This is a genomic window from Collinsella aerofaciens, assembly GCF_015554145.1.
In the GTDB taxonomy this organism is placed as follows: Bacteria; Actinomycetota; Coriobacteriia; order Coriobacteriales; family Coriobacteriaceae; genus Collinsella; species Collinsella aerofaciens_AA.
The window spans coordinates 1-56,008 of sequence record NZ_JADNHZ010000006.1 but is presented as its reverse complement, the minus strand read 5'-3'; the positions used below and the strand labels follow the sequence as shown (position 1 = coordinate 56,008).

The following is a 56,008-nucleotide window of genomic DNA, read 5'->3' as shown; positions in this document are numbered from 1 at the left end:
ATGCCCGCATCGGTGCGAACGGCATTCAGCACCCGGCGCAGCTTGGCCCCCAGATTGCCCATGAGTTCGCCTCAAAGACGGGAAAGCCCTCTTTTGTGGTGAATCCTCCCGATACCGACGAGCTGTGCGACCTCGCACGTATGACGGGCATTAAGGGCGTGTATCGAAACGTGCACCTGCACGCCCTTAATCTCAAAGAGACTGCCATTCGCCACGCGGCAAAGCTCGGTCGTGCATATGACGAGTGCAACTTTATTGTCTGTCATATCGGCGGTGGCATTTCGATTTCCGCTCACCTTAAGGGCAAGATGGTCGACGGCAACGACATCGTCGGCGGCGAGGGCCCCATGGCGCCGACGCGCTGTGGCTCGGTCCCCGCAATCGAGGTCGCGAAGTATACGGCGGAGCATGGTCTCGACGTTGCCCGCGCCCATTGCATGAAGACCGGTGGCTTCGTTGACCTTTTGGGTACGTCCGATGCCATCGAGGTGTGCGAGCGCGCCGCCGCGGGCGATGAGGCCGCGGCTCGCGCCTGGGATGCGATGGTTTACCAAATCTGCAAGTGGATTGGCGAGATGGCCTGTGTGCTGAAGGGCGACGTCGACGGCATCTTGCTCGGAGGCGGCATGGTCCACAGCAAGGAGCTCGTTGCCTCGATTGAGGAATGCTGCTCTTGGATCGCCCCCGTGTCGGCTTATCCCGGCGAGTTTGAGCTCGAGGCGATGGCGTCTGGCGCCTGCCGCGTGCTCGATGGTGTCGAGGAAGCGCTCGTGTACAGCGGAGAGCCCGTGTTCACCGGATTCAACGACTGATAGTGCTGTGTTTGGGGCGGCCGCTGGTGATGCCTGGCCGCTCCGACCCTTTTCTTTAAGTGTAAGGATGGATCATGGATAAAACCAAGATCAAGTACCTGGTGGGCATTTACGCAGCCGCCATGTGCATCATGGGCATGCTCGTGCCCGTTCCCATCGTGGCCTCTGTTGCGGCCGCGTTTCCCAACGAGAACATCGCTGCCGTTCAGATGATTATCGGCATCATCCCGTTGATGATGGCGTTGTCCGCCATGCTCGTCTCTTCACAGCTTGCCTCTCGCGTGTCCAAGAAGAAGACGACGCTCGTCGGTCACATTATCGTGATGCTGGCAGGCGCCTCGGTGCTGGTGTTCCACGACTCGCTCGGCCAAGTCTTAGCGGCTTCTGCTGTCATGGGCCTTGGTCTCGGCGCCGTGCAGAATTCAACGGACGCTCTTATCGCGGATTACTTTGGCGGAAAGCAGCGCTCGTTTGTCATGGGCATCTACTCCACTTTTGTTGCACTGGGCGGCATTATCTGGACGATGGTTTCCGGCATCTTGGGTTCTGCCGAGTGGTTCCACAGCTATGCGGCGTACTTCATCATGATCATTTTCATCGTAATCGAGGCTGTTTGCCTTCCTGAGGGTCATCTTGAGCCCAAGCGCAAGGTCAACGTGTTTGCCAATATGCCTAAAGAGGTCGCGATTATCACGCTCATGAGCTTTGTGTTCGTACTTACGTTCCAGCTTTTCAGCTCCAACGTTTCGCTGCTTGTTGTAGGTCGCGGCTTTGGCGGTACCGTGGAGGCCGGTCTTGCCTCTACCGTTATGACCGTTGCCGGTATTGCGGCTGGTCTTTTGGTCGGTCCGCTGTTTGCCAAGTTCAAGAACCTGGCTATGCCGATCGCGTGGGGCGTGACGCTCGTTGGCCTGGGCCTGACGCTGGTTGCGCCCGCCTTTATGGTGCTGTGCGTTGCGGGCTTTGTCGTTGCGCTGGGCAAGGAGACCTACGTGCCGCTGGAGGGCAATTTTGCTGCCGGCAACTCTGCCCCCGAGGGACGTGCGTTTAACCTCGCCATTGGCATGGCAGGTATCAACTTTGGCATGGCATTGTCTCCCATTGTGTTTGAGGCCGTGACGTCGCCGTTTGGTGCAACGATTGACCAGAAGTTCATCGCCGGCATGATCGTCTGTGCGGCTTGTGTCGTCTTTGGCGCCATTAAGTATCGCAAGCTCACCCCGGCCCAGCTTGCCGAGGCCGAGAAGATGGCAGCCGGCGGCGAGGCGGAGTAGCCGCTCGAGTAGTTGCTTTGCCGTACATCATGTTTTATCGGGGCCGCCGACATATGCCGGCGGCCCTCTTTCTATCAATGACTTTGAAAGGCTTACGGCTATGAAGTTACCTGTCAGGCGCGTTATCGGTATTCTCAACGGCTTCTTTAACCCGCTATTGCTCTGCGCGTTTCTCCCCATCATTGAAGGGGCGCCTGGCTTGGATCTGACGGGCCCCACGGGCTTTTGGGGACAACTCATCGTGGCCACGGTGATCGCCGAGGTTCTGAGCGCACTCCCGCTGTTTGGCAAAACGGTTGGTATGTGCCTGGACTTTTTTGGTTTTGAGCAGGGGAGTGCATCACACAAGATCGCCGGTACGGTCATCGGTGCCACGCTCCTTTTTATGGTGATCGGTTTTGGCGAGATTGCCTTCCAAGGAGGATTCGGAACGATTGAAGGCCGTACATTCTTCGCGCGTTGGGCCGGCCTCGTCACAAAGGGATGGGCCTTTGTGGTTATCGCCGGCGTGCTGCTCGATCCCTTTACAGCGGCTCTCGGCCGCACGATAGTTCGCGAAGAGAAGTAATAGATCCTCGCCTATCGAATGCCGGCGGACGGGGCGCCGGGGCTGTAGTCTTCCGAGCGTTTACAGTCCTGTCGCTCCGTCCGCCGGCATTCGACCGCAACATGTTGGTCAAGCATAATCTTTTGGATTCTTTTGGCGTGAGCGGCTTGGTTTTGGTAGGATTTGTCAGCGGCTTGACTAAGGGGGTTTTATAACTGCCATGCAGGTAGCCGTGTTGGTAACGTTTTACCGACTTGTCAAATACCCCTCATTTTTAATGCGTCTGCAAAATGACTAATTGCTTTGACCTGCTGAAACACTATATGTTGTGTTTGACCTAAAAAAAGAATACAGGATATAGATGCCTCTTTGTCGTATGATAGATGGCGGACAGAGAACGAAGACCTTAACTGCCTCTTTTGAACGTGTCCTTGAACCGCTTGATCGGCTCCTGGGAATGTCCGCATGGAGGCTTATGGTTTATCGAGAACACAGATTGCGCGACGGCGCCGCAAGACAGGGACAGGCCCTGCCGGGCATCGTTTGGCTCTGAAGCGCAATGAGACTACGACGCGAAAGAGGCAAGAGGATGAAGATCATCAAGCGCAGCGGCACCGAGGTTGTCTTTGACATCGATAAGATCGTCAATGCCATCCGCGCCGCCAACTTGGAGGTCGAGGAGAGCTCTCGTCTAACCGACCGCCAGGTGGTTTACGCGGCACAAAACGTCGCCGAGGCATGCGAGAACGCGGGCCACACCGTTTCGGTCGAGGAGATCCAGGATTTGGTCGAGGACGAGATCATGCGTCTCGACTGCTACGAGGTTGCTCGCCACTACATCATCTATCGCTATGTTCAGAGCCTGAAGCGCCAGAAGAACACGACCGACGACAAGATTTTGTCGCTGATCGAGTGCAATAACGAAGAGGTCAAGCAGGAGAACTCTAACAAGAACCCGACCGTCAATTCCGTCCAGCGCGACTATATGGCCGGCGAGATTTCCAAGGACCTGACTCAGCGTGTGCTGCTGCCCCAGGAGATCGTGGATGCCCACAATGAGGGCCTGATCCACTTCCACGATTCCGACTACTTTGCCCAGCACATGCATAACTGCGACCTGGTGAACCTGGAGGACATGCTCCAGAACGGCACCGTTATCTCGGGCACGCTGATCGAGAAGCCGCACAGCTTCTCGACTGCCTGCAACATCGCGACGCAGATTATCGCCCAGGTTGCTTCCTCCCAGTACGGCGGCCAGTCTATTTCACTGACCCATCTCGCCCCCTTTGTCGAGGTGAGCCGTCAAAAGATTCGCGGCGAGGTTGCCCGCGAGCTCGAGGAGCTCGGTGTTTCGGCATCTGCCGAAAAGGTCCGTGAGGTCGTTGAGGACCGTCTGCGTGACGAGATCCGTCGCGGCGTCCAGACGATTCAGTATCAGGTCGTGACCCTTATGACCACAAACGGCCAGGCGCCGTTTGTGACGGTCTTTATGTATCTCAACGAGGCTCGCTCAGCGCAGGAGAAGCACGACCTTGCCATGATCGTGGAGGAGACGCTTCGTCAGCGCTATGAGGGCGTTAAGAACGAAGCCGGTGTGTGGATTACCCCGGCATTCCCCAAGCTTATCTATGTACTCGAGGACGATAATGTTCACGAGAATTCCCCGTACTTCTACCTGACCCAGCTGGCTGCCAAGTGCACCGCCAAGCGCATGGTGCCCGACTACATCTCCGAGAAGAAGATGCGCGAGCTCAAGCTGTCTAAGGGCGAGACCGCTGGCAACGGCGATTGCTACACCTGCATGGGTTGCCGCAGCTTCTTGACGCCCGACCGCTCCGGTAACGGATTTAACAATGTGGCCAACGCGCTGAACTATGACCCGAACAAGCCCAAGTACTACGGTCGCTTTAACCAGGGTGTTGTGACCATCAACCTGCCCGATGTCGCGCTGAGCTCGCATCAGGACATGGACAAGTTCTGGAAAATCTTCGACGAGCGCCTCGAGCTGTGCCACCGCGCCCTGCTGTGCCGTCATGAGCGTCTGATGGGTACGCTTTCGGATGCCGCGCCGATTCTTTGGCAGTACGGTGCCCTCGCCCGCCTGAAGAAGGGCGAGACGATCGACAGGCTGCTCGTGGGCGGCTATTCCACCATCAGCCTGGGGTATGCCGGCCTGTATGAGTGCGTCAAGTACATGACGGGCCACAGCCACACCGAGAAGGAGGGCACGCCCTTTGCTATGGCCGTCATGCAGCGTATGAACGATAAGTGCGCCGAGTGGAAGGCCGAAAGCGATATTGACTTCTCGCTGTACGGTACCCCGCTTGAGTCGACGACCTACAAGTTCGCCAAGTGCCTGCAGCGTCGTTTTGGCATCATCCCGGGCGTGACGGACAAGGGCTACATCACCAACAGCTACCACGTCCACGTGTCCGAGGAGATCGACGCATTCGACAAGCTCAAGTTCGAGGGCATGTTCCAGCAGCTTTCGCCGGGCGGTGCCATCTCCTACGTCGAGGTTCCCAACATGCAGGACAACCTCAAGGCTGTCATCCGCGTGATGCAGTACATCTACGACAACATCATGTACGCCGAGCTCAACACCAAGAGCGACTACTGCCAGGTGTGCGGCTACGATGGCGAGATCCGCATTGTCGAGGACGATGGCAAGCTGGTGTGGGAGTGCCCCAACTGCGGCAATCGTGACCAGGAGAAGATGAACGTCGCTCGTCGTACGTGCGGCTACATCGGTACCCAGTTCTGGAACCAGGGTCGAACCGAGGAGATCCGCGACCGCGTGCTGCATCTCTAATAACCATCCCAGGCTGCCCCGTAGCGAGGCCCCGGACCTTTACTCGCTATTTCGGACAGTCCTGGCTCACGACGGAGGCGCCACTGGCGCCTCCTGTTCGTGCGGAACTCATATCGAGCAAAGGTCCGGGGCCTCGCTACGGGGCGGCCGAGCTGACGTAGCTGAGATGCAGCACACAGCCTGCTCACTCCTCGAAGTTCTTAGCGGAAATGAGTTGACCTGCGACAACGGTCTGCTTGCGATAACGGTTGAGCTGCAGCATTGTTTTTATTGGACCTCGAACCCTATACTCGATGTTCGCTGAGTTCATTGAGTATCGCTCGCGAGGGGTCTGGAGTATATCGTCCCGCCCGCAGTTTCGCAGGCCGCAGGCCGAGAATGTTTGAGGACGGGATGATATGCTCCAGACCCCCAGGAAGGTTACTTATGAACTACGCGAACATTAAGTATTTCGACATTGCTGATGGGGAAGGCGTTCGTACTTCTCTGTTTGTGAGCGGGTGCCGTCGTGGGTGCAAGAATTGCTTTAACTCTGTTGCGTGGGACTTTGCTGCGGGCGAGCCCTTTGATCGCGCCGTCGAGGACAAGATTATCGAGAGCCTCGACCATCCCTTTATCGATGGTCTGACGATTTTGGGCGGCGAGCCTATGGAGCCTGAGAATCAGGCGGGACTCGTTGAGTTTGTCGAGCGTGTTCGTGAGGCTTATCCCGTGGAGTCGGGGAAGACCATTTGGTGCTTTACCGGTGACGTGCTCGAGGAGCTTATGCCGGGTGGTCGTCACCATACTGAGGTGACGGACCGTATCCTTGCCTGCCTCGACATGTTGGTGGATGGCCCGTTTGTTCAGGATCTTTATGATATCTCATTGCGTTTTAGGGGCTCGAGTAACCAGCGCGTGATCGATATGAACGCTACGCGCGACCGCGCTGTGCGCGAGGGCGTTGCGCTTTGTGATGCGGTTGAACTTTGGCGTGATGATCCGATCTATTCGACCCATACTATGTAGCTTGTGGTCGATGCCGGAGGGCGTGGTACCATAGCGCGAACGTGAAATCGGAAAAGTGAGGCCCAGATGGTCGATCAGGAAAAAGTCGAGGCCGCCATTAAGCTGTTGCTTGAGGGTATAGGCGAGGACCCAACTCGTGAGGGCCTGCTGGAGACCCCGGCGCGCGTTGCCCGTATGTATGGTGAGATCGCCGGCGGCATGGACCAGAGTGCCGAGGAGCACCTGTCCAAAACCTTTGCCGTCGCTTCGAACGATTTGGTTATCGAGCGCGACATTACGTTCTACTCGCTGTGCGAACATCATCTGCTGCCGTTTTATGGCAAGGCCGCCATTGGTTATATCCCTAACGGTCGGGTGGCTGGGCTTTCCAAACTCGCCCGCACGGTTGAGGTTTATGCCCGCCGTCTTCAGCTGCAGGAGCAACTGTGTGCACAGGTTGCCGATGCCCTCATGGATTATCTCGCTCCCCAGGGAGCGATCGTGTTGATGGAGGCCGAGCATATGTGCATGACCATGCGCGGCGTGCAAAAGCCCGGCACCAAGACCGTGACGCTCGCTCGCCGCGGCGTCTTTGAGACCGATCCCGCGCTCGAGGAGCGTTTCTTTAGGATGCTGGGCCGCTAACCATGAGAGTCGTCAACGACTTTACATCGAAGACCGATGAGGGGACGTCGCGTCGCGGCTTTATGGCTTCGGGCCTGGCCCCCTTTGGTGCCATGCCTCGCATTGATTACATTTGTGCCAACGGGCTGTTCCGGCGGCACCTGGGCAACATTGCACAGTTGGAATCGGGGCGCATCTTCTGCCGCCACGGTATTGACCATCTGCTCGATGTCGCTCGCATTATGTGGATCAAGAATCTCGAGGAACAGCTCGAATTTGACCGCGAGGTCATCTACGCCACGGCACTTCTTCACGATATCGGCAAAGATGAACAGTATGAATCGGGTATATCCCATGATGTTGCAAGTGAACGCGTCGCTGATGCGATTCTCGGCGGCATGCCCGATGACGTGGCGTTTGAGCCGGCCGATGCCGCAGCCATTAAGACGGCCATTCTGGGCCATCGAAAGCTGCGCGTGAACAGCCAACCGCTTGAGCGTCTGCTCTATGCAGCCGACAAAGCGTCGCGTGCCTGCTTTGCATGTCCCGCGCGCAACGCTTGCAACTGGAGCGATGATAAAAAGAACCTGTCGATTCGCGTGTAGTTAGTTTGCGCGGTCGGGGTTCTAAATGAAGGAGACGATCGCGTTGAGTAACAAGAAACTGCCCGAGAATGCAACCAAGACTGAAGGTGCTGAGCTCGCCCGCCGTGGAAGGGGCGAAATATCCACCGCAACGGCGGTGTCTCACGTGAGCTATGACGATCTGCGCCATGCCGATCGCATTGTCATTGACGGCCTTGAGGTTTTTGCCAACCATGGCGTGTATCCCGAGGAGAATGCGCTGGGTCAGAAGTTCATCGTTTCTCTGGTGCTCTATGCCGACCTGCGCGCGGCGGGGGAGCACGATAACCTGGATGCCTCGATTGACTACGGCTCGGTGTGCCACGATGTCGATGGCTATCTGCGCGAGCATACGTTTAAGCTCATCGAGGCGGCAGCCGAGGGGACAGCCCAGATGCTGCTGCGCCGTTATCCCTCGCTGCTTGGTGTGCGCATAAAGCTCGATAAGCCGTGGGCTCCTGTTGGCCTGCCCCTGGCAAGCTGCGGCGTCGAGATCGAGCGCGTGCGCTAACCGGTTCTAATACGACTCTATGGGTGGCTGCTTGAGCCGCTGCGACAGAGCTTTATTGTTGGGACAGTACGTGTCGAGCAGGGCGTGGAATCGCTGATTGTGGCTTGGCTCGAGCAAGTGGACGAGCTCGTGGGCGACAACCATGTCGAGGCATTCGATGGGATAGGCGGCAAGTTCGCGTGCGATGCGAATGGCGCCGGTCTTGGGCGTGCATGATCCCCAGCGCGTTTTCATGCTGCGCACGGAGACGCGGGCCACGGTGACGCCCATTGCGATTTCGTACGCGTGCACCATATCGTACAGCGCCGTGGTGACCTCGGTTGCACAGAGCTGGTCGATATGGGCTTGGAGCTCATCGGACGTTAGGCCGTCGAGGATTGCGCGCCGCTTGGCCTGTGGGCCTTCGTCCGATTCGTCGGTACCCATAAAACTTGCGAAGGTGGCCTGTTTGGGTCGCGGTGCGGGTGATGCAAAGTTGTGATCGAGTGCATCCTGTACCGTGATGGGCTTGCCCCAAAGTGCAATGATGGACGAGGGGCTGAGCGGCTCTCGTGCCGTCGCCTGACGTTGCTCGCGCTGGGCAAGTCGGCTGATAATCCAGGCGCTGTTGCGCTTCACAAACGCTTCGATACGCTCGCGGCTGGCGCCGATCGGTGCGCTGGCGTGGACCTCGCCGCTCGATGTGACGCGTAGGTTGAAGTTCTTGACGCGCTTTTTGGTAACGACGACGGGGATGAGCGTTCCATCCGGTCGGGGTACGGAAATCGTAAATTGCTGCGTCAAATGTGATCCTTCAGATTGGGGACGGGCCGGCATGTCGACCGCTCGGCATGCCGGGCCGCTCAAGGGATGCGAAATTAATTGCGCTCTTAATAGCGCTCGAAGAAGGCGAGCGCGTTGTCGCTGCAGAGCTTCTGCATCACGGTCTTGCCAAAGTGCTTGGAGAGCATGTTCTGGAATTCGGGCATCTTGCTGGCATCAGAGAGGAAGTCGGGTACCTTGGCGCCGTCCCAGTCGCCGCCGAGTGCGATGACATCTTCGCCGCCCAGGTCGAGCCAGTGCTCGATATGTGCCGCCAGCTGGTCGAAGGTGACGTCTGCGGCGGTTTCGTCGGTTGCGTCGTTGGAAAGGAACTCGCTGCAGTAGTTGAGGCCGACGATGCCACCCATGTCGCGAATGGTGCGGAACTGGTCGTCGGTGAGGTTGCGCTTGACGCCGCAGACGGTGCGGGAGTTGGAGTGGCTGGCGACGAAGGGGCGCGTGGCATGGGCGACAACCTCGTCAAAGCACTCATCGTTGAGGTGGGAGACGTCGAGCACCATGCCGGCGTGCTCCATCTGCGTAAGTGCCTCGATGCCGGCGGCGGTGAGACCGGCGTGTGTGTCGTGGCCGCTCGCGAGCGGTCCCTGCGCGTTCCAGCTGAGTGATGACATGAGTACGCCCAGGCTCTTGAGCACCTCGATCAGCGCGGGGTCCTCGGCAAAGAACGTGGCGTTTTCGATGGTGTGGATGCAAGCGACCTTGCCGTCCTTGAGTGCGGGGCGAATGTCGGCGGCGCTGCGCACGTTGACCATGCGGTCGTGGTTGAGCATTGCTTGGCCGCTCATGTGTGCCATGATCTGCGCCTGGAAGCGCGCGGCGTGGGCGGTGGGAATCTCGTCGGGGACAAATGTGGCGAAGCACTGTGCCCACGGCGTGTTGCCGATCTTTGCGAGCGAGATGGCGCAGGCGTTGCCCTCGATGAGGTCGAAATCTTGCGGATGCGTTTCGTCGCCGGGGAAATAACCGTCGGTGCCGGCGGTAAAGCGCAGGTCGAGATCGAGCGTGGCCCAGCCGATGCGGTCGGCGGTGTCGCAGTGTAGGTCAAATACGGGATATGCCATGGTTCCTCCGGTTGCAGCGTTTCTTTGCAAACTGTCTTTGAATTGTATGACTAGGGTATAGTTAGCGCCATATGTTCACGGCGGCCCGCGTTGTGCGCCGCCCTTATCACGGAGGTTACCATGTCCAACCAGGGCAAGAAGGTCAAGACTCATTATCGCGGCACGCTCGACGACGGCACGCAGTTCGACAGCTCCTACGATCGCGGCGAGCCGCTGGAGTTCACCTGCGGCGCCGGCCAGATGATCAAGGGCTTCGACGCCGCTGTTGTCGACATGCAGGTGGGCGAGAAGAAGACCGTGCACATTCCTGCTGCTGATGCCTATGGCGAGCACAACCCCGAGATGGTTCTGACCTTCCCGGCCGAACAGGTTCCCAATATCGAGCAGATCGAGAAGGGCATGAAGCTCTTCCTGTCCACGCCGAGCGGTATGCCCGTCCCCGCCGTGGTCATTGACGTAACGCCCGAGGCCGTGACGCTCGACGCCAACCACGAGCTGGCCGGCAAGGACCTCAACTTTGATATCGAGCTCGTCGAGGTCGAGGGCTAGAGCATGCCTGAACGCTTGGTTTCGACGACATGCTTGGGAAATCTCAACGATCCGTCCTATGAACTCCTGCTTCGCCGGGAGCTGGGTGGTGTCTTTGAAGTTGACGAGCTGCTGCTCGATTGGGACCAGGCTGATGTATGCGCGTTTGTGGGTGTGACGGAGCTGGGGCGCACAGTCGATGTTCGGCTGGATGCTGCCGACGACGGTCGTCTTGCCGATGGTGACGTGCTCGCCATCGACCGTTCGGGCATGGCGCCCGTGGCGGTTGTCGTGCGCCTGCGCAGTGCCGAGGTTTATTTGGTCGAAGTTGACCGCATGGACCCGATTGCGCTCGCGCATGCGTGCTGGGAGATCGGCAATATGCACGCGCCGATTTTCCGAGGCGACTCGGATGAGCATACCGTGCGCATGTATACGCCGGTGCAGCCTGTTTTGGGCCGTATGCTTCGCGGCGTCGAGGGTGTTCGGCTCTCGGTGGTTACCCGTGAACTCGATGCGGACCGGCGCTTTGCGTCGAGTGCGGCAGAGGTTGTCGTGAGCATGGCTCCCGACTTTACCATCGTAAAAAAGACGCGCGGCTAAGTGCGCGTATGCGCAAGACGGGCTTTGAGGGGCGACTAATCAAAGTCCGTCTTGCTGTTGATAGGAGGCTTTGGGGGAAGCATATGGGTCTTGAGGGAATCAAGCTGATTGCATGCGATTTGGACGGCACGTTGCTGCATCCGGGGGAGCGCGAGCCGCGTTCCGAGGCCTTTGAGCTTATCGATGAGCTGCATCGTCGCGGTATCGTGTTTATGCCGGCGAGTGGCCGTCAATATGCGAGCCTGCGCTACCTGTTTGCCCCGGTGGCCGATGAACTCGCCTATGTATGCGAAAACGGAGCCCTGGTCATGAGCGAGGGGCGTGCCGTGGTCAAGCGTTCTATGGAGCGTGGCCTGGCCATGGATATCGCGAATGCCGTGGTTGCGTACCCCCATGCCGACGTGACCCTTTCGTGCGAGGGACACCTCTACACCATGAGCGGCAACGATGCGTTTGTTGACCACCTGCGTTATGAGGTCCATTGTGATGTGGCGGTAGTCGACCGTCCCGAAGACATTGACGAGGATGTCATTAAGATTGCCTTCCAGACGCCCGAGGCGGAGCAGCAGGCGGCGCTGGAGTATTTCGAGCGCCACTTTAGCGATCGAGTCGATGTCATGACATCGGGAACCGAATGGACGGACTTTATCGGTTTCGATTCGGGCAAGGGCTCCGCGCTTGCCGATTACGGTCGCGCTCTGGGGATTTCGCCCGATGAGATGATGGCGTTTGGCGACAATGAGAACGATCGTGACATGCTCAACGTGGTGGGCCATCCCTATCTGATGGAGAGCTGCAACCCCAGCATGCGCGGCATCAACGACCGTGTCCGCTACGCGCGCACGGTCGAAGAAGAACTGCGTCGTCTACTTGCTGTGTAGGCATGTCCCAAACATTTATCGGCAGTCGGGGCAGAGACCCTCGAAGATGGTGTAGTGCGACGTGACGTGCCAGCCGATTTGCTCGGACGCCTTGGCGTCGAGCTGGGCATCGAAGGGGAGCGGTACATCGATGACGCGGCTGCACGAGGTGCAGATGATATGCGCATGCGGCTCGATCGTGCGATCGAAGCGGCTGCCGCCCGGCGTCTTGATGGAGAGGATCTCGCCAGCGTCGGCCAAGAGATTGAGATTGCGGTAGACCGTACCACGGCTGATTTTGTCATCCTGCGCGCGCACGACGTTGTAGATTTCGTCGGCGGTGGGATGGTTATAGCTTTGGCGCACGGCGTCGAGAACCAGCTTTCGCTGTCTGGTATTCCTTCTTTGCACCGCCATGCGCCTCGCCTCTTTTCTATCAACGGTCGTAGGTAAATGATACCGTATTTAGCACACAATACTAATAACGAGGCGTGAAACCGTCTTCATTGGCAAGTGGGGCTCGGGCCTGGGCGTCTACGAGGCGAAAACGCGTACTCATGCGCTCGTAGGAGGCATGAAGCGCTTCGAGATGAGATAGGATATTTGCCGGAGCTCCCTGTATCTCCATCTCGACTGAGCCGTCTTCCATGTTACGCACCCAGCCGGTGAGCGCGCGTGCCTGCGCGAGGTTGGTGTTGGTAAAGCGAAAGCCAACGCCCTGGACTTGCCCCGCCCAGCGCAGGAAATAGCGCAGGGGAGTGTCTTGAGTGGCCTCGTCGCTTGCGAGCACAGTAAGCCTGCGGCGCAGCTCGAGCTCGACGTTTGATGGTTTTTGAGGTTCTCGACTGCCGCCGGTGACGCTGGAGAAGAACGTATCGAAGAGGCCCATCGCTATGCCTGCTTGCCTGCGTCGGCCGGGAAGGTTATGCCGGCCTGCTGGCGCACGGCATCCATGATGCGCAGTGAGACGAGCGTGACATCGCGGTAGTGTCCGAGCTCGTGGCGTCCCGCCGGGGTCTCCCAAATCTCTTCCTTTACGTTATCGATACCGCCGATGGCGCTGATAAAGTCTGTGAGTTCGTATTCCATAGTGTTGCTCGATTTTGGAAGGTCGAGCACGCGGCCGTTGTCGCCCTGTTCGCGCGGTGCCTCGGTCGCCGAGCCGCGTACGACGTCGCCGCGATAGTCGATGCGGACGTTGCGGGGCGTGGACAGATGGTCGATCTGGATAGTGCCACGCTCGCCTTCGATTTGCGAGGGCAGCAGGTCGTTCGTAATTTTGGAGTGCGCGAGCTCGACGGAGATACGGCCACCGCCGTAGCTGGCGAGGATGGAGCCGCAGCCATCGATGGGGCCGTGCGTGAGCTGTTGCGTGGTGGGGTCGAGCAGAGTAGCCATGCTCGTAAGGCCGGAGGGCATGCCGAAAATCTCGACCATGGGCTCGACGGTGTAGACGCCAATGTCCATGAGGGAACCCGATGCCATATTGCAGTCGAAGATATTGGTGGCGCGTCCCGCGAGAATCTCGTTGTAGCGCGAGGAATATTTGCCAAAGCGCAATGAGGCGCGGCGGATGGGGGCGATCTCGCCCAGGGCGTCCTCGATGGCGTGGAAGGCGGGATCGTGGAGGGGACGCATGGCCTCGAGGGCCACGACACCTGCTGCCTCGGCAGCGCGGAAGACTTCCAGCGCCTGCGCTTCGGTGGCGCAGAAGGGCTTCTCGACGATGACATGCTTGCCACCGGCGATGCAGGCAAGGGCCTGCTCGTAGTGAAGCGCATTGGGGCTGCCGATGTAGACGGCGTCGACGTCGGCGGCTGCCGCGAGCTCATCGAGTGAAGTAAAGTTTCGCTCGCTACCGCGCTCGGCGGTAAAGGCGGCACCGCGATTGGCATCGCGTGAAAGCGTGCCCACAAACGCGGCTTGGTCGTTGGCGTTGACGACTTGGATAAAGTCGTCGGTGATCATGGATGTGCCGATGGTCGCGATGCGCAGCATACGTCCCCCTTGCGTTGTTTGGTCTACAGGATGAGTGTAGCGCGTGGGGATATAAAGCTGCGCGAAAACGCTATTACAGGTCGCTCTCGTTAAAGCCGGCGTCGATATCGAGGTTGCTGCCGTCGGCCGCCGTGGTAGCGAGCTCATCGCAGCGCTCGTTGAGCTCGTGACCGGCGTGACCCTTAACCCAGATGAACTCAACCTTGTGCTTGCTTTTGGCGGTGAGTAGGCGCTCCCACAGGTCGCGGTTCTTGACGGGTTGCTTGTTGGCGGTTTTCCATCCGCGCTTTTTCCAGCCGTCGATCCAGTGCTTGTTAAAGGCGTTGACGACATACTGCGAATCGGAATGGACTTCGACCTCGCAGGGGCGGTTGAGCGCCTCGAGCGCCACGATGACGGCCATGAGTTCCATGCGGTTGTTGGTGGTCTTGGCGTAGCCGCGCGAAAGCTCGGAGGTGAAGGTCTTGCCGGCGGGGTTGGTGTATTTGAGCACGGCGCCGTAGCCACCGCGTCCCGGATTTGATCGGGCAGAGCCGTCGGTATAGATGATGACCTTCACGGGCTTCCTTTCGTTGAGTGCGCTTCATGTGAGTGACCATTGTAGCGCCATGCCCGCCGGGGGCTAACAATCTACGATTTCTACCCCGTCTTCCGACAGTTAGTTGGCATGGATGATGCGGTTGAGCTCGTCGAGGTATTGCTGCAAGAGGGGAGAGGGCTTGCGCTCGTCGTGCATGATATAGCCTACGCGCATCGTTGGGGCGTCTGCTAACGGGATCGATGCCATACCCCATTGCATTTCATTGGAGAGGACGCCGGTCGACAGGGTGTAACCGTTCGACGTGATAAGTAAGTTAGTAAGTGTTCCGCGGTCCGAGATTCGTATGTTGCGGTCGCAAGGGATATAGCTAAAAGGTTCCTCGGCGTAATAGAAGGAGTTTGAGGTTCCCTGCTCAAAGCTGTAGCGCGTATAGGGCGTGAGGTCGGCAAGGGACAGCTGAGGGCGGCGGGCGAGCGGGTGGCGCTCGCTAACGAAGACGTGGACCGTCGCGTCGAATAGGGGATGGAAGCTTGCACGGGCATCGGCGAAGGCCTTCTGCAGAACGCGGGCGTTAAAGTCATCCAGATACAGAATGCCGATATCGCTGCGAAACGCACGGACGTCATCGATGATCTGCGATGTGGTGGTCTCGCGCATGATGAACTCGAACTTGCTGTCGTGGCAGCGCTCGACCACGTTGACAAAGGCCTCGACCGAAAAGGCGTAGTGCTGGGCGGAAATGGCGAGGCGGGCTTGCGGGGTGCCGCCGTCCTCGTAGCGCGCCTCGAGCATGTCGGCCTGCTCTACGACCTGGCGCGCATAGCCCAAAAGCTCGGTGCCGTCGTTGGTGAGCGTGACGCCGCGGCTGGAGCGCGTAAAGATCTCCAGATGGAGCTCCTGTTCCAGGCTTTTGACGGCATTGGAGATATTGGACTGAGCGGTATAGAGGCGCTGAGCTGCGGCGTTGATTGAGCCGGACTCTGCCACGGCGATAAGAAAACGAAGCTGCTGGAGGGTCATCGGTGCCCGTCCTTTCGATAGCTATCTAAAAAACCGATAACAGGTTAGCGCTTTTAAGTGATTGACCGAGCGAAACAATGCTCGTACTATTCAAAACACACAAAGGCGGTAGGTAATTAAGCCGACCACGGAACCGGGATGTCAAAAGGAGGACCGCATATGAACTGCTTGCCAAGACGAATGCCGGGCTCCTGTTTGCGCCCGTTGGCGTGATCAGGAGACAGCGACTTACTTTTCTCTTATTTATTTACTTTCGTTCGATCAAGGAGATCATCATGAGCCAGTTCATCAACAACCCCGAGCACACCTTTGGTTTCGATACCCTGCAGCTTCATGTTGGCCAGGAGAGCGCCGACCCCGCATCCGACTCCCGCGCCGTGCCTATCTACCAGACCACGAGCTACGTGTTCCGTAACTCCCAGCATGCTGCCGACCGCTTTGGCCTTGCCGACGCCGGTAACATCTACGGCCGCCTGACCAACTCCACTCAGGGCGTCTTTGAGGATCGTATCGCCGCGCTCGAGGGTGGCGTGGCTGGTCTCGCCGTCGCATCCGGCGCTGCGGCTATCACCTACACTCTGCAGGCCCTCGCCCAGGCCGGCGACCACGTGGTGGCTCAGAAGACCATCTACGGTGGCTCCTACAACCTGCTGGAGCATACGCTCTCCCAGTTTGGCGTCGAGACCACGTTTGTCGATGCTCATAACCTGGAAGAGGTTGAGGGTGCCATCAAGGACAACACTACGGTCATCTACCTCGAGACGCTCGGCAACCCCAATTCCGACATTCCCAACATCGACGCCATCTCCGAGATCGCCAAGAGGCATGGTTTGCCGGTCGTCGTCGACAACACTTTCGGCACCCCGTATCTGTTCCGTCCGCTGGAGCATGGCGCCAACATCGTTGTCCACTCCGCAACTAAGTTCATTGGCGGCCACGGAACTTCGCTGGGCGGCGTGATTGTCGATGGCGGCAACTTCGACTGGAAGGCGAGCGGCAAGTATGCGCAGATCGCCGAGCCCAACCCCTCCTACCATGGCGTCTCGTTTGCCGAGGCTGCCGGTCCCGCTGCCTTCGCGACCTATGTCCGCGCCATCTTGCTGCGCGACGAGGGCGCCTGCATCAGCCCGTTCAACGCCTGGGTCCTGCTCCAGGGCACCGAGACTCTGTCGCTGCGCGTCGACCGTCATGTCGAGAACACCAAGAAGGTCGTTGAGTTCCTGGCTGGTGACAGCCATGTCGCCAAGGTGAACCACCCGAGCCTGTCTGAGCACCCCGATCACGAGCTCTATCAGAAGTACTTCCCCAACGGTGGCGCGTCGATCTTCACCTTTGAGATTAAGGGTGGCCAGGAGGCAGCTTGGAAGTTCATCGATCATCTGCAGGTGTTCTCGCTGCTCGCCAACGTGGCCGACGTCAAGTCGCTCGTCGTGCACCCGGCTACCACCACGCACTCCCAGCTCTCTGCCGAGGAGCTCGCCGAGCAGAACATCACGCCCTCCACGATCCGTCTTTCCATCGGTACCGAGAACGCCGAGGACATCATTTGGGATCTGAAGCAGGCCTTCGCCGCGCTGGACGAGTAAGGCGACTTGTGCAAGGACCCCTTGCGACTCGATAGGTATAACTGCATAAAATGCCTGCTCAAGGCGCCTGCGCAAGCAATGGTTGCGCAGGCGCCTTTTTTGCATAGGAAGGGCGCTATTACAGGGTTTTTGGTATGCTTTATGCATTCGAGTTGTGGAAAACTCCTGTTGAGAGGATGTGAGTTTTACGCAATTGACGTGCGCCTTTTGAGTAAAACCGCAGGTCGCGATTTGCTCGAGGTACTATGCAGCGCGATCGAATCACACGCAGCTCAAACGCAGCAAAAACGCACTACGGAGGTTTCCAGCTACATGAGGATCGATTCACGAAAACCGAAAGCCGCCGCCCTTTCCGCCGCTCTGACCGTGGCGCTTTTGGCGGGCGCCGGCGCAACTGATGCCCACGCGGCAACACTGTCCGATACGGTTGGATCTACCCCGTCCGAGACGACGCTGGTACAGCCCGTTGATTATCGCGGCGATGGTTATGGTTCCATGCAGGAGTGGAACGCCTCGATGGAGGCCAAGCGCGATTCCCTTGAGATGCGCGCTCAGATTATCCTAAACATGTATGGTGACTATGCCACCGATGACGAGCGCGCTGTGCTGCAGGGTTGTATCGATGGTGCGGGCAGCCTTTTGACGATGGGGGAGGTCGACGCGAAGTCGACCGAGCTCGATGAGCTGCGCACTGCGCTTGAGAATGCCAAGCGCGAAGCGCTCGAGGCCGCTGCCGCCGAGGCAGAGGCTGCCGAGGCCGCCCAGGCTTCGTACTACAACGCTGGCTACACTCCGTCCTACGCGTCTGCCGCGTCCTACGCGAACGGATCGGGCCTGACGCGCTCTGCGGGTGTCAATAACTACAACGGGCGCCGCGAGACTTATTACAGCAGCAACGTGTTGTATCACCACCGCACGGGCGAATGGACGCAGGATTCCGAGGGCTTTTGGCGCGATTCCGATGGCTACTACGTCGTTGCCGCGGGCGATAAGGCCCAAGGCTCCACGTTTACCGGTTCCAAGGGCGAGTGCAAGGTCTATGACTCCGGCTGTGCTGCCGGAACCACCGACTACTATACCGGTTGGTAATCTGCCATCAGAGCAAAATAGGCACATGATGGGCGGGCGTCTTTACTGAGCTTTTAGGCAACGTAAAGCCGCCCTTTCTTTATGTGCGTTTGAGTTAACAGAGCCCTTACCGTGGCGGTACGCTGGGCGTATGCATGCGGGGCACACTGGTTCATGAGAAATAAGGTCTTTCTCGTGGAGGAAGTGGTCTCATGAACGCTCGAGATATCGCTATCGCCGCCGTCGCATTGGTACTTGGCTGTCTTGGCCCTACAGCTGCGTTTGTCGCAGGCATGCAGGGCTCGTGCGGGGCTGCTCCTATTGTGGTCGGCGCGCTCATCGCAGCAGCGCTGCTGGGAAGTGCGGGCGTGACCCTTTGCCGCGATGACGAGGACGAGACGCCGCAGGTGCGGCGCTAGCCGTTGTGAAGCTGGTTTTGCCCATAGATGAAGAAGGAAGCCGCCGCAAGGGGAGTGCCCTTTGCGGCGGTTTTTGCTATTGAGACTGTTGGATGCGGTGCGGCGGCGTTACCAGCTGGCCTCGATTTCGCGGATGCGCGAATAGAGCCATTCGTTTTGCGGCACCTGGATACCGTGCTTGGCCGCGAGGCGGCAGATGGTACCCGCAAATTCCTCGACCTCGGTTCTGCGTTGAGCGATGCGGTCTTGCGCCATCGAGGGCATGCCGGCGGGATCGAGCCCTTTTATGAGACGCACCATCTGCGTTAGGTCTGCCTCGGTGAGCTCGATGCCCTCGGCATTGGCGACTGCAAGCGTCTCGCGCATGGCGGAGACAAAACTGCGGAGCTGCTCGGAGCCCTGCTCCGTAGCGCTTCCGTAGGTGCCGCCGTAGGCCATACAGGTCTGGTTGATGCCGTCGTTGAGCATGAGTTTGGCCCACATGCGATGTGCGATGTCGTGCTCGACGGTATGGGCGATGCCGCAACGCGTGTAGAGCTCGTCGATGGCGATAACGGTTGCGGGGTCGGTGCCCGCTGCCGCACCAAAGCGGATCTCGCCGGCATTGGTATAGGTGAGCTCCCCGTTGAGGAATACGGCGTCCATGCCCTGGCAGATACCAAGGACGGTGTGCTCCCAGCCAAAGCGCTCGGCAATCTTCTGCTCGCTCGTGATGCCGTTGCACAGCGACGCGATCAGCGTGTCGGGTCCCACGACGCTTTCCAGGGTTTTGAGCGCCACATCGAGCCCGGTTGTCTTGACCGTGAGGATGACCAGGTCGACGGGCGTCGCCTCGCTCGCGCGGACGGACTTGAGCGCGCAGGGCTTGCCGTTGACGGTGAGCGCATCACCCGCGTGGCGCTCAAAGCGCGCGTCGTCCATAACGTATTCGACGGCGTCGTTGCCGAGCGCTTGGGCGATCATGCTGCCGTAGAGCAGGCCCACGCCGCCCTTGCCGATGAAGGCGACCTTGTTGATCTGCATGTGAATCATCTCCCCATAAAAAGGCGCCCGCGTATGGGGCGCCTGATGGATTGTATGCCGCCGGGCCATGTCGCGTGCACCGGATGGCCGTATTTAGAAGAACAAACGCATGGGAACTTATGACGCGGGGCAGACCGCAAAGACACGTGCGGGATATCCGACGCCATCACGCACCTTGGGGAAGGTGCAGAAGATGACGGCGCCCGTGGCGGGAAGCTCGTCTAGATGGTCCATGACCTCGATCTGATAGCGATCGACCGAGAGGATGTACTGTTCGCCGGGGTAGGGGTAGGCGTCCTCACGCGTGGTCACGCTCGCCGGGTCGGTGTCAGCCGGCTCGTGGCCGATGGCGCCGATGTCGCGCTCTTCAACGAGCCACTTGATGGCGTCGAGGTCCCAGCCGGGGTAGTGGGGCTGGCCGTCCTCGTCCTTGTTCTCGAGGTCGGCGAGCTTGGACCAGTCGGAGCGGAAGGCGACGAAAGCGTCCTCGGGAATGCGACCGTGCTCATCCTCCCAAGCTTTGAGGTCCTCGATGGTCAGGATAAAGTCGGGATTCGCGGCGCACTCCTCGTGCTTGTCGATCACGCAGAGCGGATGCATAAACTCGATGGGTTCAATCTCTCCAAGGGAACGGCCGTCAACATGGAAGTGGCGCGGTGCGTCGACATGCGTGCCGTACTGCGAAGCAACCGAATACTGGAAGCAACGCATGGGGGCGAGCATGTCCTCGGGCGTGCCGGGCAGGTAGTCGAAGAGCTTGGTGGACTCAAACGGCTTAAAGCCAAACCAGTGCGGGGTGTCGCATGAGAGCGTGTGGGTGAGGTCGACCCAGCGATAATCGTTGCTTTTGAGCTGGGAGGCGAGGTTCCAAAGGTCGAGCGCGGGCATGGGCGGCTCCTTTCATCGGGCTTTTTGCTGATGTTAAAGCGGTGCCGTGACAGCTCGATTTCTGCTGCGTTACGATACGTTCTCGATTGCGATTCCACGATGTTTCGGCCGCGTGACCATTGTGTTTCGCCTTGCCGGGGCGCTGATGGCGAAAGGAGGGGCCGTGCAATATCGCGTTGACCCCAAAAGTGGTAACCGAATATCCGCTCTGGGTCTGGGCTGCATGAGATTTCCCGGTGCGCCGGGACACCCCGATGCGAAGACAGCCGATGCCATCATTTCCCGTGCGGTGGAGCAGGGGATTAATTATCTGGATACCGCGTATCTCTATCCCGGTAACGAGGTGTGCGTGGGCGCCTCACTTGAGCGCCTGGGTCTGCGCGACCGCGTGTTGCTCGCGACTAAGTTGCCGCACGCTTCGTGCAAGTGCGCGGAGGATTTCGACCGGTTCTTCGACGAGCAACTGCACCGCCTGCGGACCGACCATATCGACTATTACCTTATGCACAACATCACTTCGCCCGCCCAGTGGGAGCGCGTGGTGGCGTTGGGCATCGAAGACTGGATTGCGCACCAAAAGGCTGCGGGGCGTATTCGCCAGATAGGTTTTTCGTATCACGGCAGTGCGGCGGACTTCCTGACGATGCTCGACGCGTATGACTGGGATTTTTGCCAGATTCAGTACAACTACGCTGGAGAGCGCTACCAAGCGGGAACGGCGGGACTTATAGCAGCCGCCGAGCGCGGGCTCGCGGTGTTTGTGATGGAACCGCTTTTGGGCGGACGCCTGGCGGGCAAGCTGCCTCCGCGGGCCCGCGCCGTGCTCGATGACGTACGCGATCCGTACCTGAAGACGCCGGCTGCTTGGGGCCTTTCGTGGGTGTGGAACCATCCTCAGGTCACGATGCTGCTTTCGGGCATGACCGATACCGCACAGGTGGACGAGAACGCGGCATTGGCGGATCGCGCACTGCCGAATTCGATGACGACAGAGCAGCTCGATACCATCGCACGTGTGCTGGCGGAGTTTGAAAAATCGAATCGCGTGCCCTGCACGGGATGCGGCTACTGCATGCCATGTCCCAAGGGTATTAACATTCCCGGCTGCTTTGCCGCTTACAACGCGAGCTATGCGCACAGCTGGTTTACGGGGCTGTCGCAATACTTTACGGCGAGCGCGGTGCGCACGAGCGAGCCCAAGCTCGTGAGCAATTGCGTCAAGTGCGGCAAATGTGCGCGTCACTGCCCGCAACACATCGATATCCCCGAGCGTCTCGACGACGCGCGCCGACGTTTCCAGCCTGGCCCCGTAACGGCCGCGCTTAAAGTCTTCAGCAAAACTCGCTCCTCATGACCCTTTTATATCTTGTGATGGAATAGTTCCTGTTTGCGGCAGAATAGGGCGATAGCAGGAACTATTTCGTCGCAACTGAAGGGAGCTGTCGTGGGCCATCGGGATTCATGTGATGATTTGCGTGAGGTTCGTTGGGGCGTTTTGGGCGCTGGGCACATTTCGCATCGATTTGCATCGTCGCTCAAGAAGGTCGACAGGGCACGGCTGGTGGCTGCCGCCGGTCGCACTCCTTCGCATGTTGAGGAGTTTTGCAGGGCGTTTTCGATCGATGCTGCGCACAGTTATGTCACGGCTGACGATGGCGGCGATGCGGCTTATGATGCGCTGATTGCCGACCCCGATGTCGACGCAATCTACTTGGCTCTTCCGCATGGTATGCATACGCGTTGGGCCTGTCGCGCGCTGCGCGCCGGAAAGGCCGTGCTGTGCGAAAAGCCGGCCGTTTTGAGTGAGGAAGAGGCTCTCTCGATTGCCTCCGCCTCTCGCGAGTGCGGCGTGCTGTTTATGGAGGCGATGAAGAATCGGTTTTGCCCGATGCGCACTCGCGTGGAGGACTTGCTTGCGTCGGGCGAGCTCGGCTGTATCGTCTCGATCGAAAGCGTGCAAAAACTCGATTATGGTGAGTCCCCTTCGAGTTATCTGCTCGATCCGTTGCAGGGCGGCTGTCTATATGACATGGGCTGCTATGCGGTCGGGTGGTTTGAGGATTTGCTTGCGGGTGCGTGCGATGTTTCGTCTCGTGAAGTTCGCTGGCGTGACGTATCGGGCGGCCGCGTGGATTGGGCCGATGAGATTCATATGAGTGTCGGCGGTATACCCATTCATATGGTGTGCGACGGCAAAGCAGCATATGAAAGCCGCTTAACGATTGCCTGCGAACGGGGTTCGTTGGAAATCGAGCGCCTCCATCGCCCCGAGCTCGCCCATGTGAAGTACTCCGACGGTCGAGTGCTCGAAATCGACGCCCCATTTGAGGTCGATGATTTTTACGGCGAAGCTTCGCATGCGACTCAGCTCATCCGGGCGGGGAAACTCGAGAGTCCCGTCATGCCCCTTGCCGCCACACAGCGCTGCGCGCAGATCATCGATGCGATTCGCTTGACGCTCTAGGCTGCGGTGCTGCTGCTCAAGGGGGCTCGGCGGACCGTGCCCCTGATGCCCCTTTTATATCTTGCGGTGGAATACGGTCTGTTTGCGCCAAAATAAGGCACCAATAGACCGTATTTCACCGCAACTGATGAGGGGGAGCTGGAGATGCTAACGATCGGGTGTCATCTTTCGACGACGAAGGGCTATCGGGCAATGGGGGAGACGGCGTTGTCCATTGGTGCCAATACCTTTGCGTTCTTTACGCGCAACCCGCGCGGTGGCAAGGCAAAAGACCTTGACATGGATGACGTGGCGGCTCTGCGCGAGCTTATGGCGCAAAACGACTTTGGACCGCTGGTGGCGCATGCCCCGTATACCTATAACCCCTGCTCCGCTAAGGAGCGAGCGCGCGAGTTTGCCTTGGAGGCTATGGCGGAAGATTTGCAGCGTCTGGAAGCACTGCCCGGCAACTACTACAACTTCCATCCCGGTGCGCATGTGGGACAGGGGGCAGACGCCGGCATTCAGATGATTGTCGACACGCTGTGCCAGGTGATGTTTGAGGGACAGCAGACGACGGTATTGCTCGAGACCATGGCGGGTAAGGGCACCGAGGTGGGCCGTAGCTTTGAAGAGCTGGCGTGCATTATCGAGGGCGTTGCCGCCAAGTGTCCAGAGCTGTCCGATAAGCTGGGCGTTTGTTTGGACACCTGTCATGTGAGCGATGCCGGCTACGACATCATCCATGATCTGGACGGCGTACTCGACGAGTTCGACCGCGTGGTGGGTATCGACCGTTTGCGTGCCGTGCACATCAACGATTCGAAGAACCCCTGTGGCGCCCATAAAGATCGTCACGAGTGCATCGGCAAGGGATATCTTGGCAGCGAGGAGTTTGGCGGCGGTATGCAGGTTATACAGAATATTGTATCGAATAGCCGCTTGCGCGCATTGCCATTCATTTTGGAGACACCGAACGAACTTGCAGGTTATGCGGCTGAAATCAAACTGTTAAGGTCGTTGCAGCAGTAATGACTGTCATAAAGTGGAGTGCTCCATTCACGTTATGGGTTTGTTTCAATCAGTTTTCTAATTGCGGATTCTTCCAAGCGGGTGCATAATAACCCTCAGTTTTTGCAGGCCCCTGAATCACGTGGGGTCACCGGAAGGAGACTGATTATGAAGCTCAAGAAGCTTGGCGCATTTGCCGCCACGGGTGCTATGGCGCTCGCCCTCGCTCTGACGGGCTGCGGCTCGTCCAACGCCACCTCTGGTTCCGATGCCGGTTCCAGCAGCTCTGGCGACGCTAAGGTCGAGAAGGTCGACGGCTCCAAGGAGTACGCGCTCGTCAAGGACGGTACGCTGACCGTCGGCACCTCTGCCGAGTACGCTCCGTTTGAGTACAAGGATGACAACGGCGATTATCAGGGCTTTGACCTTGAGCTCATCAAGGCTATCGGCGACAAACTGGGCCTGGATGTCGAGTACGTCAACAACGACTTCGACACGCTCGTCCCCGGCGTTGCTTCGGGCGCCAAGTATGACGTCTCCATCGCGGCTATCACCGACACGCCCGAGCGTGAGAAGGAAGTCGCTTTCTCCGATTCCTACTACATGGACGATCAGGCTATCGTGACCAAGGTCGATAACACCGACATCACGGCCGACAACTACAGCGAGAAGCTCAACAACGCCGACGCTACCATCATCGTCCAGTCTGGATCGACCGCCGAGGCCTTTGCCCAGGAGAACTTCCCCAAGGCCAAGATCGTCCCCTACAAGGACGCCACCGAGTGCTTCAGCGCCCTGCAGTCCGATAAGGGCGATGCCGTAGTCACCAACCGCTCCGTTGCCAGCCAGCTGACCGCCGAGCAGTTCAACACCTGCCAGACCATCAAGCAGGTCAGCACCGGCGAGGAGTACGCCATCGCCATCAACCAGGGCAACACCAAGCTCAAGGACGACATCAACCAGGCCATCAAGGACCTGACCGACGACGGTACCGTTGACGCCCTCATGGCTAAGTACAACATCAAGTAAAATAGTCACTTGATTGCGCGCGGGCCCTTTCCGTTTTGGCGGAGAGGGCCTTTGCGTTTCTTGAATGGGCGTCATCCCGCCCCGTTATGTCGGCAACTTAAACGTTAGGAGCCACCTTGTCTCGATTGAACCAAGGAGCCATGGGCAAGAGCCATCCACTGCCCTTGATGCTCCAAAAGCTGGCCTGTGCCCTGGCTGTGGCGCTCGCCCTGGTATGCGCGGGGGCCTGCGTGCCCTCGACCGCTCAGGCGCTTGAGACCGCAAAGATTACCGCCCGACCCAACACCGGTTCGGGCAGCGCTGTGGTCGGCGGCACCGAGACGCGCATTACCTGGGAGGTTCAGGCCGATACCGACGAGGAGCTGAGCGGTCTTTCGCTGACGTTTGTCGACGGCACGACGTTTGGTACCGATGACACGCGATTGACGATGCTCTCGGGCGAGGATCTCATGGATCGTACGCCCATGAAGCCCACGTGCAAGGCTAACGGCCAGACACTCAAGATCGACTTTGGCGAGACGGCGCCCGCCGGCGGCTATTTCCGCGTTGAGGTCTACGGCGTGACGTTTCCCGTCGAGGGCGGCGAAGAGGCCTTTAGCGGCACCTATACGCTCGCCGACGGTTCGACCAAGAAGATTTCCAAGATTCCTTCCGTCGAGATCAAGGGCGTGACGGCCTTCGATAACTTCCTGGCCGATCTTAAGGAGCAGCCGTGGGTCGAGGCATGGAATTCCAACATGTTCCTGCGCCTGTTCCTGAACCCGGTCATTTTGGTCCAGAGCCTGCCGATCGTCTTCAAAGGCTTCCTCATGTCGCTCTCGATCGTGCTCGTGGCGTTTCCGCTGGCAATTCCCTTTGGTTTCGCCCTGTCGCTCATGCGCATCTCCAAGTCGCGCATCCTGCGTTGCCTTGCCGGTATCTATGTGAATATCATTCGCGGTACGCCGGCGTTCCTGCAGATCTACATCGCGTTCTTTGGCCTGCCGCTGGCCGGCGTCAAGGTTGACGACTATGTGCTGGGCGTCATCGTCATGGCCATGAACTCGTCCGCCTACCTGTGCGAGATCTTCCGTGCCGGTATTCAGTCGATCCCCAAGGGCCAGAACGAGGCTGCGCGCTCGCTGGGCATGAACGCCTTCCAGACACTGCTCTACGTTATGATTCCGCAGACGTTCCGCAATGTCCTGCCAACGTTGACCAGTGAGTTCATCCTGCTTTACAAGGATACGTCGCTGCTCGCGGCCGTGGGCGTGGTCGAGATCGTCATGAACGCCCGCACCATCGTGGCCACGACGGGCTCTATTACACCGTACGTGGTTGCCGCCCTGTTCTATCTGGTCATCACCCTGCCGCTCGCTCGCTTGGTGAGCGGCCTTGAGGCGAGGCTTTTGGGCACGGCCGAAACTAAGAAGAAGCGTCCCGCCAAGAGCGCCGGACAGGTCGTCGCGACGCCCGCCGATCACATCGCCGGTCTGTAAGGAGGTCCTATCATGAGCGAAACCAATAACTCGAACGAGGTCGTCGTCAGCATCAAGAACCTCCAGAAGGCCTTTGGCGATAACGTGGTCCTGCGCGATATCGATCTGGATGTGCACAAGGGCGAGGTCGTCGTAGTTCTGGGTCCCTCGGGCTCGGGTAAGTCGACGATGCTTCGCTGCATCAACCGTCTTGAGCATCCCACGAGTGGCTCGATTGTCGTTGAGGGTGTGGACGTGTGCGCCAAGGGCGTCGATCTTAACAAGGTGCGCACGCATCTGGGTATGGTGTTCCAGCAGTTCAATTTGTTCCCGCACCTCTCAGTCAAAAAGAACGTCATGCTCGCGCAGCAGAAGGTGCTCAAGCGCAGCAAGGAAGAGGCCGAGAAGATTGCCGTCGAGGAGCTGACCAAGGTCGGTCTTGCCGAGCGTATCGACTTTATGCCGAGCCAGCTCTCGGGCGGTCAGCAGCAGCGCGTTGCCATCGCCCGCGCCCTGTCGATGAACCCGCACGTCATGCTCTTTGACGAGGCCACCTCGGCGCTCGACCCCGAGCTCGTGCGCGACGTCCTGGGTGTCATGCGCGACCTGGCACGCGACGGCATGACCATGATCGTCGTGACGCACGAGATGGGCTTTGCCCGCGATGTCGCCGACCGCGTCGTCTTTATGGACGGCGGCGTCATTGTGGAAGAGGGTACGCCGAGCGAGGTCTTCGACCACCCCAAGAGCGAGCGCACCAAGGCGTTCTTGGGAAATATCTCGTAGCCGGTTGATGTAACTGCCGTTACAAAAGAGCGGGGGCTGGACTTGAATCCAGCCCCCGCTCTTTTGTAGGGATGGGGATGCGCTGTGATACAGGCTCTTTTGGAGGCCTGGTTTCGTTAGGCCAGCTCCGCTCCCAGGGCCTTGCAGGCCGCTTCGCCCTCATCGTCGGGGGCGTCGTAGCAAATGACGGAATCGACGACGTTGACGCCTGCCTCGTCGGCATCGGCCTTCCAGTTGTCCATCCACTCGCCCTCGGCCCACGAATAGGAGCCAAAGAGGACGACCTTCTTGTCGCCGAGAGTCTCCTTGACCTCGTCCCACATAGGCTGGAACTCGTCATACTCAAGCTCCTCGGAACCCATGGCGGGGCAGCCGAAGGCAATGGCGTCATAGCTGGCGGCCTTGTCTGCGGAGAAGTCGGCGCAGGAGATGACCTCTGCCTCGGCGCCGGCACCGGTTGCGCCCTCGGCAACGAAGTTTGCCATGGCCTCGGTGTTGCCTGTACCGCTCCAGTAGACGACTGCGATCTTGCTCATATGTCTTCCTTTCGGTTGTGCGGCGTGCGGCCGCGTTTTGTATGCTCTATCGGGTTGCCTGGACAAGTTGTCCCAGGGTGCAGCCCTGTTGATAGATGTAGGTAAGGTATTGCGTGCATGTGCGATAGGAATCGAAGGTCGTGAGCGCCTGCTCAACGTTTGTGTATACCTTCCATGCGCCAAAGACCTTATAGTTTTCGCCGTGCTGGACGATAAACTGATGGACATCTTCGTAGGGATAGCCCAAAAAATAGCCAATTTCGTGGGGGAACTCGCACATGCACCCCGTATCGCAGTGCCTATTTCGCGCGAGTGCGCAGACGCTGCCGTCATAGGCGCTTTCTGCGGCATTGCTGCTTGCCAGCGTGATGCGCGCGGCGAGATGCACCAGTGATGCGGGCAGGTTGTGGACATCGTAACCTTCGGCGGCAAGCGCCGTCGTGGCGCGGGGGTCGGAGAGGTATCGCATGAGGTCCGCAGGGCGGTACACATAGATGAGCGCTCCGCAGGGGCGCCAGACCAAAACGCTCATATGGATCCCGAGTGGCTGGAGCTCGCGGTTGCATTGGGCTATGACGGCGAGCAGGCGAGAGCGTCGCCCTTCGATATGGGCGGCGCCGGGTTTTCCGTTTTGGTTGGCGTAAACGCCGGGATAGGTAAAGAGCGATGCCGGCTTGATACCTGCGAGCGTAGGGGAGCAGTTGCGCACGACAGCCGTTTGGTATGTTGGGATGTCAATGGTTCGAGTCACGATGCCCCTTTCGGGTCCTCAGTTGTTAGCCTAGGAAAACTTATACACGAAAGTAAGCCATGGTCAACAAAAAAGTTTGAAGAGGGAAACTAATTGACCGAACAGACATGATTTTGGGTTAAGATGGGGACACCCCATGGGGGTATCTAGATAGGGCTACTTGAAAGGGGAACGCATGAGTGACTTGCTCAGCCCTGCGAATCTCATCGTGCTGGCCGTCATTGCCGTCGGCATGTTTTTTGGACTGCGTCGCATTGCCGCTTCGACACATGGGAAGAGTTGTTGCAGCGATGGTGCGAGCGGCAAGAAGGCCAAAAAGGTTGTTGTGGTGGATACCGATGCGTCACACTATCCCTATAGCGATGAGCTGCTCATCGGCGGCATGAGCTGTGACGGCTGCGCTCAGAACGTAGCCAATGCCCTCAATGCACTGGATGGCGTGTGGGCAACGGTGACGTATGCGGACCACACGGCACGCGTGCGCTCTAAGCAGCCGGTTGATCGTGATGTCCTCGAGACGGCCGTGAAAGACGCGGGCTACTACGTCATGACGCTGTAAGCGTCGCTCTGGATGCGCTTCCTTGGCTAGGCTCGTCCGCGCAGTTCGATGTCTTGGATGCCGTCGAAGTCGATGGCGATGTCTCGGAGCTTGAGGAGCTTGAAGGCGGGGAGCGCCTCGTCGAGGATGCCGGTGCGGCTGCGATAGCCGTATGTATCGTAATAGGTGACACGAACCAAGTCGCCACGTTTGAGACCCTCGAGTTTTTTAGAAAGCACGAGGGCTTTTTCTTCCGTGAGCTCACGTTTTGGCTCGATGGTGATTTCCTGCTTGCGCACGAGTTCGTAGTATCCCGTGAGGGCGGCAAAGGGCATAAACTGCGCGGCACGGCCGGCACGGACGGCGCCGTTAGCGGTGAGCTTGGGGTCGGCGGAGCGACGTCTTCCCTCGGGGTCCGCTAGGCGTTCAAAAGGTGTCGGTGGCCGCATCGGCTGCTGTTGGGGCTTAGGCACGGTGCCCTCCTACCTGATCGTTGCGTTCGCGTGCGGTGGCACCGGCGGTAAAGCTCAGTCCCTTAACCAGCGCGTTCTTGCCGTATTTGCCTTTTACAGCCAGCACGGCACGGGCCAGCTCGCGCTCGCGCTCATCGGCCTCGACATCGCTAAATAGATCGATGGTGGCAAACTCCTCCGGCATGAGGTTGCCAAATCCCAGGTTGATGCGCTTGACTGGTCGTTTGGGATCGACAGTCTGCGCCCAGAGCTCATCGAAATAGCCCATGATCTTCTTAAACGAATTGGTGCGCTCGGGCAGCTTGCGCGAGGCGTTGGAGTGCGCTAAGAGTGCGGCATAGCCACCGCGCGGTTTGCCGCCATGCTCTCCCACAAAGATGCCATCGATAGCCTGCGCCTCCCGCACCAGGCGGCGCCGTTCGTCATCGCGCTGGACGGGCTTGGGCGCACGGGGCGCGAGCTCAGGGCCGGCGGTTGCGGTGGGTTCGATGCTCGACGTGCTCGAGCGTAGGTGTCCGCATCCGTCCACATATTGCGCTGTACCGCTGGCGTCGAGGCGGCGTATGTCAGCTCGTTCGCTCGCATAACCCACAAAGAGCGAGATGCTGTCGCAGACCACGTGCTTATCGACTAGGTCCAACACGGCGTTGTCGACCATCTCGCGCAAGACGGTGTAGGCCTGCTCATAGGCATAGCCCTTCGAGAGCACCTGCCCTGTGGTGGTCGAGGTCGCTTGCGGGCGATAAGCTTGGATATCGGCGATGGTTGCCGGCTCACGCCCGAAGGCGTGGTCGATAAGATATTCGGCATTGACGCCGAGTTCGTCGTAGAGCAGGTTCTCGTCGAGCGCTGCGACCCCCATCAGGTCGTAGACACCGTATTTCTCGAGACGGGCCGCCACGCCGGGGCCGATGCCCCAGATGTCGGTGATGGGGCGATGGGGCCAGATCTCCTTGCGAAAGGTCTCGTCGTCGAGTGTGCCGATGCGACTGGGCACATGCTTGGCAGTGATGTCGAGTGCTACCTTGGCCTGGAATAGGTTGGGGCCGATGCCGACCGTCGCCGTGATGCCGGTGCGCGCGAGGACCTCGTCGCGCAACATGCAGGCGAAGCCTTCCGCATCGGTGTGATAGAGGTCCAGATATGGCGTCACGTCGATAAAGCACTCGTCAATTGAGTAGACGTGAACGTCTTGCGGACTGACGTATTCCAGGTAGATACCGTAGATCCGCGCCGACACCTCCATGTAGTGCTGCATGCGCGGTACGGCCTTAATGTAGTCGATGCCATCGGGTATTTCGAACAGGCGACAGCGGTTGTGAATCCCTAGGTCCTTCATAGCCTGCGTGATAGCGAGACAGATAGTCGTGCGTCCGCGCGATTCGTCGGCAACGACCAGGTTGGTGGTGAGCGGATCGAGCCCACGATCGACGCACTCGACGCTGGCATAAAACGTCTTGAGGTCGATGCAGATGTAGGTGTGCTGCTCGTGCGCCATCCGAGCCCTCCCATCAAACACATGTTCTTATCGAATACCTGTTCGATAATAACTGCTCGACCGGACGCCGTCAAAATCTGTCCCTTTTTGGCAGGTATGGTCGTGCGGTTGCATCGGGTTTTTAACGCAGCCCTAAAGAGCGCGAAACAGCTCGGAAAAGCTCGCTTCGTAGCATGAGGCTAACGATTGATGCCACCATAAAGCACGGAAGGGTTGTGGGGATAATGGTTAACTATGGGTTTGGTATGCCGACGCGCTTGGTTGCGGATGGGGACGTGGCTCGCTGGTGCGGGCGATTGGTTGCCCACTATGGCGGCACCAAGACACTGGTCGTGCTGGGAGGCGACAAGCACACGCGTGATGAGCTCGTTTCGGCGGCGCTGGGCTCGCTCGATCGCGCCCTGCTCGAACGCGTGCTCTTTCGTTGCGGCTTGGTCGGGGGCGACGGGGGAGACGATTTGGTCGATGAGGCCGTAGCCCTGGCGACCGATGAGGGCGTGGACTTTGTCCTGGCGATCGGCGATGCCGATACGGCGGGCTTTGCGCGCGAACTCGCTCGTCGCATGGCCGTGCTCGATGCCGGCGAGGACGGCTTTGTTCCCTACGGATGCATCGTCTCCGAGGGAAAAGTGCCCGCCGTTGTGGGTGCCGGCGAGGTTCCCGTTTTCGCCATCATCGCTCCCGAACTGCTGGAGGGTATCGGCTCGCCCTTGCGCGAGCTGCTCGGCAGTGTGTGCGCCGCGGCCTAATATTTACCATAAAGGGATAGGTTATTTTTGGTTGGTAAAGCGTTTGACCCGCCAAAATAAACCTGTCCCTTTTTGGTCGGTTGCCGTTGGGGGGCGGATTGGCAACGCTCGCTGATTGTAGTCTTGACCTGCGCTAGAATAGGACTATCTGATTATCCGGGCGCATGGAGGCTTGCGCCCGTATGCTGAGGAGGACTTTATGGCAACTGTTGCCGCACCTATCGACGCTACGTCGACCGCCGCTTGGAAGGCGCTCGAGGCTCATCAGGAGAAGCTCGAGGCCGAGGGTATCGACCTCAAGGCCTGGTTCGCCGCTGACGCCGACCGCGTGAACAAGCTGAGCTTTGACGCCGGCGACCTTCACTTCGATCTGTCCAAGAACCTGGTGACCGATGAGACCGTCAAGCTGCTGTGCGATCTTGCCCGCGAGGTGAAGCTCGAGGAGCGCCGCGACGCCATGTTCTCCGGCGAGCACATCAACACCACCGAGGACCGCGCCGTCCTGCACACCGCGCTGCGCCGTCCGGCAAGCGAGAAAGGCCAGCTTATCGTCGACGGCCGGGATGTCGTCGCCGACGTGCACGAGGTCCTCGATCGCATGTATGCCTTCGCCGAGCGCGTGCGCTCCGGTGAGTGGAAGGGCGTTACCGGCAAGAAGATTGAGCACCTGGTGTCCATCGGCATCGGCGGCTCCGATCTGGGCCCGGTCATGGCTTACGAGGCCCTGCGTCCCTATGCCGACGCCGGTATCGACTGCCGCTATATCTCCAACATCGACCCCAACGACCAGGCCGAGAAGCTCAAGGGTTTGGATCCCGAGACCACGCTCGTGATCATCGTCTCTAAGACCTTCACCACGCTCGAGACCCTCACCAACGCCCGCGAGGTCAAGACCTGGATGCTCGAGCAGCTCAAGGCTCAGGGCGCCATCGATGGCTCCGATGAGCAGAACGCCGAGGCTGTGGCAAAGCACTTCGTCGCCGTTTCCACCGCACTCGAGAAGGTCGAGGCTTTCGGTATCGACCCGGCTAACGCCTTTGGTTTCTGGAACTGGGTTGGCGGCCGCTACTCCGTCGACTCCGCCGTGGGCCTGTCGCTGATCGTCGTGCTCGGCCCCGAGCGTTTCCAGCAGTTCCTTGAGGGCTTCCACGCCATCGACGAGTACTTCTGCAACACGCCGCTCGAGAACAATGCCGTCGCGCTGATGGGTTTGTTCAACGTCTGGTACGTCAACTTCTTCGGTTCCAAGAGCCACGCCGTGCTTCCGTACTGCCAGTATCTGCACCGTTTCCCGGCCTACCTGCAGCAGCTCACCATGGAGTCCAACGGCAAGCATGTCCGCTGGGACGGCAGCGCTGTGACCTCCGATACCGGCGAGATCTTCTGGGGCGAGCCCGGCACCAACGGTCAGCACGCCTTCTACCAGCTGCTGCACCAGGGCACCGTGGTGGTCCCGGCCGATTTCATCGCCTTTGCCAATACCGCCAACCCTGCGACCGACAGCGGTCAGGACGTGCACGAGCTGTTCCTGGGCAACTTCCTGGCCCAGACCAAGGCGCTCGCCTTTGGTAAGACGGCCGATGAGGTGCGTGCCGAGGGCACGCCCGAGCAGATCGTCCCGGCCCGCTGCTTTGAGGGCAACCGTCCGACGACCTCGATTTTTGGCGACACGCTGACCCCGTTCGCGCTTGGTGAGCTCATCGCCCTTTACGAGCACATCACGTTTGTCGAGGGCACGGTCTGGGGCATCGACTCCTACGACCAGTGGGGCGTCGAGCTGGGCAAGCAGCTTGCCAAGCAGATCACCCCGGCCTTCCACGACGACGCCGCCAAGGCCGAGCAGGACGCTTCGACTCAGGCGCTCATCGAGTTCTACCGCGCTCATCGCAAGTAGTCTTTACGGCTGAGTTGGCTTATGGCTGAAAGGGGCCCGTATCCGTTGGGATACGGGCCCCTTGCTATTTGGATAGGATGGAATGTATCGGGAGGCGCCTCGACGGGCATCGCAATCGTCGAAGGCGCGCCGTTCATGTTTGGGACAATATGACATTTTTCCCGTTGCAAACAGCGCCGCCGTGGGTGTTCTGTATGATGGCTCAGACAAGGTTGTTCAATGACAGGGAGGCATATATGGCAATCAAAGCCATCGCAATGGATATCGACGGTACGCTCACCAACGACCAAAAGGTCATCAGCCCGCGTACGCGCGAGAAGCTGCTCGCGACGCAGGAGTCGGGCATTAAGCTCATCTTGGCTTCGGGCCGTCCCGCATGGGGGTTGCACGCCTTGGCGCAGGAGCTCGACCTTCAAAACCATGACGGTCTGCTAGTTGCCTTTAATGGCGCGCATGTGGTCGACGCTCAGACCGATGAGGTCCTTTTTGACCAGGCCATGCCGGCTGACGAGCTGCACCGTCTGATTGATCATCTGCGCAATTTCGACGTGATCCCTATGATTTCGCTCGGTCGCGATTTGCACGTCGAGGACTCGTACCATTGCATGATCACGCTGCCTGACGGCTTGCAGAAGAATATCGTCAAGTATGAGCGCGATGCGTGCGATCTTAAGATTCGCGAGGTCGAGAGCTTGCATGAGGTCGTGGACACTTATCCCGTGGACAAGCTGCTGACGGCGGGTGATCCGACCTACCTGCAGGCGCATTACGAGGAGATGTATGCGCCCTTTACCCAGACGCTTTCGGGCATGTTTACGGCCGACTGGTACTTTGAGTACACGGCGCCCGGTATCGACAAAGCCCGTGCGCTCGAGGGTGCCCTGCCCAAGCTCGGTATCGATGCCAGCGAGGTCGTCTCGTTTGGCGACGGCCAGAACGACAAGTCCATGATTGAGTGGGCCGGCACCGGTGTTGCCATGGGCAACGCCGTCGATGAGGTTAAGGCAGTTGCCCAGATGGTAACCGCCAATAACAACGAAGACGGTATTGCAGTGGCGCTGGATAAGCTGCTGGGTTAGAATCGCCGATTAATGCATGGTTTGGGCGCCTGCTTGCGGGCGCCCTTTTGTTAGGGAGGGTGCCGTGTCCGCATTTCCGTTCGACGCCGTTATCTTTGACATGGACGGTGTCATTGTCGATACCGAGTATTACTACCTGGGCGAGACTGCCGCGTTTGCCAAGGAGCTTGGGCTTAACCTGACTCAAGAGGAGTTGAATGGGCAAGTCGGTACCTCGCATCAGTTCTTCCTGCATATGCTGGTCGATTGGTTTGAGCGCGCCGGTAAGGGGCATTTCACTGGCGAGGAAGCGTTGGCCCGTTGGGACGAGTGGGCGCATAAGCGTCCGCGCGACTATCAGGCTTTGATTAACCCAGGCGCCGTGGATACGATTCGAGAGCTGCCGCGCCGTGGCGTTCGCGTGGCGCTTGCCAGCTCGTCTCCCATGGATAGCATCGAGGAAGTGCTCAACGCGTGCGGGCTGTCGGATGCCTTTGAGTATGTGGTGAGCGGCGAGCAGTTTAAGGAGAGTAAGCCCGAGCCCGACATCTACCTGCATGCGCTGGACCTGCTGGGGCTGCCCGCGAATCGCTGCTGCTGCGTTGAGGATTCGGTGCCTGGCATCACTGCCGGCAAGCGAGCCGGCCTGACGGTCGTTGCCAAGCGCGAGGAGCGCTTTGGCTTTAGTCAGGACGCCGCGGATAAGATTATCGATCAGCTGCCGGACCTGCTGGAACTCGCGTAAGAGCGCGTTAGTTGCGCGTTTTTCGGGTCCGATGAGTAAATACCCGACATTTTGGTGCGACACCTAGCATACTTTAAGCTAATGCGGGCTTAAGGACTTGTTGAATGCCCTTAAGCCCGTTTTAGACGTAATTGCGCTGGGAGAGGGTATATGCCACCGACTGAAGGGCTAACTGACGGTAAAGCAGCGATACCGCTGTACCAACAGGTCATTGATATCATTAAAAACGAAATCAACTCCGGTGCCTACAAGGCAGGTGCGCGGATACCCAACGAATTCGAATTGGCTGAGAGCTATAAAGTTGGCCGCGTTACCGTGCGACGCGCTATTGAGGAGCTCGTCCAACAGGGCTATCTAACGAAGCGACAGGGGAAAGGCACGTTTGTCAATGCCCCCAAGCTCAAGCGCAAGATTCGCCAGAAGGATGACGTCCAGAGTTTTTCGGACGCATGCCGCGCTAACGGAATGGAACCGGGGGCGTGTGTCATTTCGAGAAAGATACTGCCGGCGGATTCCACCGAAGCACAGTTCTTTGGTGTTCCCGTTGGAACTGACTTGATTTGCGTTGAGCGCGTGCGTACTGCCGATGGCGTCCCTGTCATGCTTGAGAACAACATATACGTTTACGAGGACAACGCCTATCTATCAACGGCGCCTCTATCTAACCAATCCATTTTTGAGTTCGTGCGCAACCGGACGGGGCGGACGCCTGCGTTTACCGACCCGTGCACGCTCGAGATCGCGTGCGCATCGCCCGAGGTCGCTCGGTTGCTGGCGGTTCCCGTTGGCGAACCCTTGTTTTATATGGAAGCCTTCTTCTTTGATGAGCAGCGGCGGCCGTTTATCATCGGTCGTCAGCGGATCGTTGGGTCTCGCTACGTTTTTGACATCTAGGACATTGCGAATGGAGACGCCCGGTGGATCATCTCACCGGGCGTTTCCATACCGTTCACGGCACAAACGCAACCGTTCAACCGCGTTGCGGCAATCAGTTTGAAATTATCTTGATGACGAGAAAAGCTGCTGGTAATCTATAGAACGTCATAGAACGTTTGCCTTGTGCAAACGTTGAAGCGAGATGCGATGCAATCTCGAGTTCTTTGGAGGTATCTATGTCAGATACGAAGGCGAAGAAGACAAACAGACGTTTTAAGTTCAAATTACCGCATGTCTATACGATCATGTTCTTGCTGATCGTTGTCTTTGCGGTCCTGACTTGGATCGTTCCCTCTGGTCAGTATCAGCGCAAGACGATTTCGACAGCGGCGGGCGAGCGTGAAGTCGCCGTTGCTGGAACCTATGAACAGGTCGATAAGAACTACACCGATTCCGAGACCGGCGAGACCATCAATCTGGGTCAGGATATCTTCGCGGTCCTGCAAGCGCCCACTAAGGGCATCCAAGAGGCTGCCGACGTCGTTGCGTTCGTCTTATTGATTGGCGGATCGTTCGCAATCATCACCAAGACCAACGCTTTGAATGCCGGCATGAGCCGTGTGATTAAAAAGCTCAAGAACAAGGACATCCTCATCATTCCCATCACGATGACGTTGCTGTCCATTTGCGGCACCACGTTTGGTATGTCTGAGGAAGCCCTGCCGTTCTATGCCATCTTCATTCCCATCATGATGGGTATCGGTTATGACTCGATGACGGCATTCATCATCTGCTTCCTTGGTCCTAACCTGGGATATTGCGCTTCGACCATCGATCCGTTTAATGTTTTGATCGCCCAAGGCATCATTGGCATCGAGGGCAATCCGCAACTGTGGCTGCGCGCCGTTTCTTGGGTCATCTTCACTGCTGTCGGTATCGCATGGGCCATGCGCTACGCCATGCGCGTCAAGAAAAACCCCGAGTCGTCCATTACGTACGAGGACGATAAGCTCAAGCGTATCGAGTTTTCCGTGACCGATGCCTCCATCGAGGAAGAGTTCACTACCCGTCAGAAGCTCGTGCTTATCGATTTTGCTTGCGGTATGGGCATTATCGTCTGGGGTCTTGTTACCCAGGGTTGGTACATGAATGAGATTTCCGCCGTGTTCCTTGGCATGGGCTTGCTTGCCGGTATCCTGGGCGGTCTTGACCAGCAGACGATTGCTGAGGAGTTCGTTAAAGGTCTCGCCGACTTTGCGTACGCCGCCATCGTTATCGGTATCGCTCGCGGTATTCTGGTCATCGCCGAGGGCGGCATGATCATCGACACCATCCTCCAGGCGCTCGCTACTGCGCTCGCCGGTGCACCCGCCGCCGTCTACACCACGTTTATGTATATCGTCCTTGGCCTGCTCTCTTTGCTGGTTCCCTCGAGTTCTGGCCTGGCGGCACTCACCATGCCCGTTATGGGCCCCCTGACCGAGCTCATGGGCCTCAATCCCGAGGCGGCCGTTACCGCGCTCCAGTTTGCCAACCAGACCATCAACACCATCAGTCCCGTGGCGGGCATGACGGTTGCCGGCCTTGGCGTGGCTAAGATTTCGTTTGGCCAATGGTGGAAGACCATTTGGAAGTTCTTCATCTTCATGGTCGTCTTTGGCCTGATCGTAACGGCAATTTCTGGCATGCTTCCGGCGTAGGTGGTTGTGATGTCTGATCGTTTGACGGTCCTGACGTCTAAGAGCGTCTTTACCGGTACGGGGGACCTGCCGTTTGAAGGTTTCGTAGCGGTCCGTGGCAATCGAATTGAGGCGGTTGGCACCAAGTGTGAGCTAGCTTCGTATTTGACCCAGGCGGACGAGGTAGTTGACCTGGGCGACCGCACCGTCATGCCTGGCCTGATCGATGTGCATACCTTCTATACAGGCTGGGCGCTGCGGACGTTGGGGCCTGATCTGTCCGGCATCGCTGATGCCAAAGAGGCCGTGTCGCTCTTGCGTGCATGGAAAGAAGATCATCCGGATTGCGCGGCGGCTTTTGGCCACAACCTACCCGAAACGTTGGCATCGGATGCCGAGAACGCAAATACGGCGGCTGTGTTTGACGATTGTTTTGGCGATATCCCTGTCGTCTGCTTTACACCGGGTGCGGAGACCTGCGTTCTCAATGCTGCCGCCAGTGCGCGATACGGCTTCACACCCCAGGCGTGCTATGCCGAGAAGATCTGGCGCATGATGAGCGATTTCCTCGCGCTGCCCGAGGTACGTGCGGGGTATTCGGACTACATGAGCATGCTTAACGAGCGCGGCGTTACCGCCATCAAGGAGATGGCGTTTGATGACTACTACGGTTTTGCCGACGAAATGGCTCGCCGTGAAGAATCTGGTGAGCTGACGGTTCGCGTCTCTATGATGTCGCAGCCGGTGGGTGCCGGTGCAAATCTGTCGTATGCTCGCGAGGCACGAGAGCGCTTTCGGGGACCGTTCGTTCGTTTTTCTGGCTTCAACCGTATGACCGATCGCGGCGTATGGGCGGGGCTTGCCGAGATGATTGACCCCTATGAGGACACGGCCGATGCGGGAGCTGCCGGCAAGACGGTTGTCGAGGAGCCCGAGTGGGATCTGATTGAGAACGAGCTGCGCGCAATTGATGCTGACGGCTTCCGATATTCTTTGCATTGCCAGGGCGATGGCGCCGTTCGTCGCACCGTGGCGCTCTATGCCTCGCTGCCTCGAGACGAGCATGGACGGTTGCTTCGCCGCCATGCGATTACCGATCTCGAGAACTCTGACCCGACCGATCTTGTCGAGTTTGGCAAGTTAGGTGGAATTTGCGAGGTCTATCCGCAGATTCTGACGCTGGACCGGCGCGAGGATTGCCTGTCGATGATGCGTCGACAAATTGGCGAGACGCGACTTTTGCACAGCTGGAATCGCCGCGGCATGGAAGATTCCGGATGCACGGTGTGCTGTGGTACGGATTTGCCACTGCTGATTCCGAGCCTGGGCGAGTCAATCTACAGCGCGTGCGGTGGATACTTCGACGATGGGCTGCCCGTGAATGAGGCCAACGCGCTGACGCTTGTCGAGCTCTTGCGTGCTTGGACTGCCGGGGGCGCGTACGATCTGATGCGCGAAGACGAACTGGGTACGCTTGAGGTCGGCAATCTTGCCGATATCTGCGTGCTCGATCGGGATGTGTTCGACCTCGATTATCGCGACGCACGCGATCTTTCGGTTGATATGACGATGTCGGACGGACAAATCGTGTTCGATCGAAATAAGGAGGCATAAGATGTCTGAATCCAAACCGACGCTGCGCCGCGAACAGATTGCGGGCATGAATATCCACTACATCATGTGGTCGCTCGATTACTTCCTTGATGTGCAGCAGCGTTTGGGCTTTGAGTCCATTGAGCTGTGGTGTGCGGAGCCGCATGTGACGCTCGACCACACGGGCTACTTTGAGGCTGAGGTCCTGGCGAAAAAGGCTGCAGGCCGTGGGCTTAGGTATCGTACTCTGTGCCCCGAGAATGTTGTCTATCCTTGGCAGTACTGCGCACGCAAACCGCTGCATGAACAGCGCAGCCTGGCGTACTTTAAGCACGGCATTGAGCTTGCCGAGGTACTTGGGTGCGACCGTATGTCCGTCAACTCGGGCTGGGGCGACTGGGACGAGGACCGCGAGGAAGCCTGGAAGCGCAGCCGCGAGCACTTGTCCATTCTGGCGGAGTATGCCGGTGAGCACGGTCTGGTGCTTACGATGGAAAGCCTGCGTCCCGAGGAGAGCAACCTTGTAACGACGGTTTCCGATGCGAAGCGCATGATTGACGAGGTCGCGAGCCCGTACTTACAGCCCATGGTTGATACAACCGCGATGGGCGTTGCGGGCGAGACGCTCGAGGACTGGTTTGCCGCCTTTGGTGATGGGGCAATTCACGAGATGCACTTTATCGACGGTGACCCGTATGGCCATCTGGTGTGGGGCGATGGCAAGCACGATATGGACGCCTTCGTCGCCACGCTTAATGCCCATGGTTTCGATGGCATGCTGGGCCAGGAAATCACGGACGGGCGTTACTACGATGACCCGGCGGCGGCAGATGCCAAGAACATGGCCGCATTCGAGAAATATCTGATTGACTAAAACAACTATCGGCCACGCAGCCAACGTCATTGATTGCGGACCAAACAAGAAAGGAACTGGATATGAACGCACACGATCTGATCAAAGAGGCAATTGCCGAGAAGGGCAAGTTCGACAGCGTCTACTGGATTGCTTGCGGTGGCTCCATGATCGATTTGATCCCGGCTCATGAGCTTCTGCAGCGCGAGGCAACCACCTTCACTTCGTATATCTATACGGCTCGCGAGTTTGATATCATGCGCCCGCGCCGCTTGGGTGAGAAATCCCTGGTCATTGCTTGCAGCCACAGCGGCAACACCCCCGAGGTCGTCGAGGGCTGTGAGATTGCCCTTGCTGCCGGCGCTACGGTGATCGCCCAGACCGACAACGCTGGATCCAAGATTGACTCCGGCAAGTGGACCACGTGGGTCTACCCGTGGGGCGAGGGCGTGCCGCAGGCCGAGGTCCCCGCTGGCATTTCGCTGTCGCTTGCGGCCGAGCTGCTCGATCAGCAGGAGGGCTACGCCGATCTTGCCGATATGTATGCCGGTATCGCCGAGATGGATAAGATTCTTCCCCCGGCACGTGAGAAGGTAAATGCCGAGCTAGGCGATCGTTTTGCCAAGCTTTGCCAGGAGCACGAGTTCTTCTACATTCTGGGCAGCGGTCCCAACTTTAGCCAGACCTACGGTTTCGCTATCTGCTCTCTTATGGAGATGCAGTGGCAGCACTGCAGCTACATCCACTCTGCCGAGTACTTCCACGGCCCCTTCGAGGCTACTCAGGATGGCGTTTTTTACTTCCTGCAGATGGGCTCCAGCGAGTGCCGTGCTATGGACGAGCGCGCCCTTGCGTTCCTTAAGACGCATACCGATACGCTGATGGTGCTCGATGCCAAGGAGTACGGTATGGAAGCCGTGCCGGCGAGCGTCCGTGCCTATCTGGACCCGGTGCTGTTCTACGCCATGAACTGCGAGCTGCGTGCTGCACGCGGCAAGGTGTTTGATCACGATCCCGATTTTCGTCGCTATATGGGTGTTGTCGAGTACTAGAAGGGGCAAAGGCCATGGCATTTAACGTTAACGCGCTCGGATTTGGCGACAACGTCGTCGATCGCTACGAGCATATCCACACCATGTATCCCGGCGGCAATGCGGTGAACTTCGCCGTTTATGCCAAGAAATGCGGTGCCGCACGCTCTGCATACATGGGCATTTTTGGCAATGACGCCGCTGCCGAGCATGTCATTGCAAGCCTCGAGGATGAGGGTATCGAGCTTGACAAGTGCGAGCAGATGATTGGTGAGAACGGAGCGGCTCGCGTGACCGTCGTTGACGGTGACCGTGTCTTCCTCGGTTCCAACGAGGGCGGTATCCGTGGCGATGCGCGCTATGTTCTCGATCGCTTTGACCTTTCGTACATGAAGCAGTTCGATGTGGTTCATTCGGGCAACTATTGCTTCACCGAGCGCGAGCTGCCCAAGTTGAAGGCTGCGGGCGTCACGGTCTCTTTTGACTTTTCGGACGACTCCACCGACGAGTACTACGAGCAAATTGCGCCCTACGTCGATTTTGCTTTCTTTAGTGCGGCGGATGCCGCGGGTGAGGACGAGATTCGCGAGCGTCTGGCATGGGTGCAGGGCTTGGGTCCGCGTTTTGTATCGGCCACGGCTGGCGCTGAGGGCTGCATTGCCTACGACGGCAAGCGTTACTATCGGCAGCATGCCAAGCCTGTGGCAGATATGAAGGACACCATGGGAGCGGGTGACTCGTTCCTGACTTCGTTCCTGATGTGCTATCTCGATGCTGTCAAGCGTGGCAACGATGACGCTAATGCTATTGAGCGCGCGCTCGACTTTGCGGCGGGGTTTGCCTCGACTGTATGCGGCATGGAAGGCTCCTGGGGCCATGGAGCGCCGATTTCCGAATAGGTGAGCAGTCCCGGGAAGTCGAATCGTTGTCTTCTCGGGACCCTGTGGGCAAAAAATGCCAAATATGAGTACTGTCACTATTTTAGTAACAGCGAAATTAAGCTTTTGAGGCCCTAGTTGAATGTCCGAGAGCGATAAAAGCCTGTTATAGGCGGCTTTATCCATGCTAAAACACCCTGATAATGAACGGCTGTGCATTATCAGGGTGTTGTTTTGTCGCAAAATGATGTGACTAGCTTTGCAATAGTACTCATATTTGGCATTTTTTGCCCACCGGGATCAGCGGAAGTCAAATATGGAGCGCGAATTTCCTAAAACGGTCGATTCGACGCTCTCCTCGGCGCAGTTTTTAAGTTCGGCGATGCGCCGGGAGACGCTTTTTAGCGATGTGATGAGCTGCCGCGCGCTTGTATCTGCTTGCAGTTCGGCAGGAGCGTCGGTTTCGAGCAGCAGACAATCGAGTGGGATCTGTCTGGCATATTCGCGACCGCGCTTGGTGGCGAGCATCCGCTCGTTCACGGAAAAATAGCAGCCTGCGCTTCGTGCGCGGACGAACTCGTTCGAAGTGTCGCTAAACCAGTGGAAAATGATAGCGGGGGAGTCGGGGCTTGGCGTGAGTAATCCATGCGACTCGAGGATGTCTAGCACGGTTCCTGCCGAACGAACGGCGTGAATTGATATCACGCGCCCGGTAAGAGGATGCTGCACGAGTGTATCGCAGAGCCGGTTAAGTGCCTGTATTTGTAGCAGCTCACTTCCAGCAAAGCGCACGGAAAAGTCGAGTCCTACCTCGCCGATATAGCGCTCTTGGTCAGCAACTTTGCAAAGCAGATTGACTTCGGCAGGACCACAGCGGCCGTCGGCGAGCCACCAGGGATGGAGGCCGGCGCCCGCGATAATGTTTGGGTAGCGGCTGGCCCGCTTTTTTGCTGCCGCGAAGTCGCGTGGGTCGACCCCGCAGTCAAAGAGCCCCAGACCCAACGCCGCCGACTCACTGGCTGCAGCATCGGGGCTGAGCATCAAATCAAGATGACAATGCGTGTCAAAGAATCGCGGTTCCATCGCAGGGCATCCTGCTAGTCCAAGCGCTGGCCATCGGCGCGCACGCGCTCGCACCCGCGCCCGCTGATCTGGCGGATAACCTCGCCGGCAATCATTTGACCCATGATGGGCGGCATAAAACTGGCAGTTCCCAGCTCGGTGCGCTCGTGGATGTTGGAAGGGTCGCGGGGCTGTGTCTTAACCGATTCCTCGCAGCTAAACAGTACGTGTAGGCTCTTGATTCCGCGCTTCTTGCATTCTTTGCGCATAATGCGGCTCATGGGGTCACGTACCGTATCGAAGATGTCGGCAAAGCGGAGGCACTCGGGATGGAGTTTGTTGGCCCCGCCCATGGAGCTAACCAAACGGATGTCATGGTCCTGAGCATATTTGGCAATGGTGAGCTTGGCCGAGATGGTGTCGATGGCGTCGACGACGTAGTTGAGCTTGCCGCCCGTCTGCTCCAAAACGCTCGCGAAGAAATCATCGATGTTGTCGCTCAGCAGATATTCAGTTCGCTTGATGACGGTGGTGGCGGGATTGATATCGTGGATCATGGCTTCCATAACATCGACCTTTCGCTTGCCGACGGTGCTGTGAAAGGCGATGGCCTGGCGATTGATATTGCTGGGCGCGATGGTGTCCTTGTCCAGAATCACAAAATGCCCGATGCCGCCGCGGGCAAGTGCCTCGCAGCAGCTAGAGCCCACGCCTCCGCAGCCGAGTATCAGCACCGTGGCGTTGGCGAGCTTGTCGAGTGCCTCGCGGCCCATGATGATCTCGAGCTTGGTGTCGCGTGTCTCGACGGGAGCTGCGGCTGCTGATTCGGTCATAGATATCCTCCGATGGGGAAGCGGGTCGTGTTTAGCTATCGTCATTATAGGTATTATCGCGATTCCATTTGAGCCCTTGAGGCTTGTTGAAATGGGACCGGGATTCGCATAAGATGAAGCAGATGGCACCCGTTGCAGCGGGTTGGCCAACTCCAAAACACGTTTGTAGCGTGAGAAGTGGCTGTCTTCGCATTACGCGGAGGCGGCTATTTTTTTGAGTACAAGATTAGATAATTAGACAAACATCTAAATAACGAGTATAGTGTGCACGTCGCGAGAGATAGCGAGAGGAGGTTCTATGCCGGGAGAGGGTTTTAAGGCGCTGGCCGACCCTACGCGGCGGCGCATTTTGGAGCTGCTGCGCGAGGGCAACCGCACGGCAGGGGAGCTTGCCGAGCATTTTGACATTAGCAAGCCGTCGCTAAGCCATCACTTGGCGACGCTCAAAAATGCCGGGTTGGTGACCGACGAGCGCCATGGCCAAAACATCGTATACAGCTTAAACACCACCGTCATGCAGGATTTAATTGGCTGGTTTATGGGCTTTACAAACACTGAAGGTGATAAGGATGAATAACGAAAACAAGGGCATTCACGCCACGGGGGTATCGCCGCGTGTATGGGCCATGCTTGTTGTGGTCTGCGCTATTAATGTCGCGGCGCACCTTATGGTGATGCCGAGCTTGCCTGCACAGATTCCCACGCACTGGGGAGCGAACGGCGCCGTCGACGGTTGGGGCCCTAGCTGGATGGCCTCCGCGCTCGGCGTGTTGCCTCTGGCACTTCTCGCGATGTTCTACGTCGTGCCACGCATTGACCCCAAGGGCGAGGCGTATCGGACCTCGGGTAAGTTCTATCAGGGCTTCGTAATCGCCTTCACGCTGCTCATGTGTGCCATAAGCTGGCTGGGGGAGCTAACGGTGTGGGGCATCGTGCCGGTGGTAGGAACGGTCAATTTGCTGGTATCAGGCGCTATCGGCTTGCTCTTTATTGGTATGGGCAACTACTTACCGCGCGTAAAGCAGAACTACACGCTCGGTATCAAGACGCCCTGGGCGCTTGCCGATCCCGAGAACTGGCGCCGTACGCAGCGCTTTGGCGGTGCCTGCTTTATGGTGCTGGGTGTTGGCCTGATTGTGATGGGCGTGGCGGGCAGCGTGCTTTCGAGTGAAGTCGTCGCCGCGGTGATTGCGGCTCTGGCGTTTGGTTCGGCCGGAGCTGCCTACGCCTATTCGTATCTGCTGTGGCGTAAATCGCAGCGAGCCGTTCGCTAAGGTTGCGGAAAACTAGCGTACGCAGTTCATAGTATGTTCCGGGGGACTTTTCCCAGGTAGTATTAGGGGGTGTGGGCAACCATGCCCCTTTTTCGTTTAGTTTCAGAGCTGGTTTCCTCATTTCGTTTCCACTAAAGCGAATCAAGAATAGGGAAACAGAAGGCAGAAAGGATAAAACAGGCAAATGGCGGAGTTTATCTACCAGATGTATCAGGCTCGTAAGGCCCATGGCGACAAGGTAATCCTTGACGACGTGACCCTGAGCTTCTACCCCGGTGCCAAGATCGGCGTCGTGGGCCCCAACGGCATGGGTAAGTCGACCCTGCTCAAGATCATGGCCGGTATCGAGGAAGTCTCCAACGGCGATGCCAGGCTTACCCCCGGCTACACCGTGGGCATCCTGCAGCAGGAGCCGCCGCTCGATGACGACAAGACCGTCATCGAGAACGTGCGCATGGCGTTTGGCGATATGATTGCCAAGGTCGATCGCTTCAACAAGATCGGCGAGGAGATGTGCGACCCGGATTGCGATATGGACGCCCTCATGGCCGAGATGGGCAAGCTCCAGGGCGAGATCGACGCCGCCGACGGCTGGGATATCGATTCCAAGCTCGGTCAGGCCATGGACGCCCTGCAGCTGCCCGATTCCGACATGCCGGTCAACGTGCTTTCCGGCGGCGAGCGCCGTCGCGTGGCCCTGTGCAAGCTGCTACTCGAGGCTCCCGACCTGCTGCTGCTCGACGAGCCCACGAACCACCTGGACGCTGAGTCGATCCTGTGGCTCGAGCACTTCCTGCACAACTATCAGGGCGCGGTGCTTGCCGTCACGCATGATCGCTACTTCCTGGATAACGTTGCCGAGTGGATCTGCGAGGTCGACCGCGGCCACCTTTATCCCTACAAGGGCAACTACTCCACGTATCTGGAGACCAAGGCCGCGCGTATTGAGGCGCAGGGCAACCGCGACGCCAAGCTCGCCAAGCGCATGGAGGCCGAGCTCGAGTGGGTGCGCAGTTCGCCCAAGGCTCGCCAGGCCAAGAATAAGGCTCGTCTGGCTCGCTACGAGGAGATGGAGGCCGAGGCCCGCGCAAGCCAGAAGCTCGACTGGACCGACATCCGCATCCCCGTGGGACCGCGTCTGGGCAACAAGGTGCTCGAGGCCCATCATCTGCACAAGGAGTTCAATGGCCGCGTGCTCATCGATGACCTTTCGTTCACCCTGCCGCGCAACGGCATCGTGGGCGTCATCGGCCCCAATGGTGTCGGTAAGACCACGCTGTTCAAGACGATTGTGGGTCTGGAGCCGCTGACTTCGGGCGAGCTCGAGGTGGGCGAGACCGTCAAGATTTCTTACGTCGACCAGAACCGTTCCGGCATCGACCCCGATAAGAACCTATGGGAGGTCGTCTCGGACGGCCTGGACCACATGATGGTCGGCGAGACCGAGGTTCCGAGCCGCGCTTATGTGGCGAGCTTTGGCTTTAAGGGCTCCGACCAGCAAAAGCGCGCTGGCGTACTTTCCGGTGGCGAGCGCAACCGTCTGAACCTGGCGCTTACGCTCAAGCAGGGCGGCAACCTGCTGCTCCTCGACGAGCCCACGAACGACCTCGACGTCGAGACGCTGTCCTCGCTCGAAGCGGCGCTGCTCGAGTTCCCGGGCTGCTCGGTGGTCATTAGCCACGACCGTATGTTCCTGGACCGCGTCGCCACGCACATTCTGGCGTGGGAGGGCACCGACGAGAATCCGGGCAACTGGTATTGGTTCGAGGGCAACTTCGAGGCCTATCAGGCCAACCGCATCGAGCGCCTGGGCGAGGACGCAGCCCAGCCGCATCGTATCCACCGCAAGCTCACGCGTGACTAGTAGCAAGTAGAAAGGCCGCCAGCAAGGGCGGCCTTTCTTGTAGCAATTGCACTGCAGCTATGCCCTGACTGCCGGTTTGATTCATAATCAAAGTCATCTCTTTGGGATTAAAGCCCGTTTTTGCTATGAGTGATTTTCTAATTCCGTTTAAAACGTAAAGATGTATTGGGTTACAAGGACATAAGCAAATCGAATTGAAATATAACCAGTGCTGTAACGTTACAAAAAAGGTTATAGAATGGGAGTATCTTATAAGTCGCTCCTCTAGAAAGAAGAACATATGCTTTCGCGTCGTCGTTTTCTGCAACTTGTCGCGTCTTCAATTGTCGCCTTAGCCGCACGTCCGAAAGAGGTTTTTGCTTCGACGGGCAATATTGATGGTGAGCAGATACAATTTACTTCAGAAATTGCGCAAGAGCTTGCCGATAAATATATAAAGGGACTCCTCGGCTCTTCGTATACGCCTTCTGACCCTATTCCTTTTGTAGACGTTGATGGGTCCCCGCTTGGCTACATTGTTCCGGTTGTGACATTCAATAGAGCCGCGGGCTATTTGGTTTTAGATGCTTCAGATGATGAAATACTTACGGGATATCGTTTTGGAGACGGCTTAGTCAGCCCTATGGATCGGGGAGGAGATCTTGGTGTTGAGTCTTATTCTTTCAATAACCCAGTCGTAATGATCAATCCATTCGAATTCGGTGTGCAATCTTTGGACGGTTCAATAACAACAAATTGCGGAAGAACAATCCCGGCTGTTTCCATAGAAGGACGCACTGTCGTTTTATCGAATAAACCTTCAAGCTGGAACGATGTCGTAATTTACGCAACTCAAATGCAGGATTACACAGTATCTGGATTTCGTTCCATTTCTCAGTTTATGTCATATGATGAAAGCGAGATTAAGAGGCTTACTGCCCACTATGCTTGTATGGTGACAGCTTTTTCGAACGTTGCGGAACTGTATGGCATTGCCAATTTATATAGCGACCCTTCGCAATATATGCAGATATGGAATTACACCAATACCCATGCTCTTTCCGATGAAGAACAGACTGTTCCCGGCGTTGTTTTGGGCGGAACGCCGATATCAACCTGTGCAACGGGGTTTACAAATTACTGCGCAAGCAGAGGAAGTACTCTTATCGCCCGCACTGTCTCCTCTCCGGCTATCGCGAGCATTCAAAATGAGATTAACTCTAATAGACCGAATGTTTTACATGCGAGTTTGTACAACGGATCAGCCCATTCTGTAACAGCGGAGGCTTACGCCACACTTACTGGTAAGAAAACTGGAGAGACAAGGCAGATGATTGGCATAGCGGACGGCTGGAATTCATCTTTATCCTTCCTGAAGTATGATCAGAGCTATTATGCGTGGACTTATGGAACGACTTTTTCGAAGTAGGGCGATTCGTCTAGCTCTGTCTTTGGTGCTGATGGCTTCATTGGTGGGCTGTTCAACAAAGGAAGAGATATCGCGCGGAGGTTCCGGAGAAGTGACTGCGACAGACTCAGGTTCATTAGAAATAGCTGGCGGGCATGCCGATGTGATGTTACAAGGAGAAGGCGTGCTTAGGTCGATTGATGCTGAAGACGCTGTCTGCTCAATAGAGGATTTGAAGACAGGTGAAACTGCATCGTACCGAGTTTCAGATAATGCTGCGAATATGATTGAGTCGATACCGACTGGAGCGCAGGTTTCTTTTAGATACTTTGCTCCGCAACTTGAGGATGAGCTTGCTTCTCTGGTGTCTATATGCGCCGATGACAACTAAAAGGCCTGAATTCAAACGGCCTCGGATGGTCAATTGGCTATCCGAGGCCGTTTTTTACTCGACCGGGGCTTCGACCTTGTCGATGGCCCAGGTGGCTCCGAGGCCGCCGGTGGTGTTGCGGCGAATGCGTACGGTGACTTCGTGGCGTTTGCCGGCCTGTGTGTAGCGCAGGGGGAAGCTCGCGCGGTTACGGCCAGCCTCGATGGTACCGCGCTCGCGAGCGATCCAGTAGTACTCGCCGACGATGCCGAGGGTGTCGGCGCCGTAGGGGAGATAAGTCGACAGCTGGTGCAGCAGCGGACTAGGGCAGAAGACCTCGGTCGCGAAATCGATGGGGAAGTCCCCGGGGATGGTCGGTGCTGCGGGAGCGGGGGCCGGTGCTGAATTGGGGACCGGAGTCGGTGCAGGTGTGGGAGCCTGGTCACAGGCGGGTGCGGATGCGGACTCAATGACAGGTGCAGACTCAGATGCCGCTTCTGGCTTAGCTATGGAATCTGTCGGTTCCACGGAGATGGACGTGTCTTCGGTCCCGGTTTTGGCACCGGCCTGCGGAGTGTCCTCTGCCTCGACGTTCGGCTTGGCCTCGACCGGCGTGGATACCATGGTGGTGATGCCGGCGTTGGCGTTCTCGGGGTCATAGACAACCGTGAGCGAGATGGCGGGCTGCGGCGTCTCGGGTTCCGGCGTCGCCTCGGTAGCGTCTTGATTCGCGGGCTCGTCGGACTGGTCGTCCTCGGCGTTGTCGCCAAAGACATCGCTGTTTTGGAACGCAGGCGTCTCGGGTTGGCCGGCGGTTTCTTCGGCTTTCGACTTGGGAACCTCGTTGAGCTCAACGGCGGCTTCCTGCTCAGCCATGACTTCGGGCTCGGTCGTGGCAGCGATTTCAGTTTCGACCTCTGCCGTTACTTCAGCAGTGACTTCAGCCTCTACCTCGGGCTCGGGCTCCGGAGCGACTTCGGCCACGGACTCGGGCTCGGGACGCTTAACGTGCTTGGGACGCACGGCCTTCAGGTCCTTCTCGCCGCGCTTTTTCTTTTTGTAGGACTGCTTGGCGCCCTTGGCGGCCTTGGGCTTGTCCTCGCCCTTGGCAAGGGCAGCATCCCAGGCCTCATTGGCGATGACGGTGGCATACAGACGTCCGCCCTTAAAGACGGTCAGCTTAATGCAGTCGTCGAGTTCCTCGAGCAGCTCGCGCGTGGACTCGAAGCCCAGGTCATAAGCGGTCATATCGCCAGCGGCGAGTGTCTCCTCGACCTGTGTCATAAACGTTTGCTTGCCGCATCCAATCGCATCGCGCAGCAGGCGATACAGATAGATGTGGTTGCCCAGCGATAGCGTGGGCTTAACTATTGTCTTGCTCATGGCAAATCTCCTCTTTACACACCAAAGCATCTTACCATCGCGCAGGGCTTGCCACCTCGGCGCCCAAAGCAAACGGGCGCGACCGTTGCCGGTTCGCGCCCGTTATACAGGTCGGTTATCTGTGAGAGGCGATCGTGCTTAGTTGCCCGATGTCGTGCCTTGGCTCGAGCTGTCGGATGCCGTGCCGGATGCGGTTCCGCTCGAGCTGTTTGTGTTGCTGTTGTCGGTTGAGCCCGTGCCCGATGCATTGCCGCTCGTCTGGTCACCCGTGCTCTGCTGAGAGCCGTCGGTCGTTTGGCTGGAGTCGGTCGTTCCGGATTGTGTGCCGCCGCTGTTCGAAGAGGAATCGGTGCCTTGCGACTGATCAGGGGTGGTCGAGGAAGAATCGGTGGGTGCGGAGTTGGCCTGTGAGTCGTTCTGCTGGCTTTGCGATTGGCCGGCGCTGTCCGCGTCTTGCTCGGTCGTGCGCGACGAAAGGATTGGCTCGGGGCGCTCGCCCAGACCCTCACCGGCGGTGGTTATAAGGATGGCGCCGGCGCAGGCGATAACCGCGACGATGGCGATGGCGATCGAGAAGATGATGACCTTCTTTTGCGTCTGGCTGCGCTCTTCCGCCGCCTTGGCGCGCAGGCTGTTGGGGGCGACGCGCGCCGTGGTCGCGCGTCCCGCGACCTGACGCATCTCCTGCGTAGTCGCGGCGCCGCCCAGGTGCTCCTCGGCATTAAGCTCAACGGGCTCATAGGCGCCGGCGGGGTAGTCGACGGCGGCGTGCGTACCTTTGAGGGCTTCGGCGCTGGCAGAGATAAAGTGGCGGTAGACCTGCGAGGACACAACGGTGATGACCGAGCTCACGGCGGCACCAATTACTGAACCAGCGATACCAATCTTGGAGGCAAGCGCCACGCTCGTGGCGGCAGCTGCGGCGCCGGCGATGATCTGGGGAATGGAAATGTCATCGAACAGGCCCTTTTTGGGCGCGATGGCCATGGTCTGTCCGATGGAATGGTTCTCGTGCACGCCGTTGTTGAGCGATGCCGGCGTCATGACGCGCGTGCGCGGCGCGTCGGTGTACTTGGTTGTCATACGGGGTCCTCCCGGTGTAAATCTGCTTCGTTTCGTGTAGCCATCAGGGTACCCACCAGATGTGAATCATACGTGACAATTAACAGATACCATCAACTCATCAAGGGGGCCTGCTGTCTTTGGTGCAATAGCTTGATGCTAAACTGGATTTATGTTTGCGAGGTGGTTTACGTGATGTACCCGTATATGACATTCGAAGATGGAACCGAGGTCATTCATTCTGACCTGATTACAGATGGCGATATTGAAAAGGTTATCGTGCATTTTGAGCGACCGACGGCAGAGGGCTTCGACTCCGCTCGTTGTGAGTTGCCTTCCTGTTCGTGGACTGACTGGGAAGGGCATTTTACTCAGAGTGAAAAACGAGCTTTCGAAGAGTGTCTGAGCAAATAATTTAGATTAGTTCGAGTTTAGTTCGAATAAAGAAGCTGAATGCGATGACCTAAAGCGTATGCATTTTTAGTATTAAATGCGTATGAAATGGAGGATGTGAATGGATGAGCTAATAGACTTTAAAAAACGATTTCTCAAGAATGGCGAGCTGGTTTCAATTCCAAAAAAGGAAAGCTATAAAAGAATCATGCTGCTATGGGCCGTCTCTTTCTTTGAATTAAATACAAGTTATACGGAGCTTCAGGTTAATCGTGTGCTGTCACAGCTCTATCCTGATTATGCCGTGTTGAGGCGGTACTTGGTTGATTATGGATTCCTATTAAGGGATGAACGAGGCCTGAAATACGAGGTTAATCGTGATGTTCACGGTATTGAGAGCTAGCCGTCCGGTTCGGGTCCTATATATTGCTAGAGGGATAAGCGAAATAGGCAATTGGTGTGCGAATATTGCTTTGCCAATGCTGATTTACGAGGTAACTCACGATGTTTCTGCAACTGCTTTGATGGTCTGCTGCAGATTTGCCCCCTCTCTGTTTTCAGTTGCGCTCGCGCAGCTGCCTCAGAAGATGGGTATCGGGACACTGCAGGCCATGAGATTGGCAGACTTAATTCGCGCGGGATTATTCGTTTGCTATATTTTTGTTGATAGTAAATGGAGTATGTTTGCTATTACGTGCGCGGTATCGCTTTGCCGAACGGTAGAAATGCCCTGCTTTTACTCGTTGTTAAGAGCCAATACGAATAGTATCAATCGCGACGTAATTAATAATTCGTTTGGGTTCCTGCAGAATTTGATGATGGTTCTGGGGCCAGTTGCCGGCGGTTTTGTTGTCGCTCAATTTGGGGCGGAGGCTGTTCTTGCATTAGACGCGCTTTCTTTTGCCGCGTCGTTCTGGTTGCTGCGAGATGTTCCGTCGGTTATCGAGGTTAATGATAAAGAGGGAATAAGCAAAAATGAAAAAAAACAGGACTGCATTTAGTGATCTTAGCGCGAAGCACTTGGCAATTGGTTTCCTATTAATCGATATTTCTAGTGGCGTGGCATTCGGCTCTCTGAATTCTCTTTTGCCAGCTATAGCGCAATTGCAATTTGACTCGTCATCGATACAATACGGATTCCTTCAGAGTAGTCTTACAATCGGACTGTTGTTCGGAAATACAATATATGGTCGTTTAATCAGTGGTTCCGATTGCGTTAAATCATATTGTTTTGTGACGTATCTTGCGCTCGGTGCGTATCTGGCGTTTGGCTATCGCTATGCGTCTGGGATATCGTTTATTTTCCTTTTTATCGTCGGTGCCGGAAACGCCATTCAAGATGTGCTTCTCATAACATCGCTGCAGGATTTGGCGAGAGACGGATCTGAATCGATAAGCCTGTTTTCAATTAGGGAGTCTTTGCAATCGGTTGCTGTTGTTATTTCAACACTTCTTGTTTCGCTGTTCACGAGCATCGCGATGTTCTCAATTCTCGTTACAGGACTTGGTGTATTTTCAATTATGATGGTAGTTGTGTTTCAATTGAATTATTTGCGAAAGATGTGACGTTGATATGCCTAAAACGCTTTTAGTATTTCCCCCAGGATGGAGTCCAGTGGGGCCGTATCTTGCCTTGCCTGTTTTGAAGTCATATCTTCAAGAGGTTGAACAATACAAAGTTGACATTGTTGACTTAAACGTGGAATTTTACGATGACCTCCTATCTTTTAGACATGTCGAAGAGTGCTGTAAAAGGTATCGGGAATCAAAGGATTCGTTTAGTTCGAATGTTCAATTAACAATCGAGTTGATACAAAAGTCGGCACTTAATGTTGACGAGGCAAAAGATATTTTCAGATCGAAGAGATACTTTAATCTAAAAGAAAGACAATATGCTGAAAACATTTTTAGAAATGCACTCTATATCATAAATCACGTCTCATATGGAGTTAAATACACGTTCAACTCCATAGATCTGCCCTATGATTATTATTCGACACCAGAAATAATGAAATCGCTTGCGGATACCTTGCATAATCCGTTTATTTCCTTCTATGAAACTGCCTTTCTTAAGCGTATTCAGAGGGAAAAATTCGAGTTTATTGGGATTTCGGTGAGCGGCTGTTTCCAATTGATTTCTGCAGTTACGTTAGCGAAACTGATTAAGGAAGAATGTCCATCTGTTAAACACGTCTCATTGGGCGGCAATTACATTACTCGTTTAGCAGATGACTGCATGAAAGAATGGCATCCCTTTTTTGAATACATTGATTCGATAATGATGTATGACGGCGAAGAGCCGCTTGCACGTCTTCTTGAGGCTCTTGACTCTGGTGATGACAATCTCGACTGTGTTCCAAACCTTTGCCATGCTAAAGGTGGAAAGATATATAAAAACCATCGGATTGAGCAAACATTTATCAACGATACAGTTCCCGATTTCGATGGCTTCGCCCTTTCTAAATACTTCATGCCTGAGTTAATATTGCCGGTTTATTCCTCTAGGCAGTGTTTTAATCATTGCGCCTTCTGCACCATTCCCGGTGCTACCGGTGGTTGTTACCGAAAGATGCCTATATCGAGAGTATTTGAAATAATGTGTCGGTTAAATGAAAAATACGGCACGAGAGTTTTCTCTTTTGTGGATGAAACATTCGAAGGCAAAAGAATGGAGCAACTCGCGGATGAAATAAACGCATCGGGAAAAACGTTTTTCTGGCATGGAGAAACGAGGTTCTCTCCAACCCTAAGTACAGAAGTTTTTAACAAGATATACCAAAGTGGATGTAGGCAGATTCAGTTTGGCCTCGAGTCATACAACCAAAGAGTTCTTGATCTAATGAAGAAGAACACGAGAGTTGATTGGATTGATCGCAATGTCCATGATTGTCTCAATGCGGGTATTCCTGTTCATCTATTTTTTATGATTGGCTTTCCGACCGAAACTAAAGAAGAGGCTCTGAACACCTTAGCTTATACAGAGAATGTTTTGAATTATTCAAAACAGGTATGTGGTGTTCCATATTCCACGAGAGGATTTACGAATTTTGGTCTCGTTATGGGGTCGGATGTTTGGAATCATCCCGATAAGTATGGTGTCTCTGTAATGCCGAAGTCCCAATATGAGGATTTGCGCCTCGAAGTGGATTATGTTTCAGGCACTGGTTTAACTTTAAATGAAGCAAAATCCTTATCTGATGAGCATCATATTGATTTTTATATGCAAGAGGTCATAAACGGTAGCGACACAATTGACTTGCCCCAGCGGCTTCATATTTCAGAGGTGACCTGGATCCTAGATTCTATTCACGCTGTCAGGTATAAGGGACATTTGACCAAAGTAAAGCGACGGCTAACTAGTCTAAATCCAGCTGATCGAATCTGGCTGGATTCCAAGACCTCTGTCGTGCTCGTTGAGCCATTTGCCTACTTCTATAATTCTGAATACCATCATGTCTATGCTGTTTCCCAGTTGGTATACCTTAAGTTGGCCCGTTTATTGGAGGCCGATTGTAGCATTTCTCTTATTCTTGATCAGGGCGACCTCGAGCTGACAAGGGCGATAGAAGAACTGTTGCATTATGGATTGCTGAATACAAATATCGATGCCGATTATGTAATGCACGATAACGGTTTTCAATTGGTTAAAAGTTCGTTTGTTAAAGAAGTCGGACGCTCAAAAGAGGGGTTAAGAGTACTGCTGAGTTGTGCCACCCATAGAATGTGTGCGGTTAATGATTTTTCGTTCGCTTTGCTTTCGTTGTTTGAAAAGCCGATTACTAAGAACGAGGTGCGCGACATTTTGAAAAAAGAGGGACGGTTGATTTTCAATCTCAGCGCAACAGCCTGAACGGACCCCGCGTTTCCGCAGCTAGCGCAACGCGGAAATAGCCCC

58 protein-coding genes (1 of these 58 cut by a window edge) are annotated in these 56,008 nt (G+C 57.1%); 41 read left to right on the top strand and 17 right to left on the bottom strand.

Annotation, left to right across the window (positions count from 1 at the left end):
* From buk to folB, 8 genes are all read left to right on the top strand, one after another.
* Positions 1-812, top strand: the 3' portion of a protein-coding gene (gene buk, locus I2E13_RS03640) for a butyrate kinase (RefSeq protein ID WP_195404220.1). Its footprint begins 301 nt before the window's first position; only the last 812 of its 1,113 coding nucleotides appear in the window; its start codon lies off the left edge, out of view; the stop codon is at positions 810-812.
* A 74-nt stretch (positions 813-886) separates the two neighbouring features.
* Complete coding sequence (locus tag I2E13_RS03635) at positions 887-2,086, top strand: MFS transporter (protein WP_195404219.1); 1,200 nt, start codon at positions 887-889, stop codon at positions 2,084-2,086.
* A gap of 100 nt (positions 2,087-2,186) precedes the next feature.
* The gene (locus I2E13_RS03630; RefSeq protein ID WP_195404218.1) at positions 2,187-2,654 is read left to right on the top strand and encodes a hypothetical protein; all 468 of its coding nucleotides are present in this window, start codon (positions 2,187-2,189) and stop codon (positions 2,652-2,654) included.
* 568 nt (positions 2,655-3,222) lie between these two features.
* On the top strand, positions 3,223-5,445 hold the full coding sequence (gene nrdD / locus I2E13_RS03625) for an anaerobic ribonucleoside-triphosphate reductase (protein ID WP_195404217.1): 2,223 nt from the start codon (positions 3,223-3,225) through the stop codon (positions 5,443-5,445).
* A gap of 426 nt (positions 5,446-5,871) precedes the next feature.
* Entirely contained in the window at positions 5,872-6,453 is a 582-nt protein-coding gene (nrdG, locus tag I2E13_RS03620; protein WP_195404216.1) for an anaerobic ribonucleoside-triphosphate reductase activating protein, read from the top strand.
* Between the two features lie 66 nt (positions 6,454-6,519).
* Positions 6,520-7,077 (top strand): GTP cyclohydrolase I FolE, encoded by a 558-nt coding sequence (gene folE, locus I2E13_RS03615; protein ID WP_022094399.1) that lies wholly within the window; start codon positions 6,520-6,522, stop codon positions 7,075-7,077.
* Between the two features lie 2 nt (positions 7,078-7,079).
* Complete coding sequence (locus I2E13_RS03610) at positions 7,080-7,661, top strand: HD domain-containing protein (RefSeq protein ID WP_171021502.1); 582 nt, start codon at positions 7,080-7,082, stop codon at positions 7,659-7,661.
* A 43-nt stretch (positions 7,662-7,704) separates the two neighbouring features.
* A complete protein-coding gene (gene folB / locus I2E13_RS03605) occupies positions 7,705-8,190 on the top strand; it encodes a dihydroneopterin aldolase (RefSeq protein ID WP_195404215.1) in 486 nt (161 codons plus the stop codon).
* A gap of 6 nt (positions 8,191-8,196) precedes the next feature.
* Here folB and I2E13_RS03600 read toward each other — a convergent pair whose 3' ends face one another.
* Positions 8,197-8,973: a M48 family metallopeptidase gene (locus tag I2E13_RS03600; RefSeq protein WP_229057806.1), complete on the bottom strand. Its 777-nt coding sequence runs from the start codon at positions 8,971-8,973 to the stop codon at positions 8,197-8,199.
* An 86-nt stretch (positions 8,974-9,059) separates the two neighbouring features.
* Positions 9,060-10,073 carry a dipeptidase gene (locus tag I2E13_RS03595; RefSeq protein WP_195404213.1) on the bottom strand — a complete coding sequence of 338 codons (1,014 nt, stop codon included), beginning with the start codon at positions 10,071-10,073 and terminating at the stop codon, positions 9,060-9,062.
* A gap of 120 nt (positions 10,074-10,193) precedes the next feature.
* On the opposite strand from I2E13_RS03595, the gene I2E13_RS03590 reads away from it, so the two are divergent.
* The 3 genes from I2E13_RS03590 (at position 10,194) to I2E13_RS03580 (ending at position 12,085) form a co-directional block, all read left to right on the top strand.
* Positions 10,194-10,622, top strand: coding sequence for an FKBP-type peptidyl-prolyl cis-trans isomerase (locus I2E13_RS03590; protein WP_035138874.1), 429 nt, complete (start codon positions 10,194-10,196; stop codon positions 10,620-10,622).
* A gap of 3 nt (positions 10,623-10,625) precedes the next feature.
* Positions 10,626-11,204 (top strand): urease accessory protein UreE, encoded by a 579-nt coding sequence (locus tag I2E13_RS03585; protein ID WP_195404212.1) that lies wholly within the window; start codon positions 10,626-10,628, stop codon positions 11,202-11,204.
* 83 nt (positions 11,205-11,287) lie between these two features.
* Positions 11,288-12,085, top strand: coding sequence for an HAD-IIB family hydrolase (locus tag I2E13_RS03580; protein ID WP_195404211.1), 798 nt, complete (start codon positions 11,288-11,290; stop codon positions 12,083-12,085).
* Positions 12,086-12,100: 15 nt separating this feature from the next.
* On the opposite strand, the gene I2E13_RS03575 is transcribed toward I2E13_RS03580, so the two are convergent.
* The 5 genes from I2E13_RS03575 to I2E13_RS03555 all read right to left on the bottom strand — a co-directional run bounded on the left by I2E13_RS03575 (position 12,101) and on the right by I2E13_RS03555 (position 15,623).
* On the bottom strand, positions 12,101-12,481 hold the full coding sequence (locus I2E13_RS03575; protein ID WP_172677978.1) for a Fur family transcriptional regulator: 381 nt from the start codon (positions 12,479-12,481) through the stop codon (positions 12,101-12,103).
* A 61-nt stretch (positions 12,482-12,542) separates the two neighbouring features.
* On the bottom strand, positions 12,543-12,953 hold the full coding sequence (locus tag I2E13_RS03570) for an acylphosphatase (protein WP_195404210.1): 411 nt from the start codon (positions 12,951-12,953) through the stop codon (positions 12,543-12,545).
* Positions 12,954-12,955: 2 nt separating this feature from the next.
* Complete coding sequence (locus I2E13_RS03565; RefSeq protein WP_195404209.1) at positions 12,956-14,062, bottom strand: Gfo/Idh/MocA family protein; 1,107 nt, start codon at positions 14,060-14,062, stop codon at positions 12,956-12,958.
* Between the two features lie 73 nt (positions 14,063-14,135).
* Positions 14,136-14,621 (bottom strand): ribonuclease HI, encoded by a 486-nt coding sequence (gene rnhA / locus I2E13_RS03560; RefSeq protein ID WP_089572983.1) that lies wholly within the window; start codon positions 14,619-14,621, stop codon positions 14,136-14,138.
* A 99-nt stretch (positions 14,622-14,720) separates the two neighbouring features.
* Positions 14,721-15,623, bottom strand: coding sequence for a LysR family transcriptional regulator (locus I2E13_RS03555; protein WP_195404208.1), 903 nt, complete (start codon positions 15,621-15,623; stop codon positions 14,721-14,723).
* A 275-nt stretch (positions 15,624-15,898) separates the two neighbouring features.
* Between I2E13_RS03555 and I2E13_RS03550 the strand changes: the two genes are divergently transcribed.
* The 3 genes from I2E13_RS03550 to I2E13_RS03540 all read left to right on the top strand — a co-directional run bounded on the left by I2E13_RS03550 (position 15,899) and on the right by I2E13_RS03540 (position 18,696).
* The gene (locus I2E13_RS03550) at positions 15,899-17,209 is read left to right on the top strand and encodes an O-acetylhomoserine aminocarboxypropyltransferase/cysteine synthase family protein (protein ID WP_195404207.1); all 1,311 of its coding nucleotides are present in this window, start codon (positions 15,899-15,901) and stop codon (positions 17,207-17,209) included.
* A gap of 312 nt (positions 17,210-17,521) precedes the next feature.
* A complete protein-coding gene (locus I2E13_RS03545; RefSeq protein WP_195404206.1) occupies positions 17,522-18,298 on the top strand; it encodes a hypothetical protein in 777 nt (258 codons plus the stop codon).
* Positions 18,299-18,489: 191 nt separating this feature from the next.
* Positions 18,490-18,696: a hypothetical protein gene (locus I2E13_RS03540; protein ID WP_117564436.1), complete on the top strand. Its 207-nt coding sequence runs from the start codon at positions 18,490-18,492 to the stop codon at positions 18,694-18,696.
* Between the two features lie 108 nt (positions 18,697-18,804).
* Here the strand turns inward: I2E13_RS03540 and I2E13_RS03535 are convergent, their stop codons facing one another.
* Both I2E13_RS03535 and I2E13_RS03530 read right to left on the bottom strand, forming a co-directional pair.
* Positions 18,805-19,719: a ketopantoate reductase family protein gene (locus tag I2E13_RS03535; protein ID WP_229057805.1), complete on the bottom strand. Its 915-nt coding sequence runs from the start codon at positions 19,717-19,719 to the stop codon at positions 18,805-18,807.
* 117 nt (positions 19,720-19,836) lie between these two features.
* Positions 19,837-20,607 carry a cyclase family protein gene (locus I2E13_RS03530; protein WP_089572994.1) on the bottom strand — a complete coding sequence of 257 codons (771 nt, stop codon included), beginning with the start codon at positions 20,605-20,607 and terminating at the stop codon, positions 19,837-19,839.
* 163 nt (positions 20,608-20,770) lie between these two features.
* Between I2E13_RS03530 and I2E13_RS03525 the strand changes: the two genes are divergently transcribed.
* The 6 genes from I2E13_RS03525 to I2E13_RS03500 all read left to right on the top strand — a co-directional run bounded on the left by I2E13_RS03525 (position 20,771) and on the right by I2E13_RS03500 (position 27,333).
* Entirely contained in the window at positions 20,771-21,961 is a 1,191-nt protein-coding gene (locus I2E13_RS03525; RefSeq protein WP_195404205.1) for an aldo/keto reductase, read from the top strand.
* 90 nt (positions 21,962-22,051) lie between these two features.
* On the top strand, positions 22,052-23,071 hold the full coding sequence (locus tag I2E13_RS03520; RefSeq protein ID WP_233539677.1) for a Gfo/Idh/MocA family protein: 1,020 nt from the start codon (positions 22,052-22,054) through the stop codon (positions 23,069-23,071).
* A gap of 144 nt (positions 23,072-23,215) precedes the next feature.
* Positions 23,216-24,082: a deoxyribonuclease IV gene (locus tag I2E13_RS03515; RefSeq protein WP_195404204.1), complete on the top strand. Its 867-nt coding sequence runs from the start codon at positions 23,216-23,218 to the stop codon at positions 24,080-24,082.
* A 147-nt stretch (positions 24,083-24,229) separates the two neighbouring features.
* Positions 24,230-25,090: an ABC transporter substrate-binding protein gene (locus tag I2E13_RS03510; RefSeq protein WP_195404203.1), complete on the top strand. Its 861-nt coding sequence runs from the start codon at positions 24,230-24,232 to the stop codon at positions 25,088-25,090.
* A gap of 116 nt (positions 25,091-25,206) precedes the next feature.
* The gene (locus tag I2E13_RS03505) at positions 25,207-26,568 is read left to right on the top strand and encodes an ABC transporter permease subunit (RefSeq protein ID WP_229057804.1); all 1,362 of its coding nucleotides are present in this window, start codon (positions 25,207-25,209) and stop codon (positions 26,566-26,568) included.
* Between the two features lie 12 nt (positions 26,569-26,580).
* Positions 26,581-27,333, top strand: coding sequence for an amino acid ABC transporter ATP-binding protein (locus I2E13_RS03500; protein ID WP_055251428.1), 753 nt, complete (start codon positions 26,581-26,583; stop codon positions 27,331-27,333).
* A 116-nt stretch (positions 27,334-27,449) separates the two neighbouring features.
* Here the strand turns inward: I2E13_RS03500 and I2E13_RS03495 are convergent, their stop codons facing one another.
* The gene (locus I2E13_RS03495; protein ID WP_195404202.1) at positions 27,450-27,869 is read right to left on the bottom strand and encodes a flavodoxin; all 420 of its coding nucleotides are present in this window, start codon (positions 27,867-27,869) and stop codon (positions 27,450-27,452) included.
* 46 nt (positions 27,870-27,915) lie between these two features.
* Positions 27,916-28,620, bottom strand: coding sequence for a DUF3793 family protein (locus tag I2E13_RS03490; protein ID WP_195404201.1), 705 nt, complete (start codon positions 28,618-28,620; stop codon positions 27,916-27,918).
* 175 nt (positions 28,621-28,795) lie between these two features.
* Between I2E13_RS03490 and I2E13_RS03485 the strand changes: the two genes are divergently transcribed.
* Positions 28,796-29,179: a heavy-metal-associated domain-containing protein gene (locus I2E13_RS03485; protein WP_138112100.1), complete on the top strand. Its 384-nt coding sequence runs from the start codon at positions 28,796-28,798 to the stop codon at positions 29,177-29,179.
* Between the two features lie 26 nt (positions 29,180-29,205).
* Here the strand turns inward: I2E13_RS03485 and I2E13_RS03480 are convergent, their stop codons facing one another.
* Entirely contained in the window at positions 29,206-29,631 is a 426-nt protein-coding gene (locus I2E13_RS03480) for a hypothetical protein (protein ID WP_271817622.1), read from the bottom strand.
* Entirely contained in the window at positions 29,624-31,129 is a 1,506-nt protein-coding gene (locus I2E13_RS03475) for a Y-family DNA polymerase (RefSeq protein ID WP_195404200.1), read from the bottom strand. The genes I2E13_RS03480 and I2E13_RS03475 overlap by 8 nt, the downstream gene beginning before the upstream one ends.
* 224 nt (positions 31,130-31,353) lie before the next feature.
* On the opposite strand from I2E13_RS03475, the gene I2E13_RS03470 reads away from it, so the two are divergent.
* From I2E13_RS03470 to I2E13_RS03425, 10 genes are all read left to right on the top strand, one after another.
* Positions 31,354-31,878 (top strand): iron-containing alcohol dehydrogenase, encoded by a 525-nt coding sequence (locus I2E13_RS03470; protein ID WP_158551284.1) that lies wholly within the window; start codon positions 31,354-31,356, stop codon positions 31,876-31,878.
* A gap of 199 nt (positions 31,879-32,077) precedes the next feature.
* Complete coding sequence (gene pgi / locus I2E13_RS03465; protein ID WP_195404199.1) at positions 32,078-33,772, top strand: glucose-6-phosphate isomerase; 1,695 nt, start codon at positions 32,078-32,080, stop codon at positions 33,770-33,772.
* A 236-nt stretch (positions 33,773-34,008) separates the two neighbouring features.
* Positions 34,009-34,851 carry a Cof-type HAD-IIB family hydrolase gene (locus I2E13_RS03460; RefSeq protein WP_117803851.1) on the top strand — a complete coding sequence of 281 codons (843 nt, stop codon included), beginning with the start codon at positions 34,009-34,011 and terminating at the stop codon, positions 34,849-34,851.
* Positions 34,852-34,915: 64 nt separating this feature from the next.
* Positions 34,916-35,575 (top strand): HAD family hydrolase, encoded by a 660-nt coding sequence (locus tag I2E13_RS03455; RefSeq protein WP_324249368.1) that lies wholly within the window; start codon positions 34,916-34,918, stop codon positions 35,573-35,575.
* Positions 35,576-35,725: 150 nt separating this feature from the next.
* Positions 35,726-36,469, top strand: a complete 744-nt coding sequence (locus I2E13_RS03450; protein ID WP_161194586.1) for a GntR family transcriptional regulator — start codon at positions 35,726-35,728, stop codon at positions 36,467-36,469.
* Between the two features lie 218 nt (positions 36,470-36,687).
* Complete coding sequence (locus I2E13_RS03445) at positions 36,688-38,151, top strand: YfcC family protein (protein WP_117716559.1); 1,464 nt, start codon at positions 36,688-36,690, stop codon at positions 38,149-38,151.
* A 9-nt stretch (positions 38,152-38,160) separates the two neighbouring features.
* Positions 38,161-39,744 (top strand): amidohydrolase, encoded by a 1,584-nt coding sequence (locus I2E13_RS03440; protein WP_195404197.1) that lies wholly within the window; start codon positions 38,161-38,163, stop codon positions 39,742-39,744.
* A gap of 1 nt (position 39,745) precedes the next feature.
* Positions 39,746-40,597, top strand: a complete 852-nt coding sequence (locus I2E13_RS03435; protein ID WP_118328647.1) for a sugar phosphate isomerase/epimerase family protein — start codon at positions 39,746-39,748, stop codon at positions 40,595-40,597.
* A gap of 62 nt (positions 40,598-40,659) precedes the next feature.
* Entirely contained in the window at positions 40,660-41,628 is a 969-nt protein-coding gene (locus tag I2E13_RS03430) for an SIS domain-containing protein (RefSeq protein WP_022094440.1), read from the top strand.
* A gap of 14 nt (positions 41,629-41,642) precedes the next feature.
* Complete coding sequence (locus tag I2E13_RS03425; RefSeq protein ID WP_195404196.1) at positions 41,643-42,506, top strand: PfkB family carbohydrate kinase; 864 nt, start codon at positions 41,643-41,645, stop codon at positions 42,504-42,506.
* A 279-nt stretch (positions 42,507-42,785) separates the two neighbouring features.
* Here the strand turns inward: I2E13_RS03425 and I2E13_RS03420 are convergent, their stop codons facing one another.
* Both I2E13_RS03420 and I2E13_RS03415 read right to left on the bottom strand, forming a co-directional pair.
* Positions 42,786-43,568, bottom strand: coding sequence for a TatD family hydrolase (locus I2E13_RS03420; RefSeq protein ID WP_195404195.1), 783 nt, complete (start codon positions 43,566-43,568; stop codon positions 42,786-42,788).
* A gap of 14 nt (positions 43,569-43,582) precedes the next feature.
* A complete protein-coding gene (locus I2E13_RS03415; protein WP_195404194.1) occupies positions 43,583-44,380 on the bottom strand; it encodes a tRNA threonylcarbamoyladenosine dehydratase in 798 nt (265 codons plus the stop codon).
* A gap of 298 nt (positions 44,381-44,678) precedes the next feature.
* On the opposite strand from I2E13_RS03415, the gene I2E13_RS03410 reads away from it, so the two are divergent.
* From I2E13_RS03410 to I2E13_RS03390, 5 genes are all read left to right on the top strand, one after another.
* Entirely contained in the window at positions 44,679-44,957 is a 279-nt protein-coding gene (locus I2E13_RS03410; protein ID WP_195404193.1) for an autorepressor SdpR family transcription factor, read from the top strand.
* On the top strand, positions 44,950-45,654 hold the full coding sequence (locus I2E13_RS03405) for an SdpI family protein (RefSeq protein WP_195404192.1): 705 nt from the start codon (positions 44,950-44,952) through the stop codon (positions 45,652-45,654). The genes I2E13_RS03410 and I2E13_RS03405 overlap by 8 nt, the downstream gene beginning before the upstream one ends.
* A gap of 184 nt (positions 45,655-45,838) precedes the next feature.
* Entirely contained in the window at positions 45,839-47,518 is a 1,680-nt protein-coding gene (ettA, locus tag I2E13_RS03400; RefSeq protein WP_195404191.1) for an energy-dependent translational throttle protein EttA, read from the top strand.
* Between the two features lie 280 nt (positions 47,519-47,798).
* Positions 47,799-48,926: a hypothetical protein gene (locus I2E13_RS03395; RefSeq protein ID WP_195404190.1), complete on the top strand. Its 1,128-nt coding sequence runs from the start codon at positions 47,799-47,801 to the stop codon at positions 48,924-48,926.
* Positions 48,904-49,296 carry a hypothetical protein gene (locus tag I2E13_RS03390; RefSeq protein WP_147352039.1) on the top strand — a complete coding sequence of 131 codons (393 nt, stop codon included), beginning with the start codon at positions 48,904-48,906 and terminating at the stop codon, positions 49,294-49,296. Before I2E13_RS03395 ends, I2E13_RS03390 begins: the two co-directional genes overlap by 23 nt.
* Before the next feature lie 54 nt (positions 49,297-49,350).
* Here the strand turns inward: I2E13_RS03390 and I2E13_RS03385 are convergent, their stop codons facing one another.
* Both I2E13_RS03385 and I2E13_RS03380 read right to left on the bottom strand, forming a co-directional pair.
* Entirely contained in the window at positions 49,351-50,658 is a 1,308-nt protein-coding gene (locus tag I2E13_RS03385) for a hypothetical protein (RefSeq protein WP_117758547.1), read from the bottom strand.
* 138 nt (positions 50,659-50,796) lie between these two features.
* A complete protein-coding gene (locus tag I2E13_RS03380) occupies positions 50,797-51,741 on the bottom strand; it encodes a hypothetical protein (RefSeq protein WP_117758546.1) in 945 nt (314 codons plus the stop codon).
* A 171-nt stretch (positions 51,742-51,912) separates the two neighbouring features.
* Here I2E13_RS03380 and I2E13_RS10900 point away from each other — a divergent pair, with 171 nt between their 5' ends.
* The 5 genes from I2E13_RS10900 to I2E13_RS03360 all read left to right on the top strand — a co-directional run bounded on the left by I2E13_RS10900 (position 51,913) and on the right by I2E13_RS03360 (position 55,963).
* Positions 51,913-52,134, top strand: coding sequence for a hypothetical protein (locus I2E13_RS10900; protein WP_055251482.1), 222 nt, complete (start codon positions 51,913-51,915; stop codon positions 52,132-52,134).
* Positions 52,135-52,234: 100 nt separating this feature from the next.
* Positions 52,235-52,516 carry a DUF2087 domain-containing protein gene (locus I2E13_RS03375; RefSeq protein WP_055251466.1) on the top strand — a complete coding sequence of 94 codons (282 nt, stop codon included), beginning with the start codon at positions 52,235-52,237 and terminating at the stop codon, positions 52,514-52,516.
* The gene (locus I2E13_RS03370) at positions 52,494-53,114 is read left to right on the top strand and encodes an MFS transporter (protein WP_229057810.1); all 621 of its coding nucleotides are present in this window, start codon (positions 52,494-52,496) and stop codon (positions 53,112-53,114) included. Before I2E13_RS03375 ends, I2E13_RS03370 begins: the two co-directional genes overlap by 23 nt.
* A complete protein-coding gene (locus I2E13_RS03365) occupies positions 53,089-53,679 on the top strand; it encodes an MFS transporter (RefSeq protein ID WP_195404188.1) in 591 nt (196 codons plus the stop codon). The genes I2E13_RS03370 and I2E13_RS03365 overlap by 26 nt, the downstream gene beginning before the upstream one ends.
* Positions 53,680-53,686: 7 nt before the next feature.
* On the top strand, positions 53,687-55,963 hold the full coding sequence (locus I2E13_RS03360; protein WP_117758545.1) for a B12-binding domain-containing radical SAM protein: 2,277 nt from the start codon (positions 53,687-53,689) through the stop codon (positions 55,961-55,963).
* Positions 55,964-56,008: the final 45 nt, after the last annotated feature.

Excerpts from the sequence above, each read along its gene's own strand:
- I2E13_RS03635 (WP_195404219.1), top strand. The coding sequence starts at position 887 with ATGGATAAAACCAAGATCAAGTACCTGGTGGGCATTTACGCAGCCGCC.
- I2E13_RS03630 (WP_195404218.1), top strand. The coding sequence starts at position 2,187 with ATGAAGTTACCTGTCAGGCGCGTTATCGGTATTCTCAACGGCTTCTTT.
- nrdD (WP_195404217.1), top strand. The coding sequence starts at position 3,223 with ATGAAGATCATCAAGCGCAGCGGCACCGAGGTTGTCTTTGACATCGAT.
- nrdG (WP_195404216.1), top strand. The coding sequence starts at position 5,872 with ATGAACTACGCGAACATTAAGTATTTCGACATTGCTGATGGGGAAGGC.
- folE (WP_022094399.1), top strand. The coding sequence starts at position 6,520 with ATGGTCGATCAGGAAAAAGTCGAGGCCGCCATTAAGCTGTTGCTTGAG.
- I2E13_RS03610 (WP_171021502.1), top strand. The coding sequence starts at position 7,080 with ATGAGAGTCGTCAACGACTTTACATCGAAGACCGATGAGGGGACGTCG.
- I2E13_RS03595 (WP_195404213.1), bottom strand. The coding sequence starts at position 10,073 with ATGGCATATCCCGTATTTGACCTACACTGCGACACCGCCGACCGCATC.
- I2E13_RS03590 (WP_035138874.1), top strand. The coding sequence starts at position 10,194 with ATGTCCAACCAGGGCAAGAAGGTCAAGACTCATTATCGCGGCACGCTC.
- I2E13_RS03585 (WP_195404212.1), top strand. The coding sequence starts at position 10,626 with ATGCCTGAACGCTTGGTTTCGACGACATGCTTGGGAAATCTCAACGAT.
- I2E13_RS03580 (WP_195404211.1), top strand. The coding sequence starts at position 11,288 with ATGGGTCTTGAGGGAATCAAGCTGATTGCATGCGATTTGGACGGCACG.
- I2E13_RS03575 (WP_172677978.1), bottom strand. The coding sequence starts at position 12,481 with ATGGCGGTGCAAAGAAGGAATACCAGACAGCGAAAGCTGGTTCTCGAC.
- I2E13_RS03570 (WP_195404210.1), bottom strand. The coding sequence starts at position 12,953 with ATGGGCCTCTTCGATACGTTCTTCTCCAGCGTCACCGGCGGCAGTCGA.
- I2E13_RS03565 (WP_195404209.1), bottom strand. The coding sequence starts at position 14,062 with ATGCTGCGCATCGCGACCATCGGCACATCCATGATCACCGACGACTTT.
- I2E13_RS03555 (WP_195404208.1), bottom strand. The coding sequence starts at position 15,623 with ATGACCCTCCAGCAGCTTCGTTTTCTTATCGCCGTGGCAGAGTCCGGC.
- I2E13_RS03550 (WP_195404207.1), top strand. The coding sequence starts at position 15,899 with ATGAGCCAGTTCATCAACAACCCCGAGCACACCTTTGGTTTCGATACC.
- I2E13_RS03545 (WP_195404206.1), top strand. The coding sequence starts at position 17,522 with ATGAGGATCGATTCACGAAAACCGAAAGCCGCCGCCCTTTCCGCCGCT.
- I2E13_RS03540 (WP_117564436.1), top strand. The coding sequence starts at position 18,490 with ATGAACGCTCGAGATATCGCTATCGCCGCCGTCGCATTGGTACTTGGC.
- I2E13_RS03535 (WP_229057805.1), bottom strand. The coding sequence starts at position 19,719 with ATGCAGATCAACAAGGTCGCCTTCATCGGCAAGGGCGGCGTGGGCCTG.
- I2E13_RS03530 (WP_089572994.1), bottom strand. The coding sequence starts at position 20,607 with ATGCCCGCGCTCGACCTTTGGAACCTCGCCTCCCAGCTCAAAAGCAAC.
- I2E13_RS03515 (WP_195404204.1), top strand. The coding sequence starts at position 23,216 with ATGCTAACGATCGGGTGTCATCTTTCGACGACGAAGGGCTATCGGGCA.
- I2E13_RS03510 (WP_195404203.1), top strand. The coding sequence starts at position 24,230 with ATGAAGCTCAAGAAGCTTGGCGCATTTGCCGCCACGGGTGCTATGGCG.
- I2E13_RS03500 (WP_055251428.1), top strand. The coding sequence starts at position 26,581 with ATGAGCGAAACCAATAACTCGAACGAGGTCGTCGTCAGCATCAAGAAC.
- I2E13_RS03495 (WP_195404202.1), bottom strand. The coding sequence starts at position 27,869 with ATGAGCAAGATCGCAGTCGTCTACTGGAGCGGTACAGGCAACACCGAG.
- I2E13_RS03485 (WP_138112100.1), top strand. The coding sequence starts at position 28,796 with ATGAGTGACTTGCTCAGCCCTGCGAATCTCATCGTGCTGGCCGTCATT.
- I2E13_RS03475 (WP_195404200.1), bottom strand. The coding sequence starts at position 31,129 with ATGGCGCACGAGCAGCACACCTACATCTGCATCGACCTCAAGACGTTT.
- I2E13_RS03470 (WP_158551284.1), top strand. The coding sequence starts at position 31,354 with ATGGTTAACTATGGGTTTGGTATGCCGACGCGCTTGGTTGCGGATGGG.
- pgi (WP_195404199.1), top strand. The coding sequence starts at position 32,078 with ATGGCAACTGTTGCCGCACCTATCGACGCTACGTCGACCGCCGCTTGG.
- I2E13_RS03460 (WP_117803851.1), top strand. The coding sequence starts at position 34,009 with ATGGCAATCAAAGCCATCGCAATGGATATCGACGGTACGCTCACCAAC.
- I2E13_RS03450 (WP_161194586.1), top strand. The coding sequence starts at position 35,726 with ATGCCACCGACTGAAGGGCTAACTGACGGTAAAGCAGCGATACCGCTG.
- I2E13_RS03445 (WP_117716559.1), top strand. The coding sequence starts at position 36,688 with ATGTCAGATACGAAGGCGAAGAAGACAAACAGACGTTTTAAGTTCAAA.
- I2E13_RS03440 (WP_195404197.1), top strand. The coding sequence starts at position 38,161 with ATGTCTGATCGTTTGACGGTCCTGACGTCTAAGAGCGTCTTTACCGGT.
- I2E13_RS03435 (WP_118328647.1), top strand. The coding sequence starts at position 39,746 with ATGTCTGAATCCAAACCGACGCTGCGCCGCGAACAGATTGCGGGCATG.
- I2E13_RS03430 (WP_022094440.1), top strand. The coding sequence starts at position 40,660 with ATGAACGCACACGATCTGATCAAAGAGGCAATTGCCGAGAAGGGCAAG.
- I2E13_RS03425 (WP_195404196.1), top strand. The coding sequence starts at position 41,643 with ATGGCATTTAACGTTAACGCGCTCGGATTTGGCGACAACGTCGTCGAT.
- I2E13_RS03420 (WP_195404195.1), bottom strand. The coding sequence starts at position 43,568 with ATGGAACCGCGATTCTTTGACACGCATTGTCATCTTGATTTGATGCTC.
- I2E13_RS03415 (WP_195404194.1), bottom strand. The coding sequence starts at position 44,380 with ATGACCGAATCAGCAGCCGCAGCTCCCGTCGAGACACGCGACACCAAG.
- I2E13_RS03410 (WP_195404193.1), top strand. The coding sequence starts at position 44,679 with ATGCCGGGAGAGGGTTTTAAGGCGCTGGCCGACCCTACGCGGCGGCGC.
- I2E13_RS03405 (WP_195404192.1), top strand. The coding sequence starts at position 44,950 with ATGAATAACGAAAACAAGGGCATTCACGCCACGGGGGTATCGCCGCGT.
- ettA (WP_195404191.1), top strand. The coding sequence starts at position 45,839 with ATGGCGGAGTTTATCTACCAGATGTATCAGGCTCGTAAGGCCCATGGC.
- I2E13_RS03395 (WP_195404190.1), top strand. The coding sequence starts at position 47,799 with ATGCTTTCGCGTCGTCGTTTTCTGCAACTTGTCGCGTCTTCAATTGTC.
- I2E13_RS03390 (WP_147352039.1), top strand. The coding sequence starts at position 48,904 with ATGGAACGACTTTTTCGAAGTAGGGCGATTCGTCTAGCTCTGTCTTTG.
- I2E13_RS03385 (WP_117758547.1), bottom strand. The coding sequence starts at position 50,658 with ATGAGCAAGACAATAGTTAAGCCCACGCTATCGCTGGGCAACCACATC.
- I2E13_RS03380 (WP_117758546.1), bottom strand. The coding sequence starts at position 51,741 with ATGACAACCAAGTACACCGACGCGCCGCGCACGCGCGTCATGACGCCG.
- I2E13_RS03375 (WP_055251466.1), top strand. The coding sequence starts at position 52,235 with ATGGATGAGCTAATAGACTTTAAAAAACGATTTCTCAAGAATGGCGAG.
- I2E13_RS03370 (WP_229057810.1), top strand. The coding sequence starts at position 52,494 with ATGTTCACGGTATTGAGAGCTAGCCGTCCGGTTCGGGTCCTATATATT.
- I2E13_RS03365 (WP_195404188.1), top strand. The coding sequence starts at position 53,089 with ATGAAAAAAAACAGGACTGCATTTAGTGATCTTAGCGCGAAGCACTTG.
- I2E13_RS03360 (WP_117758545.1), top strand. The coding sequence starts at position 53,687 with ATGCCTAAAACGCTTTTAGTATTTCCCCCAGGATGGAGTCCAGTGGGG.